This window comes from Rhizobium sp. B230/85 (assembly GCF_019355735.1).
GTDB lineage: Bacteria > Pseudomonadota > Alphaproteobacteria > Rhizobiales > Rhizobiaceae > Rhizobium > Rhizobium rhododendri.
In genome coordinates, this window is sequence record NZ_CP072158.1 from 57672 (window position 1) to 115047 (window position 57376).

Sequence of the window (57376 nt, forward strand, 5' to 3'; positions counted from 1 at the left end):
GCAGATATCTCCTGAAAATATGCGTCATATCATCTCCTCCTCGTGGGGTCGTTAACCCCTGTTGGCCCCTCCCAGGGCATTGTCTCGACGTGTCAGGCGCGTAGTAGTTCATCGGACGGCGTTACCGGAGACCGCCGTGACGATGTACTTCTGGAAAAACAGGTAGAGAACGAGCACCGGCGCGCCGGCAAAGACCGCCTGCGCCATCAGGAAGCCCAGTCCCTCCGACTGGGCAAAATTGCTTTGCGTCGAGGCCATGCCGACGGTCAGCGTGAACATGTCCTTGCGCGTGCCCGAGATCAGCGGCCAGAGGTATTCGTTCCAGGAATTCAGGAAGGTAAAGATCCCGAGGGTCGCCTGTGCCGGGATGGTGAGCGGCAGCAGGACCTTCCAGAAGATCTTGAACCGGCTGGCATTGTCGAGCAAAGCCGCCTCGTCGAGCTCCTTCGGAATAGCACGGAAATACTGGGTCATCAGGAACACGCCGAATGGCGCCGAAAGGCCAGGCAGGATCAGCCCCTGATACGTATTGTGAAATTTCAGCCAGCTGAAAATCTGGTGGCGGGCAATCAGCACGGCCTGCTCGGGAACCGCAAGGCCGAGTAGGACAATGATGAACAGCACGTCGCGGTAGGGGAAGTTCAGCCGGGCGAACCCATAGCCGGCGAGCGAGGCCAGGATCAGGGTCATGATGGTCATCGTGCCCGACACGATCAGGCTGTTGAGGATCCAGCGGAAGACCGACGACGTGCCGAGGATGTCGATATAGTTCTTTATCGTGTAGGGAGCGCGAAAGACGGCATTCATATCCGTCATCAGCTCCTTGTTTTCCTTCAGCGACAGGGCGACGACCCAGACCACCGGCGCCATCATCACGATGGCAACGGCAATCACCAGCCCCAGGATAACGCGGTCGCCGACGGAGCTTCCGATCGTGGTGGATGTCGGGTTGATGCTCATCCTTCTTCCCCTTGCCGGCGAGAGAACAGGTATTGCGCCATGGCCGCAATCAGGATCAGCACGAACAGCACCTCGGAAGCGGCAGCCCCGAGGCCGAGATCCCACTTGGTGAAGGCGGTCTCGTAGATGTAATAGACGATCGGCTTCGAAGCGTTGTTGGGGCCACCCTGGGTCAGCAGCTTGGACTGGCCGAACAGCTGGAACTGCAGCACGATCTGGATGATGACGACGAGCACGAAGGTGCGCCGTATCGAGGGCAGGGTGATGTACCACAGCACACGCCAGCGGCTGGCATTGTCGAGCGCCGCAGCCTCGTAGATATCGCCCGGTATCTGCTGCAGTGCCGAAAGGAAGAGCATCATCGGCAGCCCGATGCACCACCAGATGGTGGCGATGGCAATGGCGATCATCGCCAGGTCCTGATTGGACAGGAAGGCGGGCGCGGTTGCCCCGAACCAGCCGTAGATGGTCGTCAGCAATCCGAAATTCGGCACGAAGACGATCCGCCAGATCAGCGTCACGATCGTTACCGACAGCACCGAGGAGGAGAAATAGACTGCGCGGAGGATGGTGGCGGTGCGCGTCTTGCGGTTCAGCCCCAACGCCAGCAGCAGGCCCATGACCGCGAGAAGCGGCACGGTGAGGGCAACGAAATAGAAGGTGTTGCCAATCGACTGCAGGAATATCTTGTCGTTGTAGAGCCTCAGATAATTGCCCAGGCCGACGAATTTTCCGACGCCGAAGGTGTCCGCCTTGTGGACGCTCAGCCATATGCCCCAGAACAGCGGCACGACCAGCAGGGTCACGAAGAAGAACAGGAAGGGCACGATGAAGAGCGCATTGCGCCACTGCGGAGCGTTGACGCCCAGGTGACGGCGGCGTCCAACCGATGATACCGCAGGACGTGCGAGGGACAGCGCGACCTCAGCCATGAAGGCGCTCCTCGCAATGCCACGCGCGTCCATCCGCATCGAAGAGATGCACCCTGGTTCCGTCGATGGCGAGGGAGACGGTATCGCCGACAGCCACTCGGCTGTTGCCGATGTCTTCGGCGACGATGATGCTTTCGTCAGCCAGCCGCACGTACAGCAGCGTCCGGTCACCGAGCCGTTCCAGCACATCCACCTTGCCCGTCACGGCAGCTGGCGCCGATCCGGCGAGCTTCACCGCCTCGGCCCGGATGCCGAGCGTGTAGTCGCCTCCGGCAGCGATGCCACCGGGCCGGATGGCGGTCTCCACCGTGCTGCCATCGGCAAGGGTCGCCTGAAGAAAACCGTCGCGCTCCGACAGCTTTACGGACAGGAAGTTCATTGTCGGCGAACCGACGAAGGCGGCGACGAAACGGCTGGCTGGCCTTGTATAGATATCCATCGGCGAGCCGATCTGCTCGATCCGGCGGTTGTTCATCACCACGATGCGATCGGCCAGCGTCATGGCTTCGATCTGGTCGTGGGTTACGAAGACCATCGTCGATTGCACGCGGTTTCTGAGCTGCGCCAGTTCAAGCCGGGTGCGCACCCGCAACGCCGCATCGAGGTTCGACAGCGGTTCGTCGAAGAGAAAGGCTTTCGGTTCCTTGACGATGGCGCGGCCGATGGCAACGCGCTGGCGCTGGCCGCCGGAAAGCTGGCCGGGTTTTCGATCGAGCAGATGACCGATTTCCAGCATGCGGGCTGCTTCCGCCACGCGGGCGTCGATCACATCGGCTGCAACCTTGATGTTGCGCAGGCCGAAAGCCATGTTGTCGGCGACGGTCATGTGCGGATAGAGCGCGTAGCTCTGGAACACCATGGCAATGTCGCGCTGGCCCGGCGGCAGCGTATCGATCCGCTGCCCGTTGATCGAGATCGTGCCCTCGTCGACGGTTTCGAGCCCGGCAATCATGCGCAGCAGAGTAGACTTGCCGCAGCCGGAAGGCCCGAGGAAGACCATGAACTCGTTGGCCTTGATCGTCAGCGACAGGCTGTCGAGCACCGTCAGCGCTCCGAAACGCTTGCTGACATTGAGTATTTCGATATCAGCCGTCATGTCGGCACCTGCGCACCGGACGCTGAAACGAAAATTCTGATATCGATATGCGAGCAGCAACCGTTACAGATGAACCCGCCAGCTGTTGCGGCGAAGTTCTTCTCGGTCCACGACTGCGCCAAAATAGAAGCTATTGCTTCCATCTTCTCCTCCCAGAGACGTCAGGCATCGCTGCAAAGACGTTAAGACAAACGATGACAATGTCAACAGATAGGCGATATGTATCGCCTATCGTGATATATAAAAATCAGGCCTGAAGCCGAATCATGCGGTAGGAAAGCGGCGCAATCGACGCGCTGAGCGTTCCGTCCGAGACGCTCGCGCCGGCCGCCTTGCGCGGGACGACGTTGTCCGGCTTGCCGGCGGTGTTGGAGATTGCGAGATCGGGGTGGGCAATCTCCTGGTCGTCGATCACCGCCAGGGTGCCGAATTCCAGAAGGGCGATGCCCAGATCCAGCGCTTCCTGCTGATGCCGGTTGACGATGAAGAAAGTGATCGTCCGGGACGTATCGTCATGGACGGCCGAGATGTCGAGATAGGGGATGTCGCCAAGGCCATCGGCTGCATAGGTCGGGCTGTCGACGATCAGCTTCAGCGCGGTGCCGCGGCCATAGACCGATGCGAAATAGTAGGGGTAGTAGATGGTCTGTCGCCAGGCCGGCCCGCCCGGTACCGTCATGATCGGGGCAATGACGTTCACCAGCTGCGCAAGGCAGGCGATCTTCACGACATCGGCGCGGTTGATGAAGGTGTTGAGGATGCAGCCGACCTGCAGGACATCCTCGAAATTGTAGTCGTCTTCCAGAAGCGCCGGCGCATGGGGCCAACCGCTGGCGCCTTCGAGGATCGCCTTGTCGCGCTCCTTTGAGTGGTACCAGACGTTCCACTCGTCGAAGGAAATATAGACATCCTTGGTCGAGCGCTTCTTCGCCTTGATGAACTCGATGACGCCGGCGACCGTGCCGATGTAATTGTCGAGTTCGACGCTTTTGGCGAGGAAATTCGCAGTGTTTTTGGCGCGATTCTCGAAATACATATGCAGCGAGATATAATCCACCTCGTCGTATGTATGATCCAGCACCGTTGCTTCCCACTGGGGGTAGGTCGGCATGTGGGCGTTGGACGAGCCGCATACGACCAGTTCCAGCGAACTGTCGAAGGCCCGCATGGCTTTCGCGGTCTCGTGCGCCAACCGTCCATATTCGTCCGCCGATTTGTGTCCGATCTGCCAGGGGCCATCCATCTCGTTGCCGAGGCACCAGAGCTTGACGTCGAAAGGTTCGGCGCGGCCGTTGTCGCGTCGCTTGTCGCTCCATTCGCTGCCGCCGGGATGGTTGACGTATTCGAGGAAATTGCGCGCCTCGTCGAGGCCGCGCGAGCCGAGATTGACGGCGAGCATCATTTCGGTGTTGGCGGATTTGCACCAGTCAGCGAATTCGTGAATGCCGACCTGGTTGCTCTCTGATGTGTGCCATGCAAGGTCGAGCCGCGTCGGACGGCTCTCGCGCGGACCGATGCCGTCTTCCCAGTTATAGGCCGAGACGAAGTTGCCGCCGGGATAGCGCACGACCGGAACGTTCAGCTCCTTGACGAGATCGATGACGTCCTGGCGCATGCCGTTGGCATCTGCGGTCGGATTGTCCGGTTCGTAGATGCCGGTATAGACGGCGCGGCCGAGGTGCTCGATAAACGAGCCGTAGAGGCGCGGATCGATTTCGGAAATCGTGAATCGGCTGTGCGCGGTGACCGCAACTTTCATGGCATCCTCCACTATATCTTATTTCGTGATTTATATCACGATTTAGGGATAATAAAGCGGATGCCCCTGGCGGGGTCAAGTGGAATTTTATGAAGCTTTTGGCTCGCGGCGGGTCTTCAGTCGCAGCAGGATATCCTGGTCGTAATTTCCGAACCCTCGTCCGAAGATGTTGATCCCGCCTGGATGCTTGGCATCGTCCCGCACCCCTATACGCAGGCGGATGGAGTGGTGCTCCTCGAGTTTCAGGTCTGCCAGCGAAATGTTGGAGATGCGCAATCCGTCGACAAAGGCGCCGTCGTCCGTGATGCGGAAATTCTTGAGCTTTCCGTATTGCGATCCCTTCAGCTTCCACCAATCAGGGGTGAAGACGCCGCGTTTGTCGCCGAAATCGCCGGGCGACGTCCAGGTGCCGACATCGACGCCGTTGACCGAGAGAGTGATATCCGAAGGCCAGTCGGCGCTGGTGCCGGGCACTTCCGAGCTCAGTTCCATGACGAATTCTATTTCGCGGACGCTGGTATTGGTCAGCCGCGCATTGTTCGGGAACTGGTATTCGACATGGCCGCGAGTGAACCAGATGAGCGCTGTTTTCATCCGGTCGGGGTCGAGAAAGGTGCTGGGAACATCGAGCAAGCCGATGATACCATCGACCGAACAGAGGCCGCAGGGAGCTGTCACCTCGAAGCTGGTGTAGAGACCAAGCGGCATGGAAACTTCCACGGCGTCCGCTTCGGTTTCCTTGATGTCGTTCTTGAAGACAACGAGAACTTCGTCGTAGACGCTGTAACAGACCTTCTGGTTGCCTTTTCGAGCCTTGTGCGTCTCGGTGCGGATGAGGCCGGCCTCTTCGAGCATCTGGACATTCGTCGATACGCTGGATTGCGGCAGCGACAGGATATCGGCGATCTCGTTGACATTGAGAGGCCCCTTTTCGTGCAGCAATTTGAGGATGGAAACCCGCGCAGGCGAGGCGAGGCCCTTCAGCACGGACATGTCTTCCACGGGGTCGACGACAAGGAAATTGCGGCTCATGAAAGTCCGATCAGCCTTCAGGAAATGGATGATCTTCTATATCGAGAATTTTGATTTATTCAATCGTGCATCAAACGGCACGTTCAACTGACGGGGGTCGGCTTGGTGTCGGACCTGGTGCGGCGGCAGCGCTCCGAGCAGAACTTGACATCGCTCCAGCTGGCAGCCCATTTCTTGCGCCAGGTGAAGGGCAGGCCGCATGATGCGCAGATTTTCGTCGGCAGGTCCGCCTTCTTTTTCATTTTCGGCATGGTGCGGGTCTCGTCATGGAGAGGCGGGGCTTCATTAGACTTTCTCGCCGGTATCGAGTTTCTGGAGAAACGCTGCAGCGCTGGCCCTGTATGCTTGTCGCTTGCCATCCTCCATGCGGTTCCAGGATGCGTAGACCTGCGCCAGACGATGATTTTTCGACAGGACGGATTTGTTGCGATCGAGGAAGTCCCAGTAGAGCGCGTTCAGCGGACAGGCATCGTCGCCGACCTTCTTCGATACGTCGTATCGGCAATCTTTGCAGTAATCGGACATCCGGTCGATATAGGCGCCGCTGGCGGCATAGGGTTTGGACGCCATGAAGCCACCATCGGCAAACTGGCTCATGCCGATCACGTTTGGAAGCTCCACCCATTCGAAGGCGTCCGCATAGACAGACAGATACCATTCGTGGACGGCGTGGGGATCGAGGGCAGCCAGCATAGAGAAATTCCCGACCACCATCAGGCGGTGGATATGGTGCGCATAGGCATGGGTCATCGTTTGCGTGATGACAGTCGAAAGGCAGGTCATCTCGGTGTCGCCGGTCCAGAAAAACGCCGGAAGCGGCCGGCTGGCTTCGAAGACATTGCTGTTTTCATATCCTGGCATCTTCAGCCAGTAGATGCCTCTTATATATTCCCGCCAGCCGATGATCTGGCGGATGAAGCCTTCCACCGCATTCAGCGGCGCCGATCCTTCGAGATAGGCCCGCTCTGCTGCGCGGCAGACAGCCAGCGGGTCGAGCAGGCCGATGTTGATATAGAACGATAGCAGTGCGTGGTTGAGAAACGGCTCGTCTCTCAGCATCGCATCCTGGGTTTCGCCGAAGTTCGGTAGAAAATCACGTATGAAAGCCTCGGATGCGGTCTCTGCATCGGCGCGGGTGACGGCAAATCCGAAGTTCTTCGTCGAGCCCATGTTCCCGGCAAATGTCCGCTCGACGAGATCGAGGACCTCGGTGGTGATCGCGTCAGGTTGGAAAACCGGGTGCTTCGGGCGAAACATATCCGGTTTTGCCGGCTTTCGATTTTCGGCATCGAAGTTCCATTTGCCGCCCTCGGGTTCCGCGCCTCGCATCAGCAGGCCGGTTTTCCGGCGCATGTCGCGATAGAAATATTCCATCGTCAGTGAGCGTCTTCCCGCTGCCCATTCCCGGAACATGTCTACGGAGCACAGAAAACGGGTGTCTGTCCTGATTTCGAGAGGGACTTCGAGGGTCGATTTCCAACCCTCTTGCGACTCCAAGACCCGCCATTCGGAACCCTCGGTGACGACGACGCCCCGAGGCGACACGGCGGCGACGGCGCGGGCGAGTTCACCGGTAAACGAGCCGGCATTCTCCGGGTCGTCCAGTCGCGTATATCGCAGTTCGAACCCCTTGTGGCGAAGTTCCTCGGCGAAATGCCGCATGGCCGAGAAGATCAGCGCGATCTTCAACTTGTGATGCGGCACATAGCTCGCTTCTTCGATGACCTCGCACATCAGGACCACATCCTGCTCAGGATCGGCGTTCTCAAGGCTGGAGAGGGAGGCGGACAATTGATCGCCGAGAACGAAGATGAGATGACGGACGGGCTTCATCGAAGGGCTTTCAGGTGAGGGACATCGTCTGGTGCAATCCCTTACGCTGTCGGGGCGTCAGCGGATCTTTTGAAAGCTGCGCTCTCCGCGGCAATGTTAGAGGTTGACGCGTTGAATTCCGGCGGACACGCCATATGTCCACTCCGGGACAGATCGGACGGGTGTTGCCCTGATGCCGATCGGAACGAGGAGACTCTCTTGAACAAGCTGGATGGAACCGTGTGCCTGGTGACAGGTGCGGGCCGAGGCATAGGCCGCGAAATCGCCCGTCATCTCGCCAAAGCCGGTGCCGCGGTCGCAGTTGTGGCACGGACTGGCAGCGAGATTGCCGAAACGGAATCGCTGATCCGCGAGGACGGCGGGACGGCGTTCGCACTGCCAGTCGACCTCGTCGATCGGCATGCGGTAGCGCGCGCGACTGCGCTCATCGCCGAAAAGCTCGGCCCGGTCGACCTGCTGGTCAACAATCACGGCTCCTTCCGTGCGTTCGGACCGATCTGGGAATGCGATCCCGATGTCTGGTGGCAAGACGTCGAAATCAATCTGCGTGGCAGCTTTCATACGTCGCGGGCGCTCGCACCCGCGATGCTTGAGCGCGGCAAGGGCCGCATCGTCAACCTTGTCGGCGGCGGAACCGGCAACAGCTTTCCGAACGGCTCCGGCTACGCATCCAGCAAGGCAGCGATTATGCGCTTTACCGAATGTCTCAACGATACCACCAGGGAAGGCGGTGTTCTCGCTTTCGCGGTGGATCCGGGACTGGTGCGGACGACTATGACGGAAATGCAGCTCCTGTCGGAGGAAGGGAAAAAGCACCTTCCCGCAATCCAGCAGCTGTTTGCCGATGGCGTAGACGTGCCTCCGTCGCGTGCCGCCGGCCTCATCGTCGATATCGCCAGCGGTCGCTTCGATGCGCTGTCGGGGCGTTTGCTGCGCGGCGCCGACGATCGCGATCTGCTGGAAAAAGAGATGAACAAAGTGGTCGCCACCGGCGGCAGGGCTTTGCGTTTCACCAGCCTGTTTCCCGAGTAGATGCGATTTCGCACGCGGGACCCTGCGGTTACTTTCTCCGGGCTCGGGTGACTCTCTTCTGGATTGCGGATGAGTATCGCTACTCGTGGATGCAATCATGGCGAGGTTGCCAATGAAGAGTGTTTTTGACAATTTGGACTTTTAACTGCGCATAGAGCTATACCGCATTGCATTGCCAGCAGCCAGATTCCGGAGTTTCCATGACCACGACAGCAGAAGCCTTGAAACCTCTTCTTTGGGAACCCAAAAACCTGGTACGCGCGATTCAGGCGGCCGGCGTCACATTATGGTCGTGGAATGTGGACACGGATGCCTTGGCTATGGACGATCATGCCTATGACTTGTGGGGAATTCCGCGCGGCCAGGATATCAATTTCGAAGACCTTTCTGCCCACATCCACCCGGCTGACCGTGATCGCGTCCGGGCTGCCTTCACGGCGACGAGGGCTCTCATCGGCGCCTACGAGATCGATTTCCGCGTTATAATCGGCGAAGAGCTCAAATGGATTTCGGCGCGCGGCCAAGGTGACGATGCTGGAATGGTCAAGCGGATCATGTTCGGTATTTTTATCGATGTCACCGGACGCAAGCAGGCGGAAGAAGGCCGTGAACTGCTGGCTGGCGAGATGAGCCATCGCGTCAAGAATCTTCTGGCGATCGCTGCAGGGTTAACGGCTATCACTTCCCGCTCGACCGAGACCACCAACGATATGGCGCGAGAGCTGACGCTGCGCTTGACGGCTCTCGGTCGTGCCCACGATCTGGTGCGGCCCGTACCCGGCCAGACGAAGGAAGCGTCGGCGCTTCTCGGCGACCTGCTTACCGTTCTGCTTGCGCCCTACGACGATCTCGGCGCATTCAGCGGGCGTATCCGCGTTTCCGTACCGCGCATGAGCGTCGGGGAATCGGCAACGACAATCCTGGCGCTGATCGTCCATGAACTGGCAACCAATTCCCTGAAGTACGGTGCGCTGTCGGTGGATACCGGAATACTCGATGTGTCCTGCTCGGCGCATGATGAAGCCGTGACGATCGTTTGGACAGAGCGGGGGGGACCCAAGGTCCGCGCACCCACCGGCGTCGGAGGCTACGGCAGCAAGCTCGTCGAGCGAAGCGTTACCGGCCAGCTTCAAGGTTCCATCAAGTACGAATGGTTCGAGGGCGGCGTTGTGGTCACCCTTGTGGTCAATCCGTTGCGGCTTGCGAAGTAGCGCGGATAGCTCGGTTCCGGCTTATGACGCTGGCGTCATCCCGGAGAGCACCAATTTTGCCCATCTAACGGCAGCGTCGTCATCCGGAAGTTGCGTTGTATCGACATCGTAGACCGGGCCGACTGCGGAGGGGCCGGCCCGCTTGGCGAGCTCGATCAGTTCCGGGATATAGGAAGCCCCGGGATGGCCGGGAAGGCGCTTCTCCAGCCGGGCAGCATATCGCTCTGCGAGGATCTCTCCCGGCGCATGACACCAGATTTCGGCAATGTCGGTGGCGCCGGACATTTCTATATGCTCCCTGAGGAGCTCGAGCGGCTGAAACCCAAACCACGCATCGACAATGAAGGTCGAACCGTCGGGCGCATCGCGGATAACCGACCATATCGCCTTGTAGCTTGCCTTGCCGAGCGTCCGGTTGAACAGCCGGTCGACGTCTTCGATGTATTCGAGAAATGGGTTCTTGACAGTATCGAGGGCAAGGATCGGCCATCCCGTTGCCTCGGACACCGCATGCGACAGACGGCTCTTGCCCGATGCGGGTATGCCATTGACCATGAGCACACGTTTGCCGCTGGCCTGGCGCGAAGGCCAGCCTTGCCGCTGCCTGGCGAGTTCGTGGGCTGCGAGCCCTGCGCCAACTATGCCCGCATCGTCACCGAGTGCTGCGGCTCTGACCGGCGTGCAGTTCCAGCCTGACACGGCCGGAAGAAACGCCAGCGCCTCGACTGCCGCCTGTCCCATGCCTCCGCCGAGCAGCAGGATGGCCGGATCGAAGGCTGCCGATAGTGTTCCGAGCGCCGCGCGAAGCGGTCCCGCCCAGTTCCTGATGACGCCGAGGGCGCGGTCGTCTCCGTCCCGTGCTTGGCTGAGGATATCCTCGAACCGCGTTCCGGCCGGATATCCGGCTTCGTCGAGGTGGCGCCCAAGCGCGGTTCCCGAAGATTCGGTTTCGACGCATCCCACCTGTCCGCAGATGCATTGCCGGCCGCCGTGGTTGACGACGATATGGCCAAGCTGCCCGGCACTTTGCTTGCCGTTGACGATGCGCCCGTTTTCCATTGCCGCACCGCCGATTCCGGTGCCGATCGTCAGCATCACGGCGCTGCGGGCGCCGCGTGATGCGCCGACGCCGGTCTCGCCGAGCAGCGCCATGCTGCAGTCATTGGCAATGGCCACCGGCTTGCCGAACGCGCTTTCGATCAGCGTCCTGAAATCGCAGCTGGACAAATCGAGATAACCGCCGGACAGCACGGCCCCCGCATGGGCATCGACGCGCCCGGGAACGCCGATGCCGATGGCCACGACCTGTGGACCATCGATTTCGCGGATGAGGCCTGAGATGATGTCGATGGCCGTTTCCCGGTCGCGGCTCCCGGGAACGACCTTCTTGCTCAGGATCTCTCCGGTCGCGGAGATCAGTGCAGCGCGAATATTCGTACCGCCGATATCGACGCCGATTGCACATTGCTGCGTTTTCATGTCTGCGACCGGACCTTATGCTGCCTTGCTGGTGCGCGTATTGTAATAGCGCGCAATGATCGCCTGGATATCCTTCAATCTCGAGACCGCGATCGTCGAAAGCTTCTTTTCCGAGATTTCCCGGTCTATCGAAATGCAGTCCTTCCAAAGCGAACGGCCTGCAATGACGCCCGAAGCGCCGTTCTTCATGGCTGCTTCGACCTGGACGAGAAAGGTCTCGTGATCGACACCGGCCGACAGCACAGCCCATGGAACGTTGCCGGCAAGCTTGGTGATGTTGGCGCAGGCTTCTTCCGAGCCAGGGTAAGGGATCTTCAGAACCTTGGAACCCAATTCCAGGCATGCGTGCGAGCCCTCGAAGATCAGAGCCGGCACTTTCGCTTCGTATTCCGCAGGGCTTTCACCTTCGAGCCGGTAGGTCAGGAACTCGACGACGAGCAGCAGATCCTCGCGACCGAAATCCTCGATGAAGTGCTTCAATGTTGCAAGGTTCTGCGTGTTGGCCTCCGGAACATCCATGCGCAGATAGACCATGATCTTGCCGCCGGTGCCGCCGAGTTGGCGAACGCGCCGGGCATCGATGCCTTCCACCATCTTGGAAATGCGGTAGCCTTCCGGCGATGTGTCCCATCCGGATGCGTCGAGGCCGATCAGAAGCCCGGTATCGCGCGGAAGAATGCCGCGATCAACGAGATGCGGTACGGCGCAGATCGGATCGACCAGCACGCAGCCGGCGTGGGCGGCGAGGTGGCGGGTGATATCGGCCTTGGTATCGCCGAGCATGTCGTTGCCGATCTTTGCCTGCTCCTCGGGCGTGGAGGCGAGAAGCGACCGCATTCCGCCGCGCTGGTCGCACGCGATCACCATCATCGCGCCGTTGGCCCCGCAGATTTGCTGATACGCGCGCTGTTCCGCTGTCGTCATGGCTGTCATCACATCTACTCCCTGTCCGCTGAATTATGGGCGGTTGCTGATCAATTGCTCGACGGAGCCTCTGAAAACGGTCACAATTCTGCGATGCGCCACCGGGTGCGGTTGGCGATGGGATAGCCTTGATTTTTAGGCATTTCGGCAGGATTGCGGTTTAGCCGCTTTTCAGCGATAACTCCTCCAAGTCTCGTTCATGTAACACGTTTCAGAAAGGAATTGCAAGAGTGCCTCCGCAGCCTTCGCAAGAAACTCCGGCATCGCGCGCCATGCTGCACATGGTTGCAAAGCTGCACTATGAGGCAGACATGTCGCAGGTTGACATTGCCAAGAAGGTGGGTGTCTCGACGGCAACAGTGTCCCGCCTGCTGCAGAAGGCCCGTGCAGTCGGGATTGTCAGGATCGAAGTTCTGGACCTCGCCTCACCGGACGAGATCAGGCTCGAACTGATCGAGGCGCTCAAGCTGAAGCGCGCTGCGGTGATCGATACGCCGGCCTCGGGTGTTCTGGGGTCTCTCGCTGCCCCCTTGGGAAACCTGCTGAAAGAAGAGGGCCTCGGAACCGGCTCGGTGCTCGGCATAGGCTGGGGGAGGGCCATTCGCGAAGTGCTGATGGTTGGCCTGCCCCGTATTCCCGGTATGCTGGTGGTGCCCTTGAACGGCGGGATGCAGCAGGCGGCGCAGCACTTCCAGATCAATGAGTTTGTCCGCCTGGCTGCCGAACATGTCGGCGGCACGCCCCGCTTCCTGCACGCGCCGTATCTCTCTTCGACGGATTTGCGCGAGGCATTTCTCAGCGACCCCTTCGTGCGCGAGACCACTGGTCTCTGGGACCGCATGGATTGCTGCATCGTCGGAATAGGACTTCCCCACGCCATAAATCCGCCCGAAGCGAGTGCCGCCACGCTGAACGAGCAGGCGCTGAGTGCCGTCGGCGATGTCATCCGCCACTATGTCGACATCGATGGCCGGATGCTGACCTGGGTAGGCGAGGAGCGGATGATTGCAGCTTCGCCCGAGCAATTGCGTCGTACCGGATTGGCGATCGGCGTCGTTGCCACCGTCGAGAAGGCGGCCGGCGTCATCGGCGCAGTGCGGGCGGGCATGATCAATGCCCTCGTTACGGACACCGCCACCGCGCAGGCCATCCTGGACATTCTGCGCGCGGAAGCGACAAGCTGAGCATTTCGGAAAGTCCATTTGCATTCATTCAAAAATAAGGAAATTCGTTTCAGGAAGAAATTTCACTTGACGAGAGGTGCATCTCGGCATGAGGATCGTGTTGGCCGGTTTCCAGGAGGGGACGCCGTCTAGCATAGAACACTAGCTCATAATGGAGGAGACTATGAAGCGTCGTTCATTCTTCAAGGTTGCCGCTGCTGCGGCAATTGTAACATCCACAGCCCTGACCGCAGGTCACGCCGGCGCTGCGGACAAGAAATATACAATCGCACTCGTACCCGGCCTGACCACAGACGCTTTCTATATCACTATGCGCAAGGGTGCCGAGGCTGCTGCCAAGGCTGTTGGCGCTCAACTGGTGTTCCAGGGTGCCCCCGATTTCAATCCGGTCACGCAGGTGCCGGTGCTGGACGCGGTCATTGCCAAGAAGCCTGATGCCATCCTGATCGCCCCGACCGACAAGGACCAGCTGGTCCAGCCGCTGAAAAAGGCGAGCGACGCCGGTATTCCGGTCATCACCGTCGATACGTTCATCGGCACGGGCGTGTATCAGACCGGCGCCGGCAATGCCGATTTCCCGCTCTCTTACATCGCATCCGACAATGTGCTCGGCGGTGAAATCGCTGCCCGCGCGCTGGCAACTGCCGTTGGCGACAAGGGCAAGGTCTATGTCTCCAACGTCAAGCCGGGCGTCTCGACGACCGACCAGCGCGAGCAGGGCTTCAAGAAGGAAATGGCCGCCAACCATCCGAACATTCAAGTGCTCGACACGCAGTTCAACGACAACGATGCCAACAAGGCGGCGTCCCAGGTTCAGGCAGTCTTTGCCCGTAACCCGGATCTCGTCGGTGTGTTCGGCGCCAACCTGTTTTCGGCTCTCGGATCGGCCACAGGCGTCAAGCAGGCTGGCAAGACGGGCGCGGTCAAGGTTGTCGCCTTCGACGCACCGACCAGCATGGTCGACAATCTTAAGTCCGGCCTGGTCGATGTTGCCATCGCCCAGCATCCGGCCGAGATCGGCTATTTTGGTGTCATGGCCGCCTATGCGCACCTGACCGGCAATTCCATCCCGACCGCAATCGGCACGGGCTTTACCATCATCAACAAGGCCAATGTGTCCGACCCAAAGGTCGCGAAGTACATCTACTCTGACTAATCCAAAGGGCGCCCGCGGTCGGTCTCTATCCTCCGCGGGCGGTTTCCAGCGTCAATTTGTAACGCATGCAGCCTTAGGCCGCAGGCCCTGCTCCTGGATGAAAAAATGACAAGCACTGTCGAAACCCCGCCGAAGGCGGACCTGCATGTCGCGCCTCAGGCGGACCATGCCGACCAGACCAAAAGCCTGATCACGCGGATCGCCCAATTGCGTGCCTGGTTGTTTCTCGCCGCGCTGATCCTCGTGTTCGAGATCTGGTCACGCCTTTCGTTCGGCGGAACATTCGTGTTCTCGCCTTTCAATTGGCAGTCGATCGCGATCTTTGCCGTTGCGCCGCTGCTTCTTGCCATCGGCCAGACCTTCGTCATTATTTCGGGCGGCATCGATTTGTCGATGGGCTTTATCATGGGGCTTGCCGCCGTGGTGGCTGCCCACATGACCAATATAGCCGGCCTTTACATGCCGCTGCCGGCTGCCATGATCTTCGGCATTCTCGTCGCCATCCTGGTCGCCACCATTCCGGGCGTCGTCAACGGGCTGCTGATATCGCGGCTGAAGGTTCCGCCCTTCATCGGCACGCTCGGTATGTTCGGCGTCGCACGCGGCGCGGCTTTCCTGCTCGCCGGTGGAACGACGGTGCCTGTCAACAACGACTATTTCGCCATCCTGGGCAACGGCCGCATCTTCGGCATTCCCTACCTGGTCATCGTCACGGCGGTGTTTGTGCTGCTCATGCATTACCTGCTCAGCCAGACCCGCTTCGGCCAGCATAACTACGCGATCGGCGCCAACGCACAGGCTGCCCGTCGCGCCGGGATCGATATCAAGCGCCATCTGATGCGGCTCTACATGCTGTCGGCGGCCTGCGCCGGCCTTGGCGGTGCGCTCTATGCCGCGCGCTTCACGGCAGGTGCTGCCCAGGCGGGCGAACCGCTGTTGCTCGATTGCGTTGCGGCCGTGGTCATCGGCGGCGCCAGCCTCTTTGGCGGATCCGGATCGATCCTCGGAACCGTTGCCGGCGCGCTGGTCATCGCAGTCATCCAGTACGGTCTCGTCTTCCTCAATGTCGAACCCTTCTGGCAGTTCATCGCCGTTGGCGTCGTCATCATCATTTCGGTTCTCATTGACCAGGCCCAGCGCCGGTTCACCGGAGCAAAGCAAGATGAATAGCCAGACCCCCCTGCTCGAAGTCCGCAACCTGTCCCGCAGCTTCGGCGCGGTCAAAGCGCTGGAAAACTGCTCGCTGGTCGTCCATCCTGGCGAAGTGGTAGCGCTGGCTGGAGACAATGGCGCCGGCAAGACGACAATGATCAAGACGATTTCCGGCGTCTATCCGCCGACCTCCGGCGATATCCTCATCGAGGGCAAGCCTGTGTCGTTTTCCTCGCCGCAGGACGCGCGGGAAAAAGGCATCGAGACGATATATCAGGACCTGGCGCTTGCTGATAACCTGACCATAGGTGCCAATATCTTCCTTGGCCGCGAGCCGATGAAAAAGGTCTTCGGCTTCCTGCCAGTCATCGATCGCCAAGCTATGGCCGAGGCTGCCCGCAAGACGATGGCGACACTGGATTTCCACGTAAAGCGGCTCGATGCTCCGGTCAGCAACTTTTCCGGCGGCCAGCGCCAGGCGGTGGCAATCGGCCGTGCCGTGTACTGGAATGCGCGGATCCTGATCATGGACGAGCCGACGGCAGCACTCGGCGTGCCCGAGCAGCGCAAGGTCGTGGCGCTCATCAAATCCCTGAAAGCGCAAGGGCGAGGCGTGGTTTTCATTTCCCATAACCTGCAGGATATTTTTGCCGTCTCCGACCGGATCGTCGTCCTGCGTCGCGGCATCGTTGCCGGCGAAAGAAAGATTGCCGAAACCACTCATGACGAGATCGTCAAGCTGATGATCGGCGGATAGCTGCAGGTCTCCTGGTTTCTCCGAACGGCGATGCAGGTCGCCGTTTGTGGACCTCATGCAGGGGTGCCTGCCGCAGTCAAACTCCTGAGCATTCTCGCATCGCCGGAAGACGCCGCAGAGCAATTGTGCGCAGTGCGGGGTGCTCCGGCGTGGGCTCTCATAACCTTGGGTAAAAGGCAGGCTCATCCCGCAAACATTACGTTTTTAGGTTGCATCTCCCGCTGGCGGTTCTAGATCTCTTCCGCAACGCGCTTTGCATGTTGATCCGCATGATCCGGGAGGAGGAAATCTTGTCAGACCCAGCCACCACGACCACGGTGCCTTACACGGCCGAGGAAACCCGCCACCGCATCGTTGCGATCATGGCTGCATCTTCGGGCAACCTTGTGGAATGGTTCGATTTCTACGTCTACGCCTTCACCGCGCTCTATTTCAAAAGCTCGTTTTTCCCCAACCAGGATCCGACGGTCCAGCTGCTTCAGACGGCCGGGGTTTTCGCTGCGGGCTTCCTGATGCGGCCGATCGGCGGTTGGCTCTTCGGCCGCGTCGCCGATCGTCTCGGGCGCAAGACCTCGATGCTGATCTCGGTATCGATGATGTGCGGCGGCTCGCTGATGATCGCGGTCCTGCCGACCTATGCGCAGGTCGGGGTCCTCGCGCCCTTCCTGCTGCTGGTCGCACGGTTGATCCAGGGTCTGTCGGTGGGCGGCGAATACGGCACGACCGCAACCTACATGTCCGAAGTCGCATTGCGCGGCCGGCGCGGCTTCTTCTCGTCTTTCCAGTATGTCACGCTGATCGGCGGGCAACTGCTGGCGGTGCTGGTGATCGTCATCATCGAGGCGCTGATGACCAGCGAACAGATCACCGAGTGGGGCTGGCGCATTCCCTTTGCAATCGGTGCCGTCGCTGCCGTCGTATCGATCTTCCTGCGTCGCACCCTGACGGAGACCCAGAATGCTGAAACCCGCAACAGCAAGGAAGCAGGCTCGCTCTCGGCACTTTTCCGCAATCATACCCCCGCTTTCCTGACGGTCCTCGGCTACACCGCCGGCGGGTCGCTGATCTTTTACACCTTCACCACGTACATGCAGAAATATCTCGTCAATACGGTCCACATGCCGGTGAAAACGGCGAGCTACGTGATGACCGTGGCGCTGTTCCTCTACATGTGCATGCAGCCGATATTCGGTGCCTTGTCCGACCGGATCGGCCGCCGCAACAACATGCTGCTGTTCGGCGGGCTCGGCACTCTTTGCACGTTGCCGATCCTCGTCACGCTGCAGCACGTCACCGACCCCGTCATAGCAGGCGTCCTGATCGTGGTCGCACTCGCCATCGTCAGCTTCTACACTTCGATCAGCGGCATCGTGAAAGCCGAGATGTTTCCGGCCGAAGTGCGCGCCCTCGGCGTGGGTCTCGCTTATGCCGTGGGCAACGCTATATTCGGCGGCTCCGCAGAATTCGTGGCGCTATCGATGAAGAACGCCGGAAACGAGCAGCTGTTCTACTGGTATGTCACCATCATGATGATAATCGCCTTCCTCGTCGCCCTAAGACTCCCCCGCCAGGCACGCTATCTGCACGATGACCATTAAGTAAGGGCGGATTCGAGCCTGAGGTATTGCGTGTTTCAGGATCGTGACGGGAGGTGAATGATGGACTGGTCGTGGCAAGGGCTGAGGCGCTCATATCTGACGACGCCTGTGCTGCTGCGGTCTATTCCGGTCGGTATGGTCATCGCATGCGGCGTCGTTGCCACCAGCTGGACGCATAGTTTGCTGAGCAACCATCAACAACTCGTCGTCCACGCCTATCAGGTCATAGACACCACCAAAGACGTACTGATCGGCCTCGACGATGCCGAGACGGGACAGCGGGGATACCTGTTGAGCGGAGATAGCCGCTATCTGGATCCGTACGAAAAGGCCTTGACGAGACTGACGCAACTGCGCGCGACCTTGGCGGTATCGATCTCCGACAACACAGTTCAGGTGGAACGGGTGCGCAGGCTGAACGGTCTTATCGACGAGAAGCTCGCGGACTTGCAGCAATCGATAACCACGCATGACGCCAAGGGTTTCGAGGCGGCGAGGACGATGGAACTCGAAATGATGCAGAAAGCCACGATGGACAGCATCCGGCGAGTCATCGGCGACGTGACCGAAACCGAAAAAGCACTTCTTGCCGCCCGACAGACAAAGGTGGACCGGGACGAGATGCTTATCCGCGTGGTCGCCATCCTCGTCGGTCTCGCATCCTTCCTGACCCGCGCCGGTATCGAAGTGTACCTTGCAAGGACCGGGCGTGCATCGGTTGCAAGCCCTAGGGCAGACGCAGCCGTCCCAAGCAAGAGCTTGGAGAAAGACCGTTGAAGGCTGGCATGCCCGACGGCACGCGACACGCTTCGGCCGCTGAAACGCAAGTTTTCTAGAATACAGGCTAATTGGTCGGTTAGCGCTGTTCGGCATATTTTGAAAATGCCCGGTTTTGCGCTTGCCACCCTCAGCCGCAGATTTCAGGGCAACGTCACGCCCTTTGCCGACACTCCCCGACTGGCCTCCGGTTCCCCCCAAATTGCTGCACTGCCACAAATTTAGCCACTGAAAAACAGTGCGACGTTTTTAGCGTCGTCCGCTTGACAATTCATGGCTGATAAAGCTTTTTATCAAAATCCAGTAAAACAGACGTATGTCCGGTATATTGGACATTCAATAAATCATCTTTTCAAGGGGAACGTCATGACCTTTTCTATTCGTGCCGGCCTGATCGCCCTGGCCGCAGCAGTCGTTTTTTCAAGCCCCGTTCTTGCCGACGGCAGCAAGCTCGATGAAGTGCTTGCACGCGGCCACCTGGTAATGGGTACCGGCAGCACCAATGCGCCGTGGCACTTCAAGAGTGCGGACGACAAGCTGCAGGGCTTCGATGTCGATATGGGCCACATCATCGCAAAGGCCTTGTTCGGCGATCCGGACAAGATCGAATACGTCAACCAGTCGTCCGACGCCCGTATTCCGAACATCACCACGAACAAGGTCGACATCACCTGCCAGTTCATGACCGTCACCGGCGAGCGCGCCCAGCAGATTGCCTTCACCATTCCCTATTACCGCGAAGGTGTCGGCCTCATGCTGAAGGCTGACGGCCAGTATGCCGATTATGCCGCGCTGAAAGCGGCAGGCTCGTCGGTCACCGTTTCGGTGCTGCAGAATGTCTATGCCGAAGCCATGGTCCACGCAGCGCTTCCGGACGCCAAGGTCGACCAGTACGACTCCGTCGATCTCATCTACCAGGCTCTGGAATCCGGCCGGGCCGATGCTGTCGCCACCGACCAGTCATCGCTCGCCTGGTACATGACCCAGAATGCCGGCAGGTATAAGGATGCCGGCTATGGCTGGAACCCGCAGACCTACGCTTGCGGTGTCAAGCGCGGTGACCAGGATTGGCTGAACTTCGTTAACACGGCTCTGCATGAAGCAATGACCGGCGTTGAGTTCGATGCCTATGCGAAGTCCTACAAGACCTGGTTCGGCAAGGACCTGACACCGCCGCAGATCGGCTTCCCGGTCGAATTCAAGTAACTGGCTCCGGGGAGCGAGGCATCCCTCGCTCCCTGTTTCTCCGAGGACGACCATGGGTTACACGCTGAATTTCTCTGCGGTCTGGCGCAATTTCGATTTTCTCTGGAGCGGTTTGGCGTTGAGCCTCGGCCTGGCGGTCATCTCGATCGTGATCGGCGCCGCAATTGGCCTGGTGGTTGCATTTGCCTTGCTGTCTAAGCAGCGGTTCGTGGCCATCCCGGCGCGCTGCTATGTGACGCTGATACGCAACCTGCCTATCCTCGTGCTGGTCCTGTTTGCCTATTTCGCGCTGCCGCAGATGGGATTCAGGTTAGACAAGGTGAAAAGCTTCATCCTGGTGCTTTCCCTCTATTCGGGCGCCTATCTGGCGGAAGTATTTCGCGCCGGGCTGCTGTCCATTCCGAAGGGCCTGACCGAAGCCGGCCTCGCCATCGGCCTGACCTCGAGCCAGATCCGCACCTCGATTATCGCGCCGCTGATGTTCCGGAACGTGCTGCCGTCGCTGTCCTCGACGATCATATCCCTGTTCAAGGACACATCGCTTGCAGCGACCATTGCCGTGCCGGAACTGACCTTCGCCGCCCGCAAGATCAATGTCGAAAGCTTCCGTGTCATCGAGACATGGATGGTCACCTCCGGTCTCTATGTCGTCACCTGTCTTCTCATTGCTGCCGTCATGCGCTTCTTCGAGCGCCGCCTGGCGCTGCCGAGGTAAGCCGATGTCCCACAGTTTCCTCGAACAGCTCTGGATTGCCCGCTATGTGATCGTCAGCGGGCTGATGATGACGATATCGATCTCGCTGCTGGCCATCGTTGCCGGCTCGGTCGTCGGTGTCTTCGTCGGGCTCGCTCTGGCTTACGGTAACATGGCGCTGCGGTTTGTCGTGCGGGCCTATGCCGACATCATCCGCGGCACGCCGGTTCTCGTGCTTGTTCTGGCCAGCTACTATGTCTCGAGTGCCGTCGGTCTTGACCTCGGTCCTTTTTCTGCCGGCGTGCTGGCGCTGGCGATCTTCTGCTCGTCACATGTCGGTGAGATCGTGCGCGGCGCGCTGCAGGCAATCCCCCGGGGGCAGACGGAAGCCGCCAAGGCGATCGGCCTGACGTTCACGCAGACATTCACCTCCGTGCTTTGGCCGCAGGCGTTGCGCCAGTGCCTTCCGGCCTGGGTCAACACGGCTGCAGAAATCGTCAAGGCATCGACGTTGCTTTCGGTCATCGGAGTGGCCGAGCTGTTGCTGCGCAGCCAGGAGATCATCTCGCGCAACTTCATGAGCCTGCAGTTCTACTTCCTCGCAGGCGCCCTCTATTTCGTCGTCAATTTCGGGATCGAGCGCTTTGGCAAATTCGTCGAGCGCAAGACCATGCTGCCATCTTGAGGAGGCTTGCCAATGGCCAAGACCATGCTTGAAATCAAAGGCCTGCGGAAAACCTACGGCCACCATGAAGTGCTGCAGGGCGTCGATTGTTCCGTCGCGGAAGGCGAGGTGATCTCGATCATCGGCTCGTCGGGTTCCGGCAAGACGACGATGCTTCGCTGTATCAACATGCTCGAGGAGTTCCAGGGCGGAACCATCAACCTCGATGGCGAGGAGATTGGCTACCACATCGAAGGTAGCTCGCGCCGCCGCAAGAGCGAACGGGAAATCGCACGCCAGCGCGCGCTAACGGGCATGGCCTTCCAGCAATTCAATCTCTTTCCCCATATGACAGCGGCCGAAAATGTCATGCTCGGTCTCGTCAAGGTGAAGAAGATGCCGAAAGCCGAAGCCCGGACGCTTGCCGAGCGCTGGCTCGATCGCGTCGGCCTCTCGGCGCGCAGCGATCACTATCCCGGCCAGCTGTCGGGTGGCCAGCAGCAGCGCGTTGCGATTGCCCGGGCGATCGCGATGTCCCCGCGCCTGATGCTGTTCGATGAGGTGACCTCTGCGCTGGACCCGGAGTTGGTGGGCGAAGTACTGCAGGTTATCAAGGGCCTGGCGGCAGACGGAATGACCATGCTGCTGGTGACGCACGAGATGCGTTTTGCCTATGAGGTGTCGTCGCGGGTTATCTTCATGAACCAGGGTGTCATCTGCGAAGAGGGCGATCCCAGGGAAATGTTCGTACAGCCGAAGACCGAGCGGCTCGCCGAGTTTTTAAAGACCTCGAGTTTCAACTAAGCAGGAAAGTGAAATATTATGACGATCAAACGTTATGGCGCCGGAGAAAAAGGCGCTGGCGGTCAACCCCTTCCGTTCGCACGGGCTACGGAAGCCGGTGGCTGGCTTTATGTTTCCGGTCAGGTCCCCATGGAGAATGGCGAGATTGTGCCCGGCGGCATCGTCACCCAGAGCCGGAAGGCCATCGACAACATGATAGCCATCCTCGATGAGGCCGGCTACACGCTTCAGGATGTGGTGCGCGTCGGTGTCTGGCTCGACGATCCGCGGGATTTCTGGAGTTTCAATGGCGTCTACGCCGAATATTTCAGCGAGAATCCTCCCGCGCGCGCTTGTGTCCAGTCGCGCATGATGGTCGATTGCAAGGTCGAGGTGGATTGCGTCGCCTATCGCTCGGATCGCGCCTGAATATTGGAGAAATGCATGGCTGAGGCTGCTGTCGAGATCGCATCGCGACGCACCAGAGGACTGGATCGCGCTTTCGAGATCCTGGAGTTTCTGCGCGTCAAGCGCCAGCCCATGAGGCCCAATGAGATCGCGGCGGAAATAGGCGCGCCGCGATCCTCGGTATACGAACTGGTCAACCTGCTTCTCGGCCATGGCATGCTCGACTATCAGGGAGACGACGGGCGGGTGTTCCTCGGCCGTCGTCTGTATTTCCTTGGAACAGCCTATGCCGAGCATTTCGATCTGATGCGGGAATGCGAGCGCATGCTGACCCGGCTTGCGGTGGAAACGCGCGAAACTGCCCAGATGTGTCTGCTCGAAGGCAACAAGTACACTGTCGCGATGATGCGCGAGGGCATTCGACCCTTCCGTATTTCCTCCAACGTAGGCGAAACAGTTTCGATCCCCTGGACGGCGTCGGGACGGCTGCTCGTCTCACACCTGACCGACCAGCAGATCATCGATTTGATCCCGCCGGAAGATTTCACGCTGCCGGATGGCAGGCAGCTGGATCCTGCAGCCTTTCTGGCCGAGGTGCGGACTGCAGCGCGGGATGGATATTTCACCTTCAACAGCGAGGTGGAAAACTTCACCCATTGTTTCGCCGTGCCGATTTACCAGGCCGGTGGCAACTGCATTGCCACCCTCTGCCTCGTCGCGCCTCGGGAAGATGGATTGCGCAACCGCGAACTCTATCTGGAGAGCCTGTTGACGGCCGCGAACGAGATCTCCGACAAGCTCGGGTTCCACAACGAGCGTGCCAGGGTTGCCGTCCCCCGCTGAGGTCTCCGGGCTGGCTGGCTACTTGGGTCGCAGCACGGCCATGCTCATAAGTTTATGCGTTTTTTAGCAATACGACCCACCGAATTGATGTACTCTGCCCTCAATAGCAGGAACCGGGAAAAGCCGGCCTACAGGGGAAGTCGATGCATGAGATACGTCGTCGATGATATCAGCGGTCAAGCCGGGGGCGATGCCTGGCAGGCTGCGGTGACCGAAACCTATTTTCCACTCGATACCGAATACCGCAACAGGCGGGAATTCAGGGGCGTGCTGGAGACATGGTCTCTAGGCCTCGTCGGTGTGTCGAGGATGGAGTGCGACGGCGTCAGCTATCGTCGCCACCGCCGCCACTTTCTCAACGAACGAGATGCAAGTCTTCTCATCACCATTCCTGAAGTCAGCGAAATCGACTTCTCGCAAGGCTCGCGCAGCGTCAATTGCAAGCCGGGTGGATTCATTTTGGAGCGTGGCGATGCGCCCTATGAATTCTGGCACGGCCGCCCGAATGCCCTCTGGGTGCTGAAGGTCCCGGCTGCGAGCGTGCGCTCACGGATCGGCTCGACGGATCGGTTCAGCGCGCTCAGTTTTGACGGGACCCGCGGTGTCGCCGCCCTCTTTCTCGATACGGTACGGACGACGATCAACCATGTCGACGACATCGACGACGTCGCGCGTGAACTGACCGGTCGGCACATTCTCGAAATGCTCTGCCTGTCGATCGTCAGCGACGACCGCGTGCTCGATAGCAATATCTCTTCGATACGGGCAGGGCACCTGCATCGTGCCGAGCAGTACATTCGCGACAATATCAAGAATGCAGATCTCGGTCCGCAATCGGTAGCGGAAGCTGGCGGCATTTCGTTGCGCTACCTGCAGGGCCTGTTCCAGGACAGCAACAAGTCGATCAACGGTTTCATCCGCGACAGCCGTCTGGAGCGCTGTGCCGAGGAACTGATGTCGCTGACCGTCACCACGACGATTGCTGAAATCGCCTATCGCTGGGGCTTCACCGACCAGTCGCAGTTCTGCCGTCACTACAGATCGAAATTTGGCTGCTCGCCAAGCGAGACGCGCCGCGAGGCCCTGCTTCGGGCAGGTAGGACCCACCCGGGAAAAAAGCCGCACTAGCCACTTCGGCCGAGCGGCAAGGGGACATTTGACGCCGTCCGGGCGACCGATCCGGACTTTCGCAACTACCGGACAATCGAAGCGCCATTCCGTGAGGGGTTGGCGAGCGAAGAGTGCTGTCCGGTCGAACCATCCAGAGGATAGATCATGGCGAAGACGAGAGTTGCGGTGGATGTGGGAGGCACCTTCACCGACATTTGCATCATGGATGAGGAGACCGGGTCGATCCGTATCGAGAAGACGGCGTCGACCCCGGATGATCCGATGCAGGCGATCATGAACGGCATCGAGCAGGGCCGCATCGAGCTTTCCGAGGTTACCATGTTCTCGCACGGGACCACGGTCGCCACCAATGCGCTGATCACACGCCGTTTGCCGCGAACAGCAATGGTCTGCACCGAAGGCTTTCGCGATGTCGTCGAGATCCGGCGTGCCAACAAGGAGGACCTCTGGGATACCTACAAGGATGTCGCCAAGCCGTACATTCCGCGACGCGACCGGCTGACGGTTGGCGAACGTGTCGACGCCGAGGGCACGGTCCTCGAAGCCCTGAACGAGGACGATGCCCATCGTGTTGCCGCGATTCTGAAAAAGCGTGGCATCAAGTCCATCGCCGTCTGTTTCATGAATTCCTACGTCAATGGCGCAAATGAACGGCGCATGCGCGATATCCTCAAGGCCTCGATGCCGGAGGTGCCGGTGTCGATTTCCTCCGAAGTCATGCCGGAAATCTTCGAGCACGAACGCTTCTCGACGACCATGGCAAACGCAGTCTGCGCCCCTGTGGTTGTCGATTACGTCTCCCGGCTCGGCGAAAAGCTGGCTGCCGGCGGTTACCAGCGAGACCTGCTGCTGCTGCATTCCGGCGGTGGCGTGATGACGCCAGCGAGTGTTATAGACTTCTCCGCCAGGCTCGCGGGATCGGGGATCGCGGCGGGCGCTATCGCCAGCCGCTTTATCGGCAATCTCTGCGGCTTTCAGAACTCGATAGGCTTCGATATGGGCGGAACGAGCACGGATGTTTCGCTCGCCTGGAACGGTCAGTCTCGTATCACCAAGGACTGGTACATCGAGTTCGGCTATCCCATCCGCTTTCCCTCTATCGAGGTGCTGACGATCGGTGCCGGCGGCGGGTCGCTGGCCTGGCAGGACGAGGGCGGATCGCTACGCAACGGCCCCCAGTCGGCCGGCGCCAATCCCGGCCCGGCCTGCTATCGAAACGGCAATCGGATTGCCACGAACACAGATGCAAATGTCGTCCTCGGCCGTCTCGGCAGCAGCCTCGCAGGCGGCAAGATCACCCTCGATCCGGCGCTTGCCGAGGAGGCCGTACAGGAAACGGTGGCGACACCATTCGGCATGGAGCTTCACGCGGCTGCCGAGGCAATCGTTGCCGTCGCCAATGCAAACATGGCCAATGCCGTACGCCTGATGTCGATCAGCCGTGGATACGATCCGCGCGACTTCGCGCTCGTTGCCTTCGGAGGTGCCGGCGCCCTGCACGGGGCGGCTGTCGCAAGGGAGCTTTCCATTCCGACCGTGATCGTGCCTCCCAATCCCGGCGTCACCTCGGCCCTCGGTTGCCTGCTTGTCGATGTGCAGCACGACTTCTCCGAAAGCTTCATGACCGACGCCTCCATCGTTGCGCCGGCGGAGCTGGAGGCTGCGTTCCAGCGCATGGAGGCGCAAGCGTCCGAGCGCTTGCTGCACGAAGGGATAGCGCCGCAGGATATGGCGCTCCAGCGGACTGTCGAGATGATGTATCAGGGCCAGTGGCGCTCGCTCGCTATCAGCGCACCCGCCCGGATCGTGAGTATTGCATCCCTGATCGATGCTTTCCACGCGGAGCACGAGCGCGAGTTCAACTACCGCCGCGACGAAGCCCCGGTTGCCATCTTTCGCGTCGCAGTCAAGGCGATCGGTCTCGTGCCCAAGGCCGAGCTGCCGAAATATCCGGTGCGCGACCATGCGCCTGCGCCCCTCGACCGACGCGCGGTCTGGTTCGACGGCAAATCCTACGATGCGGCGATCTATCAGCGTGAGGGGCTCGAAGCGGGTGCCACCATCTCCGGCCCCGCAATCGTCGAACAGTTCGATTCGACCACGGTTGTCCCGCCAGGCATGAGCGCCAGGGTCGACGCATTCCTGAATATTCTTATCGGAACGAAAGGCTGAGACATGACCAACTTCGTCGAAACCGAAAAGAGCCTCGATCCGGTCACCTTCGAGGTGCTCAAGAACTCCTTCATCACCACGGTCGACCAGATGGCCGAACAGATGCTGCGCACCTGTTATTCGTTCGTCATCTACAACCGCGACTTCTCCAATGCGTTGCATGACGCCGATGGCAACTCGGTTGCACAGGGCAACTACGACATCGCAGTCCATGTTGGCACGCTGCACAATACCTGCAAGGAAGTCATCCGTGTATTCGAAGGCGACATGGCGCCGGGCGACGTCTACGCAATCAACGATCCCTACGCCGGCGGGACCCATTTCAGCGATGTGCGGCTCGTGCGCCCGATCTTCGACGAGGACACGTTGATCGGGTTTTCGCAGTCGAACGGGCACTGGTCGGACCTCGGAGGGTCGGTCCCCGGCTCCTTCGACGTCACAGCCCGCGACATGTTCCGGGAAGGCATGCGCATCACGCCGGTGAGGCTATTCCGTGCCGGCCGCTTCTGCTCCGATGTTGCCAATCTGATCGCCGCCAATACCCGCGATCCTGCATCGATCATCGGTGACATCCATTCGCAGGCCCAGGCGACCCAGGTAGCGGAGCGGGAACTGCTGCGTCTCGTCAAGAAATACGGCCGCGACACTGTCGTGCGCGGCATGGAGGAAGTTCAGGACTACGTCGAGCGGGCCGTCCGCAAGCGCCTTGCCGAATTGCCCGACGGCACCTGGGAAAGTGTCGACTATATCGATCGCGATCTCGGTGGCGGCGAAGGGATGATCCCCATCCACATCAAGATGACGATCAAGGGCGACACGATCCATTACGATTTTACCGGCAGCCACAAGACGATAGGGTCCATGTACAATTCCGCACCGGGGGCGACCTTTTCAGCGGTGGTCGCGGGAATGAAGACCTTCTTCCCTGATCTTCCCCTTAACAGCGGCTTTTATCGCATGATCGAGGTGACCGCGCCGAAAAACAGCGTTGTCAGTGCCGAGTGGCCGGTGGCAGTCACAGGATTCCTGATGCCGTTCGAGAAAATCATGAATTCGATCTTCGAGATGTGGTCGCAGATCATGCCGGAACGCGCCATCGCATGCGCTTTCAACCTCGAATACCTGCTGGCCGGGGGTCGCGACGCGCGCAAACCGGAAAAGCCGATCTTCATGTTCTACGAGTGGCTTCCGGGGGGATGGGGTGGGCGCAACGGCAAGGACGGCGCCGACGTGACGACTGCCTGCTTTGGAACCGGCCTGATGTCGCAGCCGAACGAAGGTAACGAGCGCGTCAACCCGACGCGGACGACGGAGTTTCAGATCAAGCAGGATTCCGCCGGTCCCGGCAAATGGCGTGGCGGTGTCGGCGTGCAGAAGACCTCGGTGTTGCTGGCGGCCGAAGATGCCGTGATGTCCTATATCTGCGATCGCGAGCGCGCCGTGGTCTGGGGTGTCGAGGGCGGGCTCCCCTCTATGCCGCACGGGCTGACGATCCGCCGCGCGGGCGAGGAGGTCGACACCTGGCTCGGTTCGGTCTTTTCCGACTATCCGGTGTTCACGGGCGATCAATTCGCCCGGCCGACAGCTGGTGGCGGCGGCTTTGGCGATCCGCTGGAGCGCGATCCGCTTCATGTGCTGGAGGACGTGATCGACGATTATGTCTCCATCGAGCGCGCCAAGGTCGACTACGGCGTCGTGTTGAAGGTCATAGATCGCGATCTCTGCGAGTACGAAATCGATCTCCCCGCAACAGAAGCTGCCCGCACCGAAATCCGCGACAATCGCAAGCAATGGGCGCGTTCGGATCCGGCGATGGTATCTGCTCGCTACAAGTCGGGCGAGATCGACGCCATGGATGCAGTTCGTCGCTTCGCGGTCATTCTCGATTGGGAGAGCGGCAACGTCCTCGAGAACACGACCCGGCAATTCCGCGAGAGCTTCGAGAGGCGCAGCGTAGCACACTGGAAGTGAGCGCCAGCGGCATTGCCTCGGTTGAGCTTGGGAAGGGCGTATCTCTTTTTACGATATTACATCCAGGAAACTACTATTTCACGGGCAGGCTTGCCTCTGAAATGATGCTGGAAAGCCGCAAAGACGGCGATTGAAGGGGTAGAAGGTCAATGTCCGAACATCTGCAGCGGTCCCTGACAGTTGCCGGCAGCATCGAGGAAGCGCTTGCCGCGCGCCGACAGGGTGCGGCGATCCTGGCCGGCGGAACGTGGCTCATGCGCAATCCGCGTCGGGGCCACGCGTTGCCGGACGCATTGGTGTCGCTCCACAAGATTGCCGGGCTGACCAGCATCCACATCGAGACCGATCGCGTGACGATCGGTGCGGCCGTAACACATGATGCGCTCGCCCGGTCACTTGCGGGCATAGGCGGCCTTGAGGCGCTGGCTGAAGCTGCATCCGGCGCTGCCAACCCGGCAATCCGCCGGGTGGCAACTATCGGCGGCAATCTCTGCACGCAAGACTTCGCCGCCGCCGATCTTCTGCCCCCGCTGTTGGCCCTCGCGGCGGAAGTCGAGCTGTACGGCAACCAAGGGACAATGCGTGTCCCGATGGTGTCGTTTCTCACGGATCTGAAACGGCTGCTCGCCGATGCCATCCTCGTCAGGGTGATCATCAACCGCGACAGCGCCGCCACCGCGCATGTGAGGCTGCCGCTGCGCCGGGCAGGCGACTATCCGGTTGCCCTCGTTTCGATGGCGCGCCGCCTCGATGGCCGAATTCTCGTTGCCGTCGGCTCTGTCGAGCATGTGGCGCGGCACTGGCTTTCGCTAGAACACGCGCTTGCCACCGAGCCGGGCGGATCGCCCGCTGAACCCGAGAGAGCTTATACCCTTGCCACCGGTTGCAACGACTTCCAGGCCCGCGACGGAATGGAGGCGGATGGCTGGTACCGGCGGCAGGTGTTGCCGGCGCTTGCCCGCCGATGCATGGCAGCACTTCTGAAGACGGAGGCCACCCGATGACCGTGACGCTTCACATCAATCGCTCCCTCTATCGTTTCAACGGCGATCCGATGACGCCGCTGGTCGATATACTGCGGCAGGAACGTTTCCTGACAGGCACCAAGGCCGTTTGCCGCGAGGGATTTTGCGGTGCCTGCACTGTGAGTGTCGACGGAGAGGCCATCATGTCCTGTCTCCGCCCGATGGGATTGCTCGATGGCGCCCACGTATTGTCGATCGAGGCGATGGCGACCGGCGATGGACCGCTGCATCCTCTCCAGGCCGCGTTCGAGGCGGCGGATGTGGTCCAGTGCGGAATGTGTTTTCCGGGCATGGTCATGAGCCTTGCGCCGTTCCTCCGCGACAATCCGACGGCCAGCCGGGACGATGTGAAATCGGCAATGGTGGGCAATATCTGTCGATGCACGGGCTATGAGCGCATTATCGATGCGGTGATGGATTACCTCGGACAACCGGCCGAGGAGCACGTCCATGACTGATGCTTCGACGACCGTGATGGATCTTCCCCGCCGAGACGCCCGCGACAAGCTGCGTGGACGAACGAAATACACCAATGACAGGGCCCGTCCGGATATGCTGCACGCTGTCCTGTTGCGGTCCTCCGTGCCCGCTGGCCGCATTACGCGGCTCGATGTTTCCGCTGCTCTCGAGTGCCCCGGTGTGCTGGGAATTGCGACCGCAGCGGATGCGCCCGGCAATTACGGCATCGGTATCGCCGACCACCCGCTCTTTGCCGTCGATGTGATCCGCTACAATGGCGAGCCGCTCGCCGCGATTGCCGCCGAAAGCGAGGCCGAGGCGCGGGCGGCCCTGGCTGCAATCATTCTGGAGATCGAACCCCTTGCCCCCGTGCTGACGATGGCGGAGGCGCTGACGCCCGGCGCCCGATCGCTGCACGAGGACTGGCGGACATATGAAGTGCTGACCGAGGGCGGTGCACGATCCGGCAACATTGCCTGGGAAGCGAAATCGGTACGAGGCGATGTCGATGCCGCCTTTGCCCGCCCCGATGTGACGATCGTCGAAAGCAATTTCGTCGTCGGCAGGCAGAGCCATGTTCCCTTCGAGCCGCGTGTCGCAATCGGCAGCTGGGAGGACGGCCGGGCGCATATCCAGACATCGACGCAGGTGCCATGGACTGTGCGCAATGTGACCGGTCGCGTCATGCAATTCCCGCCGGGCCGCGTTCGCGTCACCGTTCCGCCGGTCGGCGGCGCATTCGGCTTGAAATTCGATGCGTCGATCGAGCCGATTACGGCACTCTTGGCTCGGATCACGGGCCGGACCGTCATGCTGGAGAATACTCGGCAGGAAGAGATGGCCACCTGCCTCTGCCGGGAGAACGCAGAAATCAAAATTCGCTCGGCCGTATCAACCGAAGGAGAAATCGTCGGGCGCGAGGCCGTCGTGTTGATGGATTGCGGCGCCTATGGCGGCGAACAGGTCTTTCTCACCACCATGACCTCCCATACCCTCGGCGGTAGTTATCGTCTGGGCGCTGCCCGCCTCGTCAGCCGCGCCGTCTACACCAACACGCCGCCGAACGGCGCCTTCCGGGCTTGCAACGGCGTCTATAACGGCTTTGCGCTGGAGCGCCATACCGACGAGATATGCGCCGCAATCGGCATGGACCCCATGGAGTTCCGCAAGCGCAATGTGCTTGGCGACGGCGATCTGGGCCCGACCGGACAGGTGTTCGAGGGTGACGTCCTGCGTCCGATGCTGGAGCGGATGGAGGCACTGCGGGAAAAGACAGGAACGGCGGAAGCCCGCGCCGACGGTCGCCTCTATGGCCGCGCCACCACGGTGGGAACCTGGTTCATCTTCGTTGGGCCATCTGCCGCGACCATCAATCTGAATGCCGACGGCAGCGCCACGCTGGTGACGTCCGGCGTCGAGATCGGCTCGGGAACAATGGTGCAGGCGCTGCCGCAGATCGTTGCCGGCCAGCTTGGGCTGCGACCGGAGCAGGTCGTGGTGCGCGAGGCAGATACGGATTCCGCCGGGCTGGATGTCGGGGTCGGTGGCGGGCGGACGACCGTCTCTATCGGTGCGGCGAGTGTGGGTGCGGCGGCCGAAGTCCGTGAAAAGCTTCTGCGGACGGCCAGTGAGATGTTGCAGACCGCCGCGAGCGACCTGGTGTTGCGCGAAGGGCGGGTGGAAATTGCCGGGCGACCCGGGACCGGCGTCGCCATCCCGACGGTGGTCGCCCATGCGCAATCGACCACGGGGCCGATCAGCGGTACGGGCAGCTTCACCGCAAAGAACACGCCGGCGATGGCAGGCTGTGCGATGGGCCACTTTATCGACGCGCTCGATATTCCCGTCTTCGTGGTTCACGAGGCCGAAGTGGCTGTCGATCCGGATACCGGGCATGTCGAGGTTCTGGCCTACCGGGTGGTGCAGGATGTTGGACGCGCGCTCAACCGCCGTGCCATCATGGGCCAGATCCAGGGCGGCGTCGTCCAGGGCCTCGGCTATGCGCTGCACGAGGAAGTGACGATCACCGCTGACGGCCGGATCGCAGAGGACGGCTTCGAGACCTACCGCGTGCCGCTGGCCGGGGATGTCGTGCCTGTCGTCGCGGATCTCTATGAGGGCGCGCCGTCGATGGGCCCGCTCGGGACAAAGGGAGCAGGCGAAGTCCCGATCCTTGCCGTCGGCTCGGCCATCGCCTGTGCGGTTGCGCGCGCAATCGGCAAGCCGGTCTCCAGCCTGCCGCTAACGCCGCCGCGCGTCCTGCGCCTGATCAACGATCTCGAGCCCACCCCCACCCATCCGCACATCGCCGCAGATTGGGCGACCAACACGCTGGGCTAGGCTTGTTGCCGCGTCAGGACGTCGATAGTGCCGATCGCCTGCCGCATTCGACGTGATGGAGCTGGCGGTATTTTACGCCTGGCCAAATGCCGCTGATTATTTTCTGAGGGCCATTTCTATCTCGTCGAGGACCTTGTCCTTGCCGATCCCGGTCAGAAAGGCGAGACCCTTGATCACCGGCTTTGTGACGGATGCGGAAATGGGCGTGGTGGAGACGATGAAGTCGACGCCGTCGGCAAGCGACGGAACCTCGGTCGCCTTGGCCTGCATGGCGTTGAAAGACAGGCCACGCTTCTTCATTTCTTCCGTCACGGCAGCGTTTACGGCCGTCGATGTAGCAATTCCGGTGCCGCATGCGAAAAGGATAGTTTTCTGCTTGGCCATGTTCAGGATTCCTTTGGTGAGCCGAGAAGCACCCTCACGTCGTGAAGCGTTTTGGCGCGCTTCAATCCATCGAGCGTCGTCGGGCTTTGAATGGCTTCGATAATCTGTTGAAGGGTTTCGATCTGCTTGTCCTTGTCGTTGATCGCAAGCAGGAAAACGGTGCCGACGGGGAGCAGCTCTTCCGGCTCCTCCATATTGGCGAACACGACCGGCGTCGACAGGGTCGCCATGGCAACGCCGGCCTTGATTACATGCTCCGGATCGGTATGCGGCACGGCGACATTTTCGTCCCGCTCCAGCGGCAGTCCTGTCGGCAGGTTCTTTTCGCGGCTGACAACGGCGTCCGCGTAGGTAGTCTTGACATATCCCAGCGTCTCCAGCCGGGCCGCAAGGAGCCGGATTACCTCTTCCGCCGTGGTAGCCCGAACATCGAGCAGGATGGCTTCCGGTTCCAGTATGTCCAACAGGGTAGGCATGTCGTCTCTCCAGTTTCTGTCACACCCGCACAAGGACTTTAGAGTGCGAGTGTCGTCTTTGCCGGTCTGGTTTACCAACGCCTTCTCTCAGGCCGCAGAAGCTTCCACCGGCTCGTCTTCCGCCCCGGCGGCCCGTTCCCAGGCAAGACTATTGCGCCGATAAAGGGCGAAGAGTGCCGCGATGATGGCCGCGAGCAGGACGATGCCGAAGACGCCGAGCCCCTGGATCGCGTTGATGATGACATAGGGGATCCAGAGGAAGCCGTCGACAACGGAGGTGACTTGCAAAGCGTTCGCCGGCAGCTTGAAGCCGGATGAGACGGCAGCGCTGGTAAACAACGGTGCAAGCGCATTCGCCACATAGAAGCCGATGGCAAGCGTCACGGTTCCAACCACGACCATGCGGAACACGTTGCCCTTGAGCAGCGGTGCCGTCAGGGCGACGATGAAAGGGATGACCGCGAGATCGGCAAACAGAATGACGCGATTACCCGGCAGGATAACCGAGAGGATGATCGCAATCGGAACCAGGATGAGCGACGACGAGATCGCCGCCGGATGACCAATCAGGATGGCGGAGTCCAGGCCGACGAGAAGTTCGCGGTCTCCGGTTCTCTTTCGCACGAACGCCTGTGCAGCGTCTGAAACCGGAAGCAGGCCTTCCATCAGCACTTTCACCATGCGTGGCAGGAGCAGCATGACTGCGGCGAGCGTCATGCCCGTGCTGAGGATTTTTGAAAGAACGGTCCCGAGATCGCCAGCGTTGTAGAAGGCGATGGTTCCGAGTATGAGGCCGATGATGAGGCCCAGCACGACCGGCTCGCCGAAAACGCCAAATCGACGCTCGATGGTTTCGGTGCTGATGTTGATCTTGTTGATGCCCGGGATGCGATCCATGATCCAGTTGAGCACGATTGCGATCGGCAGAATTTGTGCCGAGGCAATATGTGGTACCGAGATGCCGGGGACGCCATAGAACTGCTGGACAGCACGGGCGGACCAGTCGGCAAACAGCAAGGACAGGGCAGCCGCCAGGGCGGCTATGGCGATGCCATAGGCAAGGCTGTCGGTAGCCGCCACGACCAGCGAACCGATGAAAGCGAAGTGCCAGAAATTCCAGACATCGACGTTCAGTGTGCGGGTCCAGCGCAGCAGCAGCAGGACGACGTTGACGAGAATGCCAACTGGAATGACCCACAAGCCGACCGACGAACCAAACGCGATGGCAGCAGCAGAGGGCCAGCCAACGTCGACGATATCCCGCTTTATCCCGGTATTGGTGACGATCGCCTGGGCAACCGCACCAATCGAGTTGAACATCAGCCCGAGAACAAGATTGATCCCGATAAAGGCGACGCCGATTGTCACCGCCGCGCGAAATGCCTTGCCGACCTTCGCTCCGAGAATGACGGCGATTATGAAAATGACGATCGGCAAAAGCACAGTCGGACCAAGCGTATCGACGGCCGACTTCAAGCCACTCAGAAAAGTGTCCATATGCGAATTTCTCCCCTCCCATGCTCCATGGCGGCTCCTCCGCCGCATCAGAACATTTGTTCCTCCAACAATACGAAAGTTTATGATTCAGAATCAAATTTGTGTCAATTGCCTATCGGCGCACAGCTTTCGCGCTCGGATATTTACTGTCCTTTCGGCAAGTTCGCCCAAATCATGGCTTCCCTCGAAAGCTCCTCGAATGAACTGAATACCTTGTCGGCGCCCGCTTCAAGCAAATGTGTCTCGTGCTCAACATACGAGTGGCCTCCGCCGGTAAAGCCGAAAACCGTCATGCCGGCCGCACGTCCCGCCTGCGCGCCAAACAAAGAGTCTTCGATGACGAGACAATCAGACGGAGCGAACCCCATCTTGCTGGCTGCGAAGAGAAACAGGTCCGGGGCGGGCTTGCCGTGTTTCACCATGGACGAACTGAAAATGTCGTCGCCGAAAAACGAAATCAGTCCAGTCAGCGACAGGCTATGCTGTATTCTTTCCAGCGAGGAAGACGAGGCGACGCAGCATCGTGCATCGAGAGCGGACAGAAAAGCCGCCACGCCCTTCATGGCTTCGAGTTGCTCGGTGAAGACCTCTTTGGTTTCCAGCCAGACGTCCTCGACATGGTCCCTGGGGTAATCCTGTCCTGTCAGATCATGTATGCGGGCGAAGATATCGGCCTGCTTCATTCCAAAGCATTTGCCGACCACGTCCGGGGTGATTGTCAGCCCGTGCCTTGCATACACCCGAACATAGGCCGAGGCAGCCAACGGCTCGCTATCGACAAGAACGCCATCGCAATCGAATATGAAAAGCCGGTCTTTTGCCAATCCCTGTCCCTCCCCGGACACTGTGCGGAATTCCATTGGAGATGCTGCTAACTGCCTTTTGCTAAAGAAAAGTTCGTCTCGCTCCCCGCTTCGAATTTATACATATTGACATACCACAATACAAATGTTCATTTATGACGTGAGGATGAATGACTGGGCAGCGACACTTTCGGGAGGGGTGAAGATGGCTATATGGCAATGGGCGCTGCTCGCTTTGGGCGCGGTGTGGATGTTGCAAGTGATTGGCGTCTGGCTGCAGATGCGGCACTACACAGACGTCTTCAAAGGAATAACCAGCAAATATAATGACGGATACGTGGGTGCCGGACACGCGCGCGGTCGCCTCAGAAGAGGCACGATTGCATTGCTGGTCGTCGGCCAGGACATGAAGGTGCAACGCCTCATGACGATGACCGGACGTTCCGTTTTCGCCAAATTCAAGCGAAACGAGCAATATGAAGGCCAGTCGCTCAATGCATTGAAAGCTGCGCAAGCCGTCGCTGCTGCGGACAACACGCACGCGGCCATTTCCAAGGCAATCGAGCAGGTCGAGCACGTTCGAGAGGGCAAGGGGCCGGCAGCGCCGCGCCTCAGGCTTGCCTCGGCATAAAACCCAAAACTATTTCAGATCAATCGAACTGCATTCAAGGAGGAGAGAATGTTATTCGCGTCAGTGCTGGCCGATCATGGCCATCTCGCTATACACGATTTAGGGTCGACGTTTTCCGATGCTGCCTTGCACGGAAAGATGGTTGCCAAGGGAGCCGCCGATAAGCTTATCGTTCTGGCCCAGGCAAATTCCGACATTTCCGTCGAGCAATTCAAGGAAAAGCTGAACAGCGTCAACAAAGAAGAGCAGCTCGGCGGACTGGCGAATATCGGCAAGTATTTCATCGGCATTTTCCAGAAGGGCGGCGAGGTCTTCGCAGGCTTCGTAACAGGAATTATTCCGACGCTGGTCGTGCTGATGACCGCCTTCTATGCCCTGACCGAAATGGTCGGCGAGGAGCGCGTTCATGGCATTGCTCGCGGCGCCGGGCGCATCGCGCTGACGCGCTATACCGTGCTGCCGCTGCTGTCGGTGTTCTTCCTGACCAACCCGATGGCCTATACCTTCGGCGCGTTCCTGGAAGAAAAGCACAAGCCTGCATTTTACGATGCAGCTGTGTCCTACGTTCATCCGCCGCTCGGCTTGTTTCCGCATATCAATCCCGGCGAATACTTCGTCTGGGGCGGCGTTCTCGTGGCGCTGCAGGAGCTGGAAAAGCGCGGCGTCGTCCCGGGCGGATACCACATCAAGATGGCCATCTGGTACGCCATTGTCGGCCTCGTGGTGATCCTGCTGAAGGGCATGCTGACGGAACGTATCACAATGATCATGGCCCGCCGTCAAGGCGTGGAACTCTGATTGCCACTTGGGAGGAGGGGCTATTATGGCAACTGAATACAAGGCAGTAAATATTTCGAGGGGTCCCCAGGGCTGGGGTGGCCCGCTGGTTATCCAGCCGACCATGCAGCGCAACAAGATCGTCTCGGTCACCGGCGGCGGTATTCACCCCGTCGCGCGGCGGATCGCGGAACTGACCGGCGGCGAAGCCGTCGACGGTTTCCGGGCGCCACCGGTCGAGGGCGAAATGGCCGTTGTCGTCGTCGATTGCGGCGGTACTGCGCGATGTGGGGTCTATCCGCGCAAGCGCATCCCCACCGTCAACATCACGCCTGTCGGACAGTCGGGACCTCTGGCGCAATTCATTACCGAAGACATCTATGTCTCCGGCGTGAAGGAGCAGAACATCACCATGGCCGACGGTTCCCAGCCGGTTACCGTGGCAGCGGCCGGAGGGGCTCCGAAGGCAACCGCCGCCCCTAAGACGGTACCTGTCGAGACCGGCGGTGGTGGTTTCATCAACCTGATTGCTGGCATCGGTCGCGTCATGGGCCGCGTCGTCGGCATCTTCTTCAATGCCGGACGCCGTACGATCGACCAGGTCATCCGCAACGTGCTGCCGTTCATGGCATTTGTGACCATGCTGATAGGCTTCATTCTGTATACCGGCGTTGGCGATGTGCTTGCCGAGCCGATGGGGCCGCTTGCCAACAATATCGTCGGCCTTCTGATCATCTCCGCCATCTGCGGCCTGCCGTTCCTGTCGCCTATTCTCGGCCCAGGTGCGGTTATCGCCCAGGTCATTGGCGTGGCGATCATCGGCCCGCAGATCGCAAACGGCACCATTGCGCCCGCAATGGCCCTCCCGGCACTCTTTGCCTACAATGCGCAGGTCGGTTGCGACTTCGTGCCTGTGGGCCTGGCGCTGGGTGAGGCAAAACCGAAGACGATCGAGATCGGCGTTCCCGCCGTTCTCATCAGTCGCCAGATCATGGCCCCGGTTTCTGTGCTCATTGCCTGGGTTACCAGCCTGATCGTGTTCTAAGCCGACGCGTGCGGACGTCTAGCAGACTGCCCGCACGCCCAATACGACAACACCAGGCCGAGCTATTTCTCTAGAGAAGGATTTGTCCATGGCACTGCACCTCAAGACGCAGATTACCGCCGTCGGTCCCGACGTGGCCGATCTGGCCGATGGCGGCGTCCTCATTCTGTTTGCCGACGGCGCTCCGCCCGAACTGGCCGAAGTGTCCGTCCTCCATCTGCCCGATGTCGGGCCCACCGAACAGGAGCCTTCCGTGGGCTCGTCGATCAGGGTGGGTTCTGCCAGCAGCCGGATCACGGCGATGGGGCCAATTGCCTGGAACAAGGTGCTGGAAATCGGCCACGTCGTCATCAACTTCAACGACGCCACGACCGTCGACAGCCCGGGTGCCATCTGCGCCGCGGCAATCGACGCGGATGTGTTGAAAAGCGCACTTTCAGTCGGGACGACGATCACCATCGGTGATTGATCTCGACTGTTGCTGATTATCTAGTGAATGGATGTTTTTATGGAACGCTCAACAATTGTGCGCGTGAAGGAAGGTCTTCATGCTCGTCCGGCAACTCGCTTCGTCAAGCTGGCGAAGAGCTTTGCGAGCGAAGTGGAGATCGTCAAGGATGCGAAGGTCGTCAGTGCGAAAAGCTCGGTAAAATTGATGCTGCTTGCGGTCAAGGAAAACGACTCTGTCGCCCTGCGAGCCACCGGCGCCGACGCACTCGAAGCACTGGATGCACTGGTGCAGTTCCTGGAGAATCCGGAGTCAGGTCTCGACGGCGTCACAAATGCCTCTGCGGCGCCCGTTGCCAGCGAGGCTACCGGCACTGCTGCGCCTGAGCGCGCCGGCGTGCTTCAGGGGATCGCCGCCAGCGAGGGCGTCGGCTTGGCGAAGATATTTCGCTATTTTCCGAAGAAGTTCAAACCCGTGCAACGCCGGCTGCGGGACGATGAAATCCTCTTCGAAATAGAGCGATTCGAGAAGGCGATCTCGTCTGTCAGACAGCAGATGGAGGCAGCACTCGCTGCCAAGGGACTGTCTGAGACGGACAGCAGCATCATTTCCGCGCTTGTCGAGATTGCCGGCGATCCTGAGATCATCGACGGCGTCGTGGTTGCGATCGGCGAGGGCCTCGATGCGACCGATGCCGTCTTGAAGGTTACGGACGAAACGGCAGCCTCCTTCGGTCGCGTTTCCGATGCCTATCTGAATGCAAGAGCCGACGACGTAAAAGCCATTGCGCGACAGATCTGTCTGGCGCTTGCCGGCGAACGCGACATCGGCCTCGATGAAATCACGGAGCCATCCATTGTGCTGGCGGAAGATATCGGCGCCTGGGACCTGGCGCGCGCACCGGTTAAGCTGATCAAGGGCGTCATCTGCGCCCACGGTGGCGCCACGTCGCATATCGCCATCATTGCAAGGGCGCACGGCATTCCGGCTGTCCTCGGTCTCGGCAATGGTATCGATGCCCTCGTCTCGGCCACGGACGTTGCTATCGATGGCGGCAAGGGACTTATCTATCCCGATCCGGATGCGGCGTTACGCGAGACGTTCGCCCGGCGTCTTGACGCGGCGGCGAATGAGGAAGTCCGTCTGCGTGCATTCAAGGATGTGCGGCCGCATCTCGCGGACGGCACGCCGATCGAGGTTGCCGCAAACATCGGCTCCATCGAGGAGCTCGAAGCCGCCAAGGAAGCCGGTGCGATGGGCATCGGCCTGTTCCGTACCGAACTCCTGTTCATGAAGCACGGCGGATTGCCGAGCGAGGACATGCAGTTCGATATCTATTCGCAGGCAGCGCGGGGAATGGCACCCGATCCGGTCATCATCCGGACGCTCGACATCGGTGGCGACAAGCCAGTGTCGGGCATCGTGTTTCCCGAGGAGCAGAACCCGTTCCTGGGTTGGCGTGGTGTGCGCATGTGTCTCGACAGGCCGGATATCTTCAAGCCGCAATTGCGGGCACTGCTGCGCGCCGCGACGCAAGGCAATATCAAGGTGATGTTGCCGATGGTATCCACCATCGAAGAGGTCAAGCGCACGCGGGATCTGATCGACGAATGCGCGCGCGAACTTGCCGCCGAAGGAAAGCCTTTTGCGAGCTTCGCTCTCGGCGTGATGATCGAGACGCCCGCAGCGGTGATGATTGCGCCGTCGCTGGCAAGAGAGGTCGATTTCTTCTCGATCGGCACAAACGATCTGACGCAATACATCATGGCGGCCGACCGGATGAACCCGCAGGTCGCGGCACTCAATGACGTCGGCAATGCGGCAGTCCTGACGGCAATCGAGATGGCAGCGAGGGCCGGCAAGGAGGCTGGTATCATGGTCGGCATGTGCGGGGAGGCCGCTGCCCGCCCGGATCTGATCCCGCTGTTCCTGAAATTCGGTTTGACCGAACTCAGCATGAGCTCCGCCTCCATTCCGCGCGCGAAGAAATGCATTTCGGAACTCGGCTCCGCAAGCGCCGGTTGATCTGCCGGAGCCGGATATCGAAACCGTAATGACGATTTCCAATTGCGCCTACTGTTGTTAAGGGTAGTTTTTTACTTCCTAAGACGCGGGAGCCAACTTGGCACGTTCGAAGAAAGACATCTCAAAATCCGAAGGCGCAGAAGATCAGGCCCCATCGGCCGGCCAGACTTCGGGCAACCGGGCTGACAGAATGCGCATTCGGGCTGCCTGGATGTATTTCGTCGAGCAAATGACCCAGAACGACATCGCGGACATTCTGGGCGTCGGGCGCGTCACCGTCGTTCGCATGCTGGCGGAAGCGCGAAGTCGCAACGAAGTAAAAATCGCCATTGAGGGAGAGCTTGCGGAAATCGTCGGGCTCGAACGATCGCTCGAGATCGCCTTCGGAATAGAGCAGGTGGTCGTGGCACCTTTGTCCGATCCGGAAGCGGACCCAATCCCGACGATTAGTGCAGCAACCGGTGCGTTTCTGTCTAACGCGATGAAGCCGGGAATGACGGTCGGTGTCGGCTGGGGCAGGACGCTGTTTGCCTGTCTTTCGTCGATCAATGCCCGTAATCTTCAGGATTTCAAAGTGATTTCGCTTTTGGGCGGTGTCAGCCAGGCGCGCCGATTCAATCCTGCCGAATTTGCCTGGCGCTTTGCCCAGGTGTTCCAGGGCGACGGCTACCTCATTCCGGCGCCAGCGATGGTCGACAGCCTGGAAACGAAGGAAGCGCTGATCAAGCGATGCGGTCTCCAGGATATTTTGGACATGGCCGACAATATGGATGCGGTGGTTGTCAGTGTCGGCGGCATCGATTCTGCAACAACCTTTTATCGCGGCGGCTTTCTTACCGAGAAGCAGAGAAGCGAACTGGAAAAGCTGGGCGCGGTTGGCGACCTGCTATTCCATTTTTACGATCGAAATGGCGATGTGCTGGATCATCCGATCAACAATCTCATCATGTCGGTCGAGGTCGATCGTATCCGCCGAACTCCCTTGCGGATCCTCGCTTCGGGCGGAATAGACAAGCGCGAATCGATGCTCGGCGCCATGCGCCTTGTCCAGCCAACGGTCCTCATCACCGATGAGGAAAGTGCACGGCGCCTGTTGCAGGGCGCGGATGATTTCCTGGCAGCAGAAGCGCCATAAGCCTCGCCTGAAATACCCATTTATCCGTGAAATTCGAGAGCCGGCCGATCCCCCATCGGTGGCATGCGGACGCTGTTGCCTGATCGCAGCAGCGCATCTTTGAGGTCTCGAAATGAACATTCGCGTTGACAGAAAGACAAATGTACGAATACAGTCGCACTGAAAGACACGGTCATTAATTAACTTGGGAGGAGTTTCTATGGCTATCAACGTCGCGCCAACGGGCTTGGCGCGTGATCTCATTGCACGCGCTGAAACAGGACGTCCGGTTCGTATCGGCTTGATCGGCTCAGGCGAAATGGGAACCGACATCGTTACTCGCGTAGCCCATATGACGGGCATCGAGATCGGTGCAATCTGCGATCTCAATCTTCCCGCCGCGTCACGCGCGGTCGACATTGCCTACCAGGAAACCGGACATGCACGCGAAGCCGACAGCGCAAGCGCGCTGACGGCGGCGATGGAAAGCGGCAAGATCGCCGTCACCAGCGATGCCAATCTCATCCTGCAGAATGGCCTGATCGACGTCGTGATCGATGCGACCGGCGTGCCCGCCGTTGGCGCTGAAATCGGCCTCTCCGCCATGGAAAATGGCAAGCACCTCGTCATGATGAACGTCGAAGCCGATGTGACGATTGGGGCTTTCCTGAAGAGCGAGGCCGAGCGGCTTGGCGTTACCTATTCGCTGGGCGCCGGCGATGAACCGTCTTCCTGCATGGAGCTGATCGAATTCGTCTCGGCGATGGGGCATCCGATCGTTGCGGCCGGCAAGGGAAAGAACAATCCCCTGAACATCGATGCCATACCGGACGACTATGCAGAGGAGGCCGCGCGCCGACACATGAATGTCCGTATGCTCGTCGAATTCGTCGATGGATCGAAGACGATGGTCGAGATGGCGGCAATCGCCAATGCGACCGGGCTGGTTCCTGACAAACCCGGCATGCACGGCCCGGCAGCAACGCTCGACCAGCTTGCAAAGACGCTTGTGCCTGAAAAGGACGGTGGCGTGCTGTCGCGCATCGGAGTCGTCGATTATTCCATCGGCAAGGGTGTGGCGCCCGGCGTTTTCGTCGTTGCCGACATGTCGCATCCGCGGATTTCGGAGCGAATGGAAGACCTGAAGATGGGCAAGGGCCCGTACTTCACATTCCATCGGCCCTACCACCTGACGTCTCTCGAAGTGCCGCTGACCTGCGCGCGCGTCGTGCTTTACGGCAAGGCCGACATGGTGCCCCTGTCGAAGCCGGTCGCAGAGGTCTGTGCTGTCGCCAAGAAGGATATGAAGCCGGGCGAAAAACTCGATGCAATCGGCGAATATTGCTACCGCGCCTGGATCATGACGGCGCCAGAGGCGCGCAGCGCGTCGGCCATTCCCTGCGGCTTGCTGCAGGGCGGCACGGTGACGGCCGCCATCAAAAAGGGTGAGCTGATCACCTATGCCAACGCGGCAGTGGCGCCGGGCTCGAAGATTGCAGCGCTGCGGGCGCGTCAGGACAAGCTTGTTTACGGGGCAGGAGCTTAAGGATGCCAAACAGTCCGACAGCCGAGGCAATTGTTGCTGAAACAGGCAACATGCCTTTTCTCTACAAGAATTTCAGCCGCGAGCAGCTATTGGAAGCCTTGCGGAAGATGCATCTGATCCGGAAGTTCGAGGAAGGCGCCGAGGAGAGTTATACGCGTGGCCTGATTCATGGCACCATGCATCTTTCCATCGGTCAGGAAGCGAGCGCCATGGGCATCTGCCTGGCGCTGACCAACGAAGACCAGATCACCTCGACGCATCGCGGTCATGGCCATTGCATTGCCAAGGGTGCGGATGTGAAGCGCATGTTTGCCGAGTTCTTCGGCAAGACGACCGGCTATTGTGCCGGTCGCGGCGGATCGATGCACATCGCCGATGTGACGACTGGAAACCTCGGCGCCAACGGCATCGTCGGCGGCGGCATTCCGATTGCGGTCGGCGCTGCGCTGACGTCGAAGCGGATGAAAACGGGCAAGGTCGTCGTCTGTTTCTTCGGCGACGGCGCCAACAATGAAGGCGCATTCCACGAGGCGCTGAACATGGCGGCGGTCTGGAAGCTGCCGGTCGTCTTCGTCTGTGAAAACAACAAATACGGCATGTCGACTTCGACAGAGCGTTCGACCGCCGTCCCGAACATTGCCGATCGTGCTGCCGGCTATGCGATGCCGGGTGTCATCGTAGACGGCAACATCCTGTCGGATGTTGCGGAAGCCTCGCAGGCTGCCGTCGAGAGGGCGCGATCCGGTCAGGGGCCATCCCTCATCGAGTGCAAGACTTACCGGCATCGTGGCCATTCCAAGAGCGACCGCAACCGCTACCGGACGAAGGACGAGATAGACGACTGGATGACCAATCGCGACCCGATAGACATGTTCGAGAAGCAGCTGGCCGAATTCGGCATAGCGGACGAGGCGACGCTGGCAGGTATTCGCGACAGCGTTCGCGAGGAGATTGCGGCAGCCATCGAATTTGCCAAGTCCAGCCCATCGCCCGAAATGGCTGATCTCGGACAGAACGTATATACGGAGCAGTCGTAATGGATGCGGCAGTGAGAGAGCTGAGCTATTCCCAGGCTATTCAGGAGGCGATGGCGATTGCCATGGAAGCCGATGAACGCGTGTTTCTCATGGGCGAGGATATCGGCGTCTACGGCGGTGCCTTCCAGGTGACCGGCGATCTGATCGAGCGGTTTGGTCCTGATAGGGTCATGGACACACCGATCTCCGAACTCGGCGGCGCGGGCGTGGCGGTGGGCGCCGCCCTGACCGGTATGCGTCCGATTTTCGAATTCCAGTTTTCCGACTTCGCAGCACTGGCCATGGAGCAGATCGTCAACCAGGCGGCGAAAATTCGCTACATGCTGGGTGGAGCGGTTTCCGTACCGCTGGTCATGCGCTTTCCGGCAGGCTCGGGAACCGGTGCGGCAGCACAGCACAGCCAGAGCCTTGAGGCGTGGCTCGGTCACGTTCCGGGGCTGAAGGTCATCCAGCCGGCCACGCCGCACGACGTGAAGGGCATGCTGCTGGCGGCCATCGAAGACCCGGACCCGGTGATGATCTTCGAGCACAAGCTGCTTTACAAGATGAAGGGACCCGTTCCCGAAGGCCACTATATCGTGCCGATCGGCAAGGCCGCCATCGCCCGCGAAGGCCGCGACCTGACGATTGTTGCGACGTCGATCATGGTGCACAAGGCGCTGGAGGCTGCCGATACGCTGGCGGCCGAGGGTATCGATGTCGAAGTCGTTGATCTTCGCACCATTCGCCCGATGGACCGGGAAACCGTCATCGCCAGCGTCAAGAAGACTTCCCGCCTGATGTGTGTCTACGAGGGCGTCAAGACCCTCGGTGTCGGTGCCGAGGTCAGTGCGATGATCGCTGAAAGCGATGCCTTCGATTACCTCGATGCGCCCATCGTGCGGCTTGGCGGCGCCGAGACACCCATTCCTTACAATCCCGAGCTGGAGAAGGCAGCCGTGCCGCAAGTCGCCGGCATTCTCGCCGCGGCACGCGATCTGGTGAAGGGAGTGCGCTGAGCCATGGCAATCGAAGTCATTCTTCCGAAGGTTGACATGGACATGGCAACCGGCCGGATATCCAAGTGGTTTTTTGAAAGCGGCGCCACGGTCAAGAAAGGCGATGTGCTTTTCGAGATCGAGACCGACAAGGCGGCCATGGAAATCGATGCTCCGGCAAGCGGCATCCTGCGTGATGTGGTGGGTGCCGAGGGTATGGATATCGCCGTGGGAGCGCCGGTGGCGTGGATCTACGAAGAAGGCGAGGCTTATTCTCCGGGCTCCAGCGCTGCACCTGCCGCGCCTCCGGCAATTAACGCTGAGGCCGTTCCGGAGCAGACTGCATCCGTTGAAGCTGCTGCAAGCCCCGTGGTAGCGGGTGAGGGCATCCGTGCCACACCGCTTGCCCGGCGATTGGCCCGCAATGCCGGGATAGACATCAGCCGCATAACCGGATCCGGACCAAATGGCCGGGTGACGCGCGCCGACGTGGAAGGCTACGCACCGCCTGTTCAGCAAGAAGAAGCCGTTGCCGCGCCTTCCGGTGCTCAGAAGCCGGTGGTTGCCGGTCCGTCGAGCGAGCAGACCCGCAAGCTCTTTGCCGAGGGAAGCTACGATCTCGTCGCCCATAGCAACATGCGCCGGACGATTGCGCGCAGGCTCGTCGAGGCAAAGAGCACCGTACCGCATTTCTATCTGACGATCGATTGCAACATCGACGCTCTTTTGAAACTGCGGGCCGAGGTGAATTCCTCGACGCTTCCGATCGGCGGCAAGCCAGCCAACAAGCTTTCCGTCAACGACATGGTCATCAAGGCCTACGCAATGGCACTCGCCGCAGTTCCTGATGCCAACGTGTCATGGACTGACGACAGCCTGATCGTCCATCGGCATGTAGATATCGGCGTTGCCGTATCCGTACCCGGCGGGCTTATCACGCCGATCGTGCGAAATGCCGAGACAAAGACCTTGTCTGTCATTTCGACCGAGATGAAGGACCTCGGTGCCCGCGCCAAGGAAGGTAAGCTGAAGCCCGAGGAGTACCAGGGGGGGACCGCCGCGATCTCCAATCTTGGCATGTTCGGCATTCGCGAATTCGCAGCCATCGTCAATCCGCCGCACGCCACCATCCTTGCCGTCGGCGCCGGAGAAAGACGCGCCGTGATCTCCGGGGAGGCTGTGGTACCCGCGACGCTGATGACCGTGACGCTATCGACCGATCACCGTGCAGTGGATGGCGCTCTCGCGGCAGAGTTGATCGGAGCCTTCAGGACATACATCGAAACGCCGATGGCGATGATCATATAGTGCAAGTCCGGGTGGATCAGATCCACCCGGATGCCCCAAAGTCTCCTTGCGAAGATGGGCTGGAGGAAAAGTCTCACTTCCATGCCTGAGCGATCATGAAGCCGATCGCCGCGGCGCTCAAATGGTCGGCGCTACCAGCCGTTCTGTGCTCGGGGCCCGATCGAACTTGTTTTCCGCATTTTGCCGGGCGAGCATGCCGACGCGCATCTCTGGCAGATCAGGTGTCGCCCAGTTGGGCTCGCCGCCAAAAAACTTGTCGAGAAATGCGACCGCATAGGCAGGCATCTCGCTGGTGTTCTCCTTGAACGACCACCAGGTCCGCAGATCATCGACACCGCCCGACAGGGGCAATGTCGACTGGAATTCCTGCTGATGCACGGCTATGACCGCACTGATGCAATAGTTGGTGTAAAGAAAACCCTCGGGCCAGAAGGCCACAATCCCGGGGACCGGAACGGCGCTTTTTGCCTCTACCAGATCGACTTTCGCAGGCCGCGCCTTGATCAGTTCTTTCAATGCGAGACCGCCGGCAAAAACGATGAAATCCGCACGGTTCACAGTCGCTAGGCTCTTCTTCGCATCCAGCACCTCGACCCAGTCGATGAATACCTTTGCAAGCTTGTCCTCGTCGATGGTGACAGACAGTCCGTAACGCGCAGATAGCGTCTGCGCACTGCTGCGAAATGACTTTCGAAACCATCTGAGTTGGCGGAGCCGATGTCCGAAATCAGGCTCTGCTGCAATCTCATTCTGGGTGAGCAGATCCAAGCGCGTAACTCCGGCAGGACAAATTATCCCGAATATTGCGCTTAATTTGTACAATATGCATAAGAAACTGTCAAATGTTCAGCGCACAGCTTCAGGGAAGGTGTCTGAGAAGGCTCGTGCAGGTTTTAATCAGTGCTTCGGTTCGCAAGCCGGACCTGATGGCTTCCTGAAAGACCTCGCTGCGGAGATTGCAAACCGTGATCGCATCCGGCGTAAACGACTGAAACTCGCTTCCCGTGAGGCGATCTGAAATCGAAAGTGCGAACGCAAGCGACAGGGCCGCATAGAGTTTCCAGGTTTCGCTGTCATGGACATTGCCAACGCTCGCGATTGGCTCGTGCTTTACAAACGCGACGAAAACTGTTGCGCAGCAGGTGCCGAGGTCGTCCAAGGTCCATCGCTCGCTTCTGGACGCCGTCATGACTTGCCTTGCCGCTGCCGTGACGCGCGCTTTCAGGATGAGCCGGGCCGGGCCAACGCCCTTGGTGATGAGCTTGAGCGCCGTGTAAAGGTCGTCGGTGAGTTCGTCCTCGTCGCCAGAGATTGCTCCGCTCGCTGCACCGAAGTAGAAGGAGAACTCCCGGAACCCTGCCTCCGGCGCCCGCAGATCCCGCAAAGGCGTGACGAGCGATTGCAACGTTGTCATCACCCCATCCACCGTCTGCAAAGTGCCGCCGACAAGACGGCTTAGCTCTGCCGGAAGGGGTGGCAATGGCTGGTTGGCGACGCTGATGGCGGGTGCCTCGGAGCTCAATGTGTGGATGAGATGCCGGAGGCCCCGAAACTGGTCACCGATATTGTCTTTCAGGTCCCGTCGAATGGTAGAAAGCATGGCACAGCCTCTATCTGAAGAACGCCCGGCCGAGCCGAGGCATTTCGCCAGATTATACCCTATATCAGGACAATATTGTACGCCTTCCTCGCAAAAATAGAGTCTTCCGGTTCACTTGTATGACACTCAGTAGACAAGCCAGGAGGCGCCAGTGGGTGTAGGGGCGCTTCGTCGCAAGGGGCCTTGATGCGCGCACCTAAAACGCAGCGCCGGGCCAGCGCATATCTCTGCCCGCATCATTAGTTTCAACGTCCACCGGTTCAGCTCCCATAAACCCCCGCGCCTGTGCTTCGCACCGTGCCCAACTGTACCGTCTTTCATCCCCTTGACGCCTTCGTCGGGCTGCCATAGGCTTTGTCGTATTCACCAGGGGTGTCCCGTCAAGGGGCTGAGATTCTGCTATCGCGCGCAGTGACCCGTTGAACCTGATCCAGTTCATACTGGCGTAGGGACGGTGCAAAGCGCTGCTGCAGTTACAGATCCGCATCCCGGATTCCGTGTCGGCGTTCTTCCATCATTCCGGCTCTAGGACTGGGTCTCCAAACGCAAACTTGGAGCCTCACGATGAATATTGCCTCTAAAAACCAGAGCCCGACGGTCACCTCGGGCGCATTCCCGGCCTCCCGCAAAATCCATGTCGAAGGCCAGCGATATCCCCACATTCGCGTGCCGATGCGCGAAATCTCCCTGCATCCGACTGCGGGGGAGCCGCCTGTTATCGTGTATGACAGCTCGGGCCCGTACACCGATCCAGGCCATATCGTTGCGATCGATCGCGGTCTTTCGCGCCTGCGGGAAAACTGGATCCTGGCGCGCGGCGATGTTGAGCGTTACGAAGGCCGCCACGTCATGCCGGAGGATAACGGCTTTGCCACCGGCGAGCGATTGACGCCGGAATTTCCCGTTCGCGATGCGCCTCTGAAGGCCGCTCCCGGCCGGGCCGTCACCCAGCTTGCCTATGCTCGCGCCGGCATCATCACGCCCGAGATGGAATTCATTGCCATCCGCGAAAATCTCGGACGCCAGGCTGTCCGTGAAGCCTCGTTGCGGGATGGCGAAAGTTTTGGCGCTCACATCCCGGATTTCGTAACGCCGGAATTCGTGCGCCGTGAGGTGGCCGAGGGCCGCGCCGTCATTCCGGCCAATATCAACCATCCCGAAAGCGAGCCGATGATCATCGGCCGTAATTTTCTGGTGAAGATCAACGCCAACATCGGCAACTCTGCTGTCACCTCGTCCATGGAGGAGGAGGTCGAGAAGATGGTCTGGGCGATCCGCTGGGGCGCCGATACGGTGATGGACCTGTCGACCGGTCGCAACATCCACAATATCCGCGACTGGATCATCCGCAATTCGCCCGTGCCGATTGGCACCGTGCCGCTCTATCAGGCTTTGGAAAAGGTGGGTGGCATTGCCGAAGATCTTTCCTGGGAAGTCTATCGCGACACACTCATCGAGCAGGCCGAACAGGGCGTCGACTATTTCACCATCCACGCCGGCGTCCGCCTTGCCTACATCCACCTCACCGTCAACCGCGTGACCGGCATCGTCTCGCGTGGCGGGTCCATCATGGCCAAGTGGTGTCTGCACCACCACCGCGAAAGCTTTCTCTACGAGCACTTCGACGAGATCTGCGATATCGCCCGCGCCTACGACGTGACGTTTTCGCTGGGCGACGGACTGCGTCCGGGCTCGATTGCCGACGCCAACGATGCCGCCCAGTTCGCGGAGCTGGAGACGCTTGGCGAACTGACGAAAATCGCCTGGGCAAAGGATTGCCAAGTGATGATCGAAGGACCGGGCCATGTTCCGATGCACAAGATCAAGGAGAACATGGACAAGCAGCTGGAGACCTGTGGCGAGGCGCCGTTCTACACGCTTGGACCGCTGACCACCGATATCGCCCCCGGCTACGACCACATCACGTCGGCAATCGGCGCTGCGATGATCGGCTGGTTCGGCACCGCTATGCTCTGCTACGTGACACCGAAGGAACATCTGGGCCTGCCCGACCGCGACGACGTCAAGACCGGCGTCATCACCTACAAGATCGCCGCCCATGCGGCCGATCTCGCCAAGGGCCATCCGGGCGCACGCCTGCGTGACGATGCGCTGTCGCGCGCACGGTTCGAATTCCGCTGGGAGGACCAGTTCAATCTTTCGCTCGACCCGGATACGGCGCGCAGCTTCCACGACCAGACGCTGCCGAAGGAGGCGCACAAGGTGGCGCATTTCTGCTCCATGTGCGGCCCGAAATTCTGTTCCATGAAGATCTCGCACGAGATCCGTGCCGAAGCGCAGAAGGAGGGGCTGGAGGCGATGGCTGCCCGCTATCGTGACGGCGGCGATCTTTACATGCCGGTGGAAAATCCTGCCGAGACGATAGTCGGTGAAGCCTGATGGCGGGGTTTCTTGTCAGGGGTGCCGGTGTCGCCGGACTGACCGTCGCGTATGAACTGCGCAAACGCGGCCATGAAGTCGATATTGTGGATTGCCGGGATGCGGCAGGGCTCGGAGCATCGTCCTTTGCCGGCGGAATGCTTGCGCCCTATTGCGAAAGAGAGGCGGCGGACGAGAGCGTTCTGACACTGGGTTGGGGAGCTGCAGACTGGTGGAGCGACGCCGTACCGGGCGAGGTCGTTCGCAACGGCACGCTGGTGGTGGCACAGCCGCGCGACATGCCGGATCTCGTCCGGTTTGCCTCCCGTACGACAGGCCACGTCTGGGTCGACCGGGATGGCATCGCCGAGCTCGAGCCATCGCTTGGCGGGCGGTTCGAAAAGGCGCTGTTTTTTTGGTCCGAAGCCCATCTCGATCCGCGGAGGGCGTTGACCCGTCTGGCCGAAGCTCTCGGCCGGGGTGGCAGCCGGTTCTACTTCGGTGCCAGCCAGCTGCCGGAACGGCACTACACTTCCACAATCGATTGCACCGGACCGGCGGCGATCCCCCACATTACCGGGCTGCGTGGCGTACGGGGCGAGATGCTGCATCTGGAAACCGAGGAGATCAGTTTGTCGCGTCCGGTGCGGATGCTGCATCCGCGCCATCCCATCTATGTCGTGCCGCGCGCCAACCACCGCTTCATGGTTGGCGCGACGATGATCGAGACGGAGGATGACGGGCCGATTTCGGCACGTTCGCTGATGGAATTGCTCAACACGGCGTATGCGCTTCACCCAGCCTTCGGCGAGGCGCGGCTGGTGGAAACCGGTGTCGGCATCCGTCCGGCTTTCTCGGACAATGTCCCGCGCGTGGTTGAAACCGGGGAGGGGCTGGCGATTGCCGGCATGCACCGCCACGGTTTTCTGCTGGCGCCCGCCATGGCCGTGAAGGCCGCAACACGCCTTTCCAATGGCATGTCCACCAGGAAGGAGTTTTCCCGATGAAACAACTCATCGTCAATGGTGAAGCCCAGGCTCTGCAGGCGGCAACGCTGGCGGAGCTACTTGCCGTGCTGGAATACGAAGGCGAGTGGCTGGCCACAGCAGTCAATGGCGATCTCGTGCACCGCGAGGATAGGGCGGACAGGCGCCTCGAAGACGGCGATCGGATCGAAATCCTGTCGCCCATGCAGGGGGGCTGATCGATGCTGAAACTTTACGATACCGAACTGTCGTCGCGCCTGCTGCTCGGAACGGCGCGTTACCCGTCGCCGGCGGTGCTGGGCGAAGCGGTCAGGCGGTCGGGTGCCGAGATCGTCACGGTGTCGCTTCGCCGCGAAACCTCCGGCGGCAGAACCGGAGGCGCATTTTTCGAACTCATCCGTCAACTCGGGGTGCGTGTCCTGCCCAACACGGCCGGATGCCATAGTGCCTCGGAGGCCATTCTGACTGCCAGGATGGCAAGGGAGATCTTCGCGACAGACTGGATCAAGCTGGAAGTCATCGGCAATCACGACAGTCTGCAGCCGGATGTGTTCGAGCTTGTCGAAGCAGCGCGGATCCTCACCGACGAAGGGTTTTGCGTCTTTCCCTACACGACGGACGATCTCGTCGTTGCGGAAAAACTGCTGGCCGCTGGTTGTCAGGTGCTGATGCCCTGGTGCGCGCCAATCGGTTCGGCGGCGGGTCCGCGCAATGCGTCGGCGCTCGTTGCCTTCAGGGCGGCCTTCCCCGCGATCCCGCTGATCGTCGATGCCGGCCTCGGACGGCCGTCGCATGCCGCTGCTGTCATGGAACTGGGTTACGACGCCGTGCTGCTCAACACCGCCGTCGCCATGGCCGGCGATCCGCCTGTCATGGCCGAGGCGTTCGCGAAAGCAGTCGATGCGGGGCGGCTTGCCTATCTGTCCGGCATGCTGGAGCCGCGTGACATGGCCGTTCCCTCGACGCCCGTCATCGGCAAGGCGGTGTTTCAATGAGGCTCGATCCCTTCTACCTCATCGACGACAGTGCCGACTGGATCGAGCGCCTGGTGCCGCTCGGCGTGAAACTCGTGCAGTTGCGCGTCAAGGACAAGTCTGAGACCGAGTTGCGGCGGGAAATCCGGCGCGCCAGGGCCGTGTGCCTGGCTCACGGATGCCAGCTTGTCGTCAACGACTACTGGCAGCTGGCGATCGACGAGGGATGCGACTTCGTCCATCTCGGACAGGAGGACCTTGCCGGGGCAGACCTTGCCGCCATTCGCGCGGCCGGGTTGAAGCTCGGGCTTTCCACCCATGATGTCGCCGAACTCGACACGGCGCTTGACGCTCGACCGGATTACGTCGCGCTTGGGCCGGTCTGGCCGACCATCCTCAAAAAGATGAAATGGCAACCACAGGGGATCGAACGGGTTGCCGAATGGAAGCGCCGGATTGGCGATCTTCCCCTCGTTGCCATCGGCGGCATCACTGCCGAGCGGGCACCGCTGGTGTTGGAGCATGGGGCTGCGTGCGCAGCTGTCGTTACCGACATCACCCTTCATGAAGACCCGGAAGGCCGGACACGGCAATGGCTTGCAGCAACGGCACCGTGGAGACTTGGGGAAATCGAGAAATGACGCTGATAGCCCTTACCATCGCCGGATCGGACAGCGGCGGCGGCGCCGGTATCCAGGCGGACCTCAAGACATTCTCCGCCCTCGGCGTTTACGGCGCAAGCGTGCTGACCGCCGTCACTGCGCAGAACACGTTGGGCGTTTCGGCCATAGAGGATATCTCCGTTTCCATGGTTGCAGCCCAGATGCAGGCGGTGCTCGCTGATCTCGTCGTCAACGCGATCAAGATCGGCATGCTGTCGCGCGAGGACACGATCCGGACCGTTGCCGAGGGCCTTCGGGGCTTCGACAGACCTGTCGTGCTCGATCCCGTCATGGTGGCAACATCCGGAGACAGGTTGCTCCGCGACGATGCGGTGGCTGAGTTGAAACTGGCACTGATGCCGCGAGCCGATATCATAACGCCGAACCTCTTCGAGGCAGCAATCCTGACGGGCCTGCCGGTGGCAGAAACGCCGGAAGAGGTTGCACGGCAGGCACTGCAGATGCGCAACGAGGGCGCACGTGCGGTGCTGATCAAAGGCGGTCATGGCAAGGGTAGCGAATGCGTCGACACCCTTTTGACCATCGACGGCACCTTCCATGCCTTCAGATCACCGCGTCTCGAAACACTCAATGGTCACGGAACCGGCTGCACCCTGTCAGCAGCCATTGCCGCCCAACTCGCCCACGGACACGATCTGCCGACCGCTGTCGGAATGGCGAAAGAATACGTGCACGCAGCCCTAGCCGCTTCAAGAGATCTGCGGATAGGAAAGGGCCGCGGTCCGGTGCACCATTTCTATGCCCAATGGAAGGAGTTGGGAGGCGCTTAGTCCAATGAGCGCAACCGCAAACTTCAGGAGCCGATTATATCGCGGCGTTATTTCTTGCTCGGCCTCACGGCGTTGCGCAAGTCGATGAGGCGATCAAGCGATCTCAATGTCCTGTCGCGCGCAACTGTGGCCAGCGCCAGCATCAGCGCTTCGATGCAAACCATGGTGGAGCCGTGCAGGGCGACGTGTTCCGTCTTCGCCCTTGGAATGACGATCGATGCATCCGCATGCCGACGCAACACGGTGTCGGGCTGTCCTACCAGCATGACGATGGGGATGCCGAGACGCTTGGCTTCGCCGATCGTGGCCATGGCCTCGCGATGTGGTCGGCCATATGCCATCATAATGAGCGCGTCACCGCTTTCCATTGACAGCAACTGCTCGGCAAGAGCGATCCCTGTAGCGTTCAGCGTATAGGACCGGTAGCCGTTTCTATGGAAAAGGCGGGAAGCGTAGCTTGCAATGATACCGGACGCGCCTATCCCGAACACCCCGATGGATCGTGCCTCGAGAAGCAGGGGCACCGCCAGTTTAAGCGCCTCGCGACTGGAGGGTTCCGCTAGTGCCGCCATCGCCTTTCGATGATCGTCGATGACAAAATCGATCGCGGCATCCGCGCCGCCGTCGAGTGCCTCCGTCGTCGCGGCCATCTTTTCGGAAGGCGAGTCTGTTTCGCCGATATGAGACTCTAGCGTATCCTTGAGGTCGATGAGGCCTTCGAATCCGAGCGCCTTGATCGCGCGGATGACGGTTGCATCCGAGGTCACGGTATCAGCGGCAATTTCGAGCGCAGATTTTCCAAGGACCGCGTGGCGGTGCTGATCGATATAGTCCACAACGCTGATCAGGCTTGGCGAAAGAGACCCTCGGCGGCTCTTCAGTCTTTCGCCAAAGCGATCGATGCGTCGCGGCCGCCGTGTCCTGCCAGGCGCGCCATCTGGTTCTTTTGGCATAGTCTATTCCCAAAGTTTGAAGGCCAAAGCGCCCTCTTGTCCCAAGCGGTTCTATTTCGACGGCATCGGTGGCTGCCGGCCTGAAATTTGAGACTGGACGACGGAGACCATCAGCGAAAGGGCCGCGTATGAATTGGAGATCGCTTCCTCCCTGGGCAGGACAATATAACGGCCTTCGCGGCAGGCTGCGAGGAAGCGGCAATAGTCCGGCAGTATCTTGTTCATGGCAGCGATCTCGTCTGCAGGCGTGCCGCCGATATCCGACCGATATGTATCGAAGATATAGTCGGCATCGAGCTCCGGCAGTCGTTCGGCACTGACTTCCACGCGGCCGCCCTCCGGAATGCTGTCGATGATCTCGGGGAACCTGAAACCGGCATCTCGAAGGACACGACCAAGCGAACGATAGGTGTGGTAGATGCTCACCTTGCCATTCTGCGCCTGCATTACGGAGACGGTGACCTTGGAGGTATCCACCAGCTTTTTCAGTTGCTCTATCTGGACCTTGTAGCGCCGGTCGAGCACCGCAAGGCGGCCTTGAGTTCCCGTCAGGTCGGCAAGTTTCTCGTATATGTGCGGCGCCCCGCCCGAGGTATCGTCGATGACGACTGTCGGGGCTATTTTAGCGAGTTGTTCGACGGGCGTCGTGCGCCCCGGTTCGGTGATGATAAGGTCTGGTCCTGCCGCGACCACAGCCTCCATGTCGGCGGTGACAGCGCCAATGTACTGAATGCCGGAATTGTCGAAATCCACACCTGTCAGGATCGGGCTCGAGCGCAGATATGGCTTGCCGTCGACGCCGGCACGGCCATGGCTGGCGACGGGTGGTGCGCCGAGTTCAATGAGCGGTATGGTGATATCGAGGTCGTGCATCGAGACGATCCGAAGTGGGCGCTTCGGCACTTCGACAACCCTGCCGGCGTCGTCGGTAAAGGAGCGCATTTCTGCTGCCTGGACTGCAGTAAACGAGACCATCGACAGAGCGATGATGGCGGCGGCAAATGCGGAAGATCTTTTCATTCTGTCATCCTAAAGCTGACCGCGGCGTTTCCAGAGAAGCGTCAAGAGAACGGGGACGCCGACGATCGACATGACGATGCCGGCCGGCAACTGGTGTGGAGCAAATGCGGCCCGCCCGATCGTGTCTGCGGCTAGAACCAGCGCCGCGCCATAGAGCGCGCTTGCGCCCAGCAACCCGCCCTGGCTGCCACGAACCGAAAGCCGGGCGAGGTGGGGTGCGATCAAACCCACGAAGCCAAGACTTCCAACCAGCGCCACACAGGCAGACGTCAGCAGCACAGGTGCCGTGAACCTTATTATTGCGAGTGTTTTCAGCGACACGCCGAGGCCTGCTGCTGCCTGAGGGCCGAGCATCGCGGCATCGGCTGCGCCTGCAGTCAGGAAGAGCAGGCTGGCACCCATGAACATCGCGGCAAAAGCGATCGGTACCGCTTCCCACGAAGCGCCGTTCAGGCTTCCGGCAAGCCATACAAGGGCCGCCTGGACATCGCGGATATCGGCAGTCGTGACGATGACGGAGACGACTGCGGCTGCAAGCCAGGACGTGCCGATGCCGACCATCACGAAGCGCATGCGGGTCACGCCGCGGGCGATCAGAACAACAATGAGCGCAATGGCAAGCCCGCCCGCCATGCCGGCAGCAGTCCGCCCGTAAAGCCCGGCAAAAGGGGCGTACAGCGAAAAGACGATCGCTGCGGCGCTGGCACCTTCCTTGACGCCAAGCAGGCCCGGATCGGCAAGTCCGTTGCGCGTCAGGGTCTGCATTGCCGTGCCGGCAAGCCCGAGCATGGCGCCGACCATCAGTGCCAGGAAAACGCGTGGCAGGCGCAGATCCCACAAGATGCGCATGGTCTGACTGCTGAGGCGCGCAGGATCCACGACGAGATCGAAAGCATCCCTGAGGTCTATCGGCTGGCTTCCGGCAAGGATGGCAAACAGGGTCAGGCAAACTGTGCCGAATGCCAGGCCCAGAATGGTGATCGAGGTGGCCACATGAATGCGTCTCGAGAAAAACGGACCGCTGACGACTATGTGCGGGTTCGGAGTGTCGTAACCGGTCATTTGAGAGCCCGCGAGGCGATGGCGACGAAGAGAGGCGCTCCCAGCATGGCGGTCATGATGCCGGTTGCCAATTCGTAGGGCGTGAACAGCGTGCGCGCGCCTATGTCGGCGGCGACGAGCAACGCGGCACCGAGAAGTGCGGCAAGCGGCAGGGCGATGCGCGCATCTCCGCCGGCAGACCATCGTGCGATGGCAGGCACGATCAAGCCGACAAACCCGATCGGCCCGGCGATGGAGACAGCAGTTCCGGCAAGAATTGCCGTTGCGCAGAGGCCAATGAACCGTGTCGCCCAGATCGGAACG

At 60.3% G+C, this 57376-nt stretch carries 56 protein-coding genes and 1 riboswitch (2 of these 57 only partly in view); of the genes, 36 read left to right on the plus strand and 20 right to left on the minus strand.

What is annotated here, in order from left to right:
* From J5289_RS25360 to J5289_RS25395, 8 genes are all read right to left on the minus strand, one after another.
* Positions 1-28, minus strand: partial view of an ABC transporter substrate-binding protein gene (locus J5289_RS25360; RefSeq protein ID WP_209185622.1) — the start only. The gene continues 1298 nt to the left of window position 1, outside the view; the window shows 28 of its 1326 coding nt (coding positions 1-28); the start codon lies at positions 26-28; the stop codon falls past the left edge of the window.
* Positions 29-108: 80 nt separating this feature from the next.
* Positions 109-960, minus strand: coding sequence for a carbohydrate ABC transporter permease (locus tag J5289_RS25365; protein ID WP_209185621.1), 852 nt, complete (start codon positions 958-960; stop codon positions 109-111).
* The gene (locus J5289_RS25370; protein WP_209185620.1) at positions 957-1892 is read right to left on the minus strand and encodes a carbohydrate ABC transporter permease; all 936 of its coding nucleotides are present in this window, start codon (positions 1890-1892) and stop codon (positions 957-959) included. The genes J5289_RS25365 and J5289_RS25370 overlap by 4 nt, the downstream gene beginning before the upstream one ends.
* Positions 1885-2988 carry an ABC transporter ATP-binding protein gene (locus J5289_RS25375; RefSeq protein WP_209185619.1) on the minus strand — a complete coding sequence of 368 codons (1104 nt, stop codon included), beginning with the start codon at positions 2986-2988 and terminating at the stop codon, positions 1885-1887. Before J5289_RS25375 ends, J5289_RS25370 begins: the two co-directional genes overlap by 8 nt.
* 247 nt (positions 2989-3235) lie before the next feature.
* Entirely contained in the window at positions 3236-4747 is a 1512-nt protein-coding gene (locus tag J5289_RS25380) for an alpha-N-arabinofuranosidase (RefSeq protein WP_209207539.1), read from the minus strand.
* Between the two features lie 87 nt (positions 4748-4834).
* Positions 4835-5779, minus strand: coding sequence for a transcriptional regulator (locus J5289_RS25385; protein WP_209185617.1), 945 nt, complete (start codon positions 5777-5779; stop codon positions 4835-4837).
* Positions 5780-5862: 83 nt separating this feature from the next.
* Positions 5863-6030 (minus strand): DUF2256 domain-containing protein, encoded by a 168-nt coding sequence (locus tag J5289_RS25390; RefSeq protein WP_142824979.1) that lies wholly within the window; start codon positions 6028-6030, stop codon positions 5863-5865.
* Between the two features lie 34 nt (positions 6031-6064).
* Positions 6065-7612: a cryptochrome/photolyase family protein gene (locus tag J5289_RS25395; protein ID WP_209188063.1), complete on the minus strand. Its 1548-nt coding sequence runs from the start codon at positions 7610-7612 to the stop codon at positions 6065-6067.
* Between the two features lie 198 nt (positions 7613-7810).
* Between J5289_RS25395 and J5289_RS25400 the strand changes: the two genes are divergently transcribed.
* Entirely contained in the window at positions 7811-8644 is an 834-nt protein-coding gene (locus J5289_RS25400; protein ID WP_209188064.1) for an SDR family NAD(P)-dependent oxidoreductase, read from the plus strand.
* 200 nt (positions 8645-8844) lie between these two features.
* Complete coding sequence (locus tag J5289_RS25405; protein ID WP_142824982.1) at positions 8845-9855, plus strand: sensor histidine kinase; 1011 nt, start codon at positions 8845-8847, stop codon at positions 9853-9855.
* A gap of 21 nt (positions 9856-9876) precedes the next feature.
* Here J5289_RS25405 and J5289_RS25410 read toward each other — a convergent pair whose 3' ends face one another.
* Together J5289_RS25410 and J5289_RS25415 are read right to left on the minus strand one after the other, a co-directional pair.
* Complete coding sequence (locus J5289_RS25410) at positions 9877-11334, minus strand: ROK family protein (RefSeq protein ID WP_209207540.1); 1458 nt, start codon at positions 11332-11334, stop codon at positions 9877-9879.
* A gap of 15 nt (positions 11335-11349) precedes the next feature.
* Positions 11350-12267: a tagatose-bisphosphate aldolase gene (locus tag J5289_RS25415; RefSeq protein ID WP_209207541.1), complete on the minus strand. Its 918-nt coding sequence runs from the start codon at positions 12265-12267 to the stop codon at positions 11350-11352.
* Positions 12268-12530: 263 nt separating this feature from the next.
* Here J5289_RS25415 and J5289_RS25420 point away from each other — a divergent pair, with 263 nt between their 5' ends.
* From J5289_RS25420 to J5289_RS25505, 18 genes are all read left to right on the plus strand, one after another.
* Positions 12531-13442, plus strand: a complete 912-nt coding sequence (locus J5289_RS25420) for a sugar-binding transcriptional regulator (RefSeq protein WP_209185718.1) — start codon at positions 12531-12533, stop codon at positions 13440-13442.
* Positions 13443-13605: 163 nt separating this feature from the next.
* Positions 13606-14598 carry an ABC transporter substrate-binding protein gene (locus J5289_RS25425; protein ID WP_142824985.1) on the plus strand — a complete coding sequence of 331 codons (993 nt, stop codon included), beginning with the start codon at positions 13606-13608 and terminating at the stop codon, positions 14596-14598.
* A 105-nt stretch (positions 14599-14703) separates the two neighbouring features.
* On the plus strand, positions 14704-15768 hold the full coding sequence (locus J5289_RS25430) for a ribose ABC transporter (protein WP_142824986.1): 1065 nt from the start codon (positions 14704-14706) through the stop codon (positions 15766-15768).
* Positions 15761-16507 carry an ATP-binding cassette domain-containing protein gene (locus J5289_RS25435; RefSeq protein WP_111221205.1) on the plus strand — a complete coding sequence of 249 codons (747 nt, stop codon included), beginning with the start codon at positions 15761-15763 and terminating at the stop codon, positions 16505-16507. Before J5289_RS25430 ends, J5289_RS25435 begins: the two co-directional genes overlap by 8 nt.
* Positions 16508-16869: 362 nt before the next feature.
* Positions 16870-18105, plus strand: coding sequence for an MFS family transporter (locus tag J5289_RS25440; RefSeq protein WP_244615336.1), 1236 nt, complete (start codon positions 16870-16872; stop codon positions 18103-18105).
* Positions 18106-18162: 57 nt separating this feature from the next.
* Positions 18163-18882: a CHASE3 domain-containing protein gene (locus tag J5289_RS25445; protein WP_209185612.1), complete on the plus strand. Its 720-nt coding sequence runs from the start codon at positions 18163-18165 to the stop codon at positions 18880-18882.
* Positions 18883-19248: 366 nt separating this feature from the next.
* Entirely contained in the window at positions 19249-20088 is an 840-nt protein-coding gene (locus J5289_RS25450; RefSeq protein WP_209185611.1) for a transporter substrate-binding domain-containing protein, read from the plus strand.
* A gap of 52 nt (positions 20089-20140) precedes the next feature.
* Complete coding sequence (locus J5289_RS25455) at positions 20141-20803, plus strand: amino acid ABC transporter permease (protein ID WP_209185610.1); 663 nt, start codon at positions 20141-20143, stop codon at positions 20801-20803.
* Positions 20804-20807: 4 nt separating this feature from the next.
* The gene (locus J5289_RS25460) at positions 20808-21467 is read left to right on the plus strand and encodes an amino acid ABC transporter permease (protein ID WP_209185609.1); all 660 of its coding nucleotides are present in this window, start codon (positions 20808-20810) and stop codon (positions 21465-21467) included.
* Between the two features lie 12 nt (positions 21468-21479).
* The gene (locus J5289_RS25465; protein WP_280637918.1) at positions 21480-22250 is read left to right on the plus strand and encodes an amino acid ABC transporter ATP-binding protein; all 771 of its coding nucleotides are present in this window, start codon (positions 21480-21482) and stop codon (positions 22248-22250) included.
* 18 nt (positions 22251-22268) lie between these two features.
* The gene (locus tag J5289_RS25470; RefSeq protein WP_142824993.1) at positions 22269-22658 is read left to right on the plus strand and encodes a RidA family protein; all 390 of its coding nucleotides are present in this window, start codon (positions 22269-22271) and stop codon (positions 22656-22658) included.
* Positions 22659-22673: 15 nt separating this feature from the next.
* Positions 22674-23480, plus strand: coding sequence for an IclR family transcriptional regulator (locus J5289_RS25475; RefSeq protein WP_209185608.1), 807 nt, complete (start codon positions 22674-22676; stop codon positions 23478-23480).
* A gap of 147 nt (positions 23481-23627) precedes the next feature.
* Positions 23628-24608: a helix-turn-helix domain-containing protein gene (locus tag J5289_RS25480; RefSeq protein ID WP_209185607.1), complete on the plus strand. Its 981-nt coding sequence runs from the start codon at positions 23628-23630 to the stop codon at positions 24606-24608.
* Positions 24609-24755: 147 nt separating this feature from the next.
* Complete coding sequence (locus tag J5289_RS25485; RefSeq protein WP_209185606.1) at positions 24756-26783, plus strand: hydantoinase/oxoprolinase family protein; 2028 nt, start codon at positions 24756-24758, stop codon at positions 26781-26783.
* 3 nt (positions 26784-26786) lie between these two features.
* Positions 26787-28754 (plus strand): hydantoinase B/oxoprolinase family protein, encoded by a 1968-nt coding sequence (locus tag J5289_RS25490; RefSeq protein WP_209185605.1) that lies wholly within the window; start codon positions 26787-26789, stop codon positions 28752-28754.
* Positions 28755-28903: 149 nt separating this feature from the next.
* Positions 28904-29758, plus strand: a complete 855-nt coding sequence (locus tag J5289_RS25495) for a xanthine dehydrogenase family protein subunit M (protein ID WP_209188065.1) — start codon at positions 28904-28906, stop codon at positions 29756-29758.
* Positions 29755-30237 carry a (2Fe-2S)-binding protein gene (locus tag J5289_RS25500; RefSeq protein WP_209185602.1) on the plus strand — a complete coding sequence of 161 codons (483 nt, stop codon included), beginning with the start codon at positions 29755-29757 and terminating at the stop codon, positions 30235-30237. The genes J5289_RS25495 and J5289_RS25500 overlap by 4 nt, the downstream gene beginning before the upstream one ends.
* Positions 30230-32578 (plus strand): xanthine dehydrogenase family protein molybdopterin-binding subunit, encoded by a 2349-nt coding sequence (locus J5289_RS25505; RefSeq protein WP_209185601.1) that lies wholly within the window; start codon positions 30230-30232, stop codon positions 32576-32578. The genes J5289_RS25500 and J5289_RS25505 overlap by 8 nt, the downstream gene beginning before the upstream one ends.
* 96 nt (positions 32579-32674) lie before the next feature.
* On the opposite strand, the gene J5289_RS25510 is transcribed toward J5289_RS25505, so the two are convergent.
* From J5289_RS25510 to J5289_RS25525, 4 genes are all read right to left on the minus strand, one after another.
* Positions 32675-32962, minus strand: coding sequence for a PTS sugar transporter subunit IIB (locus J5289_RS25510; RefSeq protein WP_209185600.1), 288 nt, complete (start codon positions 32960-32962; stop codon positions 32675-32677).
* 2 nt (positions 32963-32964) lie between these two features.
* A complete protein-coding gene (locus tag J5289_RS25515) occupies positions 32965-33438 on the minus strand; it encodes a PTS sugar transporter subunit IIA (protein WP_209185599.1) in 474 nt (157 codons plus the stop codon).
* Between the two features lie 87 nt (positions 33439-33525).
* Positions 33526-34935, minus strand: coding sequence for a PTS galactitol transporter subunit IIC (locus J5289_RS25520; RefSeq protein ID WP_142825003.1), 1410 nt, complete (start codon positions 34933-34935; stop codon positions 33526-33528).
* A gap of 143 nt (positions 34936-35078) precedes the next feature.
* The gene (locus tag J5289_RS25525) at positions 35079-35759 is read right to left on the minus strand and encodes an HAD family phosphatase (RefSeq protein WP_257625539.1); all 681 of its coding nucleotides are present in this window, start codon (positions 35757-35759) and stop codon (positions 35079-35081) included.
* Between the two features lie 184 nt (positions 35760-35943).
* Here J5289_RS25525 and J5289_RS25530 point away from each other — a divergent pair, with 184 nt between their 5' ends.
* From J5289_RS25530 to J5289_RS25575, 10 genes are all read left to right on the plus strand, one after another.
* Positions 35944-36369 carry a transcriptional regulator GutM gene (locus J5289_RS25530; RefSeq protein WP_142825004.1) on the plus strand — a complete coding sequence of 142 codons (426 nt, stop codon included), beginning with the start codon at positions 35944-35946 and terminating at the stop codon, positions 36367-36369.
* Between the two features lie 48 nt (positions 36370-36417).
* A complete protein-coding gene (locus J5289_RS25535) occupies positions 36418-37167 on the plus strand; it encodes a PTS glucitol/sorbitol transporter subunit IIC (RefSeq protein WP_209185596.1) in 750 nt (249 codons plus the stop codon).
* 25 nt (positions 37168-37192) lie between these two features.
* On the plus strand, positions 37193-38191 hold the full coding sequence (locus J5289_RS25540) for a PTS glucitol/sorbitol transporter subunit IIB (RefSeq protein ID WP_209185595.1): 999 nt from the start codon (positions 37193-37195) through the stop codon (positions 38189-38191).
* An 88-nt stretch (positions 38192-38279) separates the two neighbouring features.
* On the plus strand, positions 38280-38660 hold the full coding sequence (locus tag J5289_RS25545; protein WP_209185594.1) for a PTS glucitol/sorbitol transporter subunit IIA: 381 nt from the start codon (positions 38280-38282) through the stop codon (positions 38658-38660).
* Positions 38661-38699: 39 nt separating this feature from the next.
* Positions 38700-40664, plus strand: coding sequence for a phosphoenolpyruvate--protein phosphotransferase (gene ptsP, locus J5289_RS25550; protein WP_209185593.1), 1965 nt, complete (start codon positions 38700-38702; stop codon positions 40662-40664).
* A 118-nt stretch (positions 40665-40782) separates the two neighbouring features.
* The gene (locus J5289_RS25555; protein WP_257623518.1) at positions 40783-41799 is read left to right on the plus strand and encodes a sugar-binding transcriptional regulator; all 1017 of its coding nucleotides are present in this window, start codon (positions 40783-40785) and stop codon (positions 41797-41799) included.
* A 199-nt stretch (positions 41800-41998) separates the two neighbouring features.
* Complete coding sequence (locus J5289_RS25560; protein WP_142825009.1) at positions 41999-43324, plus strand: NAD(P)H-dependent oxidoreductase; 1326 nt, start codon at positions 41999-42001, stop codon at positions 43322-43324.
* Positions 43325-43326: 2 nt separating this feature from the next.
* Positions 43327-44361, plus strand: coding sequence for a thiamine pyrophosphate-dependent dehydrogenase E1 component subunit alpha (locus J5289_RS25565; protein WP_280636342.1), 1035 nt, complete (start codon positions 43327-43329; stop codon positions 44359-44361).
* The gene (locus J5289_RS25570) at positions 44361-45359 is read left to right on the plus strand and encodes an alpha-ketoacid dehydrogenase subunit beta (RefSeq protein ID WP_142825011.1); all 999 of its coding nucleotides are present in this window, start codon (positions 44361-44363) and stop codon (positions 45357-45359) included. The genes J5289_RS25565 and J5289_RS25570 overlap by 1 nt, the downstream gene beginning before the upstream one ends.
* Positions 45360-45362: 3 nt before the next feature.
* Positions 45363-46646 (plus strand): dihydrolipoamide acetyltransferase family protein, encoded by a 1284-nt coding sequence (locus J5289_RS25575; protein WP_209185591.1) that lies wholly within the window; start codon positions 45363-45365, stop codon positions 46644-46646.
* A 117-nt stretch (positions 46647-46763) separates the two neighbouring features.
* Here the strand turns inward: J5289_RS25575 and J5289_RS25580 are convergent, their stop codons facing one another.
* Positions 46764-47414 carry a hypothetical protein gene (locus J5289_RS25580; protein ID WP_209185590.1) on the minus strand — a complete coding sequence of 217 codons (651 nt, stop codon included), beginning with the start codon at positions 47412-47414 and terminating at the stop codon, positions 46764-46766.
* 91 nt (positions 47415-47505) lie between these two features.
* Positions 47506-48246 carry a hypothetical protein gene (locus J5289_RS25585; RefSeq protein WP_209188066.1) on the minus strand — a complete coding sequence of 247 codons (741 nt, stop codon included), beginning with the start codon at positions 48244-48246 and terminating at the stop codon, positions 47506-47508.
* Between the two features lie 358 nt (positions 48247-48604).
* Positions 48605-48716: riboswitch (TPP riboswitch) on the plus strand.
* A gap of 94 nt (positions 48717-48810) precedes the next feature.
* Here J5289_RS25585 and thiC point away from each other — a divergent pair.
* Genes thiC through thiD form a run of 6 tightly spaced genes read left to right on the plus strand, consistent with a single transcriptional unit; the run spans position 48811 to position 54038 of the window.
* The gene (gene thiC, locus J5289_RS25590; protein ID WP_209185588.1) at positions 48811-50646 is read left to right on the plus strand and encodes a phosphomethylpyrimidine synthase ThiC; all 1836 of its coding nucleotides are present in this window, start codon (positions 48811-48813) and stop codon (positions 50644-50646) included.
* Positions 50646-51632: an FAD-dependent oxidoreductase gene (locus J5289_RS25595; RefSeq protein ID WP_209185587.1), complete on the plus strand. Its 987-nt coding sequence runs from the start codon at positions 50646-50648 to the stop codon at positions 51630-51632. The genes thiC and J5289_RS25595 overlap by 1 nt, the downstream gene beginning before the upstream one ends.
* Complete coding sequence (thiS, locus tag J5289_RS25600) at positions 51629-51829, plus strand: sulfur carrier protein ThiS (protein WP_209185586.1); 201 nt, start codon at positions 51629-51631, stop codon at positions 51827-51829. Before J5289_RS25595 ends, thiS begins: the two co-directional genes overlap by 4 nt.
* 3 nt (positions 51830-51832) lie before the next feature.
* Complete coding sequence (locus tag J5289_RS25605) at positions 51833-52606, plus strand: thiazole synthase (RefSeq protein ID WP_209185585.1); 774 nt, start codon at positions 51833-51835, stop codon at positions 52604-52606.
* Positions 52603-53226 (plus strand): thiamine phosphate synthase, encoded by a 624-nt coding sequence (locus tag J5289_RS25610; protein ID WP_209185584.1) that lies wholly within the window; start codon positions 52603-52605, stop codon positions 53224-53226. Before J5289_RS25605 ends, J5289_RS25610 begins: the two co-directional genes overlap by 4 nt.
* The gene (gene thiD / locus J5289_RS25615; protein WP_209185583.1) at positions 53223-54038 is read left to right on the plus strand and encodes a bifunctional hydroxymethylpyrimidine kinase/phosphomethylpyrimidine kinase; all 816 of its coding nucleotides are present in this window, start codon (positions 53223-53225) and stop codon (positions 54036-54038) included. Before J5289_RS25610 ends, thiD begins: the two co-directional genes overlap by 4 nt.
* A gap of 47 nt (positions 54039-54085) precedes the next feature.
* Here thiD and J5289_RS25620 read toward each other — a convergent pair whose 3' ends face one another.
* The 4 genes in view from J5289_RS25620 to J5289_RS25635 are tightly spaced (at most 54 nt apart) and all read right to left on the minus strand, a layout consistent with a single transcriptional unit that may run on beyond the window.
* On the minus strand, positions 54086-54991 hold the full coding sequence (locus J5289_RS25620) for a MurR/RpiR family transcriptional regulator (RefSeq protein ID WP_209207542.1): 906 nt from the start codon (positions 54989-54991) through the stop codon (positions 54086-54088).
* 51 nt (positions 54992-55042) lie between these two features.
* A complete protein-coding gene (locus J5289_RS25625) occupies positions 55043-55966 on the minus strand; it encodes an ABC transporter substrate-binding protein (RefSeq protein WP_247749370.1) in 924 nt (307 codons plus the stop codon).
* Positions 55967-56020: 54 nt separating this feature from the next.
* Positions 56021-57073 (minus strand): iron ABC transporter permease, encoded by a 1053-nt coding sequence (locus tag J5289_RS25630; RefSeq protein ID WP_209185580.1) that lies wholly within the window; start codon positions 57071-57073, stop codon positions 56021-56023.
* Positions 57070-57376: the final stretch of an iron ABC transporter permease gene (locus J5289_RS25635; protein WP_209185579.1), read on the minus strand. 713 nt of this gene lie beyond the right edge of the window; 307 of the gene's 1020 nt are visible here — the last part of the coding sequence; its start codon lies beyond the right edge, outside the window; the stop codon is at positions 57070-57072. The genes J5289_RS25630 and J5289_RS25635 overlap by 4 nt, the downstream gene beginning before the upstream one ends.

Bases quoted from the DNA above. Each gene is read 5' to 3' on its own strand.
- J5289_RS25365 (WP_209185621.1), bottom strand. From the start codon at position 960: ATGAGCATCAACCCGACATCCACCACGATCGGAAGCTCCGTCGGCGAC.
- J5289_RS25370 (WP_209185620.1), bottom strand. From the start codon at position 1,892: ATGGCTGAGGTCGCGCTGTCCCTCGCACGTCCTGCGGTATCATCGGTT.
- J5289_RS25375 (WP_209185619.1), bottom strand. From the start codon at position 2,988: ATGACGGCTGATATCGAAATACTCAATGTCAGCAAGCGTTTCGGAGCG.
- J5289_RS25380 (WP_209207539.1), bottom strand. From the start codon at position 4,747: ATGAAAGTTGCGGTCACCGCGCACAGCCGATTCACGATTTCCGAAATC.
- J5289_RS25385 (WP_209185617.1), bottom strand. From the start codon at position 5,779: ATGAGCCGCAATTTCCTTGTCGTCGACCCCGTGGAAGACATGTCCGTG.
- J5289_RS25390 (WP_142824979.1), bottom strand. From the start codon at position 6,030: ATGCCGAAAATGAAAAAGAAGGCGGACCTGCCGACGAAAATCTGCGCA.
- J5289_RS25395 (WP_209188063.1), bottom strand. From the start codon at position 7,612: ATGAAGCCCGTCCGTCATCTCATCTTCGTTCTCGGCGATCAATTGTCC.
- J5289_RS25405 (WP_142824982.1), top strand. From the start codon at position 8,845: ATGACCACGACAGCAGAAGCCTTGAAACCTCTTCTTTGGGAACCCAAA.
- J5289_RS25410 (WP_209207540.1), bottom strand. From the start codon at position 11,334: ATGAAAACGCAGCAATGTGCAATCGGCGTCGATATCGGCGGTACGAAT.
- J5289_RS25415 (WP_209207541.1), bottom strand. From the start codon at position 12,267: ATGACAGCCATGACGACAGCGGAACAGCGCGCGTATCAGCAAATCTGC.
- J5289_RS25420 (WP_209185718.1), top strand. From the start codon at position 12,531: ATGCTGCACATGGTTGCAAAGCTGCACTATGAGGCAGACATGTCGCAG.
- J5289_RS25425 (WP_142824985.1), top strand. From the start codon at position 13,606: ATGAAGCGTCGTTCATTCTTCAAGGTTGCCGCTGCTGCGGCAATTGTA.
- J5289_RS25430 (WP_142824986.1), top strand. From the start codon at position 14,704: ATGACAAGCACTGTCGAAACCCCGCCGAAGGCGGACCTGCATGTCGCG.
- J5289_RS25435 (WP_111221205.1), top strand. From the start codon at position 15,761: ATGAATAGCCAGACCCCCCTGCTCGAAGTCCGCAACCTGTCCCGCAGC.
- J5289_RS25440 (WP_244615336.1), top strand. From the start codon at position 16,870: ATGGCTGCATCTTCGGGCAACCTTGTGGAATGGTTCGATTTCTACGTC.
- J5289_RS25445 (WP_209185612.1), top strand. From the start codon at position 18,163: ATGATGGACTGGTCGTGGCAAGGGCTGAGGCGCTCATATCTGACGACG.
- J5289_RS25450 (WP_209185611.1), top strand. From the start codon at position 19,249: ATGACCTTTTCTATTCGTGCCGGCCTGATCGCCCTGGCCGCAGCAGTC.
- J5289_RS25455 (WP_209185610.1), top strand. From the start codon at position 20,141: ATGGGTTACACGCTGAATTTCTCTGCGGTCTGGCGCAATTTCGATTTT.
- J5289_RS25460 (WP_209185609.1), top strand. From the start codon at position 20,808: ATGTCCCACAGTTTCCTCGAACAGCTCTGGATTGCCCGCTATGTGATC.
- J5289_RS25465 (WP_280637918.1), top strand. From the start codon at position 21,480: ATGGCCAAGACCATGCTTGAAATCAAAGGCCTGCGGAAAACCTACGGC.
- J5289_RS25470 (WP_142824993.1), top strand. From the start codon at position 22,269: ATGACGATCAAACGTTATGGCGCCGGAGAAAAAGGCGCTGGCGGTCAA.
- J5289_RS25475 (WP_209185608.1), top strand. From the start codon at position 22,674: ATGGCTGAGGCTGCTGTCGAGATCGCATCGCGACGCACCAGAGGACTG.
- J5289_RS25480 (WP_209185607.1), top strand. From the start codon at position 23,628: ATGAGATACGTCGTCGATGATATCAGCGGTCAAGCCGGGGGCGATGCC.
- J5289_RS25485 (WP_209185606.1), top strand. From the start codon at position 24,756: ATGGCGAAGACGAGAGTTGCGGTGGATGTGGGAGGCACCTTCACCGAC.
- J5289_RS25490 (WP_209185605.1), top strand. From the start codon at position 26,787: ATGACCAACTTCGTCGAAACCGAAAAGAGCCTCGATCCGGTCACCTTC.
- J5289_RS25495 (WP_209188065.1), top strand. From the start codon at position 28,904: ATGTCCGAACATCTGCAGCGGTCCCTGACAGTTGCCGGCAGCATCGAG.
- J5289_RS25500 (WP_209185602.1), top strand. From the start codon at position 29,755: ATGACCGTGACGCTTCACATCAATCGCTCCCTCTATCGTTTCAACGGC.
- J5289_RS25505 (WP_209185601.1), top strand. From the start codon at position 30,230: ATGACTGATGCTTCGACGACCGTGATGGATCTTCCCCGCCGAGACGCC.
- J5289_RS25510 (WP_209185600.1), bottom strand. From the start codon at position 32,962: ATGGCCAAGCAGAAAACTATCCTTTTCGCATGCGGCACCGGAATTGCT.
- J5289_RS25515 (WP_209185599.1), bottom strand. From the start codon at position 33,438: ATGCCTACCCTGTTGGACATACTGGAACCGGAAGCCATCCTGCTCGAT.
- J5289_RS25520 (WP_142825003.1), bottom strand. From the start codon at position 34,935: ATGGACACTTTTCTGAGTGGCTTGAAGTCGGCCGTCGATACGCTTGGT.
- J5289_RS25530 (WP_142825004.1), top strand. From the start codon at position 35,944: ATGGCTATATGGCAATGGGCGCTGCTCGCTTTGGGCGCGGTGTGGATG.
- J5289_RS25535 (WP_209185596.1), top strand. From the start codon at position 36,418: ATGTTATTCGCGTCAGTGCTGGCCGATCATGGCCATCTCGCTATACAC.
- J5289_RS25540 (WP_209185595.1), top strand. From the start codon at position 37,193: ATGGCAACTGAATACAAGGCAGTAAATATTTCGAGGGGTCCCCAGGGC.
- J5289_RS25545 (WP_209185594.1), top strand. From the start codon at position 38,280: ATGGCACTGCACCTCAAGACGCAGATTACCGCCGTCGGTCCCGACGTG.
- ptsP (WP_209185593.1), top strand. From the start codon at position 38,700: ATGGAACGCTCAACAATTGTGCGCGTGAAGGAAGGTCTTCATGCTCGT.
- J5289_RS25560 (WP_142825009.1), top strand. From the start codon at position 41,999: ATGGCTATCAACGTCGCGCCAACGGGCTTGGCGCGTGATCTCATTGCA.
- J5289_RS25565 (WP_280636342.1), top strand. From the start codon at position 43,327: ATGCCAAACAGTCCGACAGCCGAGGCAATTGTTGCTGAAACAGGCAAC.
- J5289_RS25570 (WP_142825011.1), top strand. From the start codon at position 44,361: ATGGATGCGGCAGTGAGAGAGCTGAGCTATTCCCAGGCTATTCAGGAG.
- J5289_RS25575 (WP_209185591.1), top strand. From the start codon at position 45,363: ATGGCAATCGAAGTCATTCTTCCGAAGGTTGACATGGACATGGCAACC.
- J5289_RS25585 (WP_209188066.1), bottom strand. From the start codon at position 48,246: ATGCTTTCTACCATTCGACGGGACCTGAAAGACAATATCGGTGACCAG.
- thiC (WP_209185588.1), top strand. From the start codon at position 48,811: ATGAATATTGCCTCTAAAAACCAGAGCCCGACGGTCACCTCGGGCGCA.
- J5289_RS25595 (WP_209185587.1), top strand. From the start codon at position 50,646: ATGGCGGGGTTTCTTGTCAGGGGTGCCGGTGTCGCCGGACTGACCGTC.
- thiS (WP_209185586.1), top strand. From the start codon at position 51,629: ATGAAACAACTCATCGTCAATGGTGAAGCCCAGGCTCTGCAGGCGGCA.
- J5289_RS25605 (WP_209185585.1), top strand. From the start codon at position 51,833: ATGCTGAAACTTTACGATACCGAACTGTCGTCGCGCCTGCTGCTCGGA.
- J5289_RS25610 (WP_209185584.1), top strand. From the start codon at position 52,603: ATGAGGCTCGATCCCTTCTACCTCATCGACGACAGTGCCGACTGGATC.
- thiD (WP_209185583.1), top strand. From the start codon at position 53,223: ATGACGCTGATAGCCCTTACCATCGCCGGATCGGACAGCGGCGGCGGC.
- J5289_RS25620 (WP_209207542.1), bottom strand. From the start codon at position 54,991: ATGCCAAAAGAACCAGATGGCGCGCCTGGCAGGACACGGCGGCCGCGA.
- J5289_RS25625 (WP_247749370.1), bottom strand. From the start codon at position 55,966: ATGGTCTCGTTTACTGCAGTCCAGGCAGCAGAAATGCGCTCCTTTACC.
- J5289_RS25630 (WP_209185580.1), bottom strand. From the start codon at position 57,073: ATGACCGGTTACGACACTCCGAACCCGCACATAGTCGTCAGCGGTCCG.